Below are 57,671 nucleotides of genomic sequence, written 5' to 3'. Positions count from 1 at the left end.
GACTGCCGGATGTTCAAGCGGGTTGGCGCCGCCGCCAAAACGCACATTGATCAGCACCTGAGGGCACTTGCGCAGCGCCTGGCGTGCCTGGGCGAGGCCTTCGGCGCGAGTTTTGAGCGCCATCAGCACTTGCAGCGCCGCAATGATCGCATCGCCCGTAGTGGTGTGGCTGAAGCACACGATATGCCCGGAGTTTTCGCCACCCACCAGCCAGTTGCGCTCGAGCAGGTCAGCAATCACATACCGGTCACCGACATTGGCGCGAACAAAAGGAATCGACAGCTCAGCCAGTGCCAGCTCCAGACCCAGGTTGCTCATCAGGGTACCGACCACGCCGCCCTGCAGCTTGTCGCGCTCATGCAGGTCGCGGGCAATGATGTAGAGCAACTCGTCGCCATCAACGATGGCCCCGGTGTGATCGACCATCAATACCCGATCGCCATCACCATCAAAGGCGATACCCAGGTCTGCATGCTCGGCCAGTACGGCAGCCTGCAACTGGCCCATGTGGGTCGAGCCGCAATTGTCATTGATGTTCAGGCCGTTGGGCTGGGCGGAAAGCACTACGACTTCAGCCCCCAGCTCACGAAATACGCTCGGGGCCACCTTATAGGTCGCACCATGGGCGCAGTCGAGCACGATCTTCAGGCCAGCAAAGCTGGTGCCGGTCGGCACGCTGCTCTTGCAGAATTCAATGTAGCGACCCGAGGCGTCGTTGATGCGCGAAACCTTGCCGATCTTGCTCGATTCAACCACGGTCATCGGGGTGTCGAGCAGCTCTTCGATCATCAGTTCGACTTCATCCGGCAGCTTGGTGCCCTTGCCGGAGAAGAATTTGATGCCGTTGTCGTCGTGGGGATTGTGCGAGGCACTGATCACGATCCCGGCTTCTGCATGAAACGTACGAGTCAGATAGGCAATGGCAGGCGTCGGCATCGGCCCCAGCAGCATCACATCGGCACCGGCCGACGTCAGGCCAGCCTCCAGCGCCGACTCAAACATGTACCCGGAAATGCGCGTGTCCTTGCCCACCAGCACCTTGCATGCACCCATCTTGCGAAAGGCCATGCCTGCCGCCCAGCCGAGCTTGAGCATGAAGTCAGGGGTAATAGGGTATTCGCCGACACGACCGCGAATGCCGTCGGTACCAAAATATTTCTTAGTCATAAGTTGCTCCATCACTCTTATTCGGCTGTTTCAACTGCGGTAATCATCCGCACTACATCAACTGTTTCGGCTACATCATGGACGCGCAATATACGCGCTCCCTTGGCGCACGCCAGTGCCGCCAGTGCCAGGCCGCCATACAGGCGCTCCCCGACCGGGCGATTCAACGCATGACCAATCATGCTCTTGCGCGAAACCCCGACCAGCAGGGGGCGCCCCAGGGCATGCAAAGTTTCCATGTGCCTGAACAAGCTTAGATTGTGCTGCAGGGTTTTGGCGAAGCCGAAGCCCGGATCCAGGATGACCCGCTCGGCTGGAATTCCAGCCAGCGCACACTGGACCATGCGCTCGGCGAGAAACTCACCGACCTCTTTGGTCACGTCCTGATAATGCGGATCATCCTGCATGTCCCCAGGCTCGCCCAGCATATGCATCAGGCACACGGGCAAGCCCGTAGCTGCCGCCGCATCCAGGGCGCCCTCACGACGCAGGGAGCGCACATCATTGATCAACCCAGCCCCCAGCCGCGCGGCTTCGCGCATGACTGCCGGGGTGGAGGTATCCACCGAGATGATCACATCGAGTTCGCGGCTGATGCGCTCGACGATAGGCGCTACGCGCTCGATCTCCTCCAACGGAGAAACCGCCCTGGCACCCGGCCGGGTCGACTCACCGCCGACATCGATCAAGGTCGCGCCGGCGGCCACCATCGCTTCGGCATGGCGCAAGGCCGCATCGAGCTGGCTGTATCGGCCACCATCGGAGAAAGAGTCGGGAGTTACATTGAGAATGCCCATGACATGCGTATGGGCCAAATCAAGAACCCGGTTGCCGCAAGGCAACCGGGTTGAGGACTGAACAGAAGTCATTTCAAACCTTAAACGTCAGCAGCAGGACCGCCGATCGGTGTTTCCGGACGCGGATCCTGCACTGCCGGAGGAGTACCGGAATTACCTGTACCACCCGACCAGTCGCGAGGTTCGCGAGGAGTACGACCTGCCATGATGTCGTCGATCTGCTCAGCATCGATCGTCTCGTACTTCATCAGGGCATCGGCCATCGCGTCGAGCTTGTCGCGGTTGTCCGTAAGGATCTGCTTGGCGGTGCCGTAGCACTGGTCAATGATGCTGCGCACTTCGGAGTCGATCAGCTTCGCTGTCTCACCGGAGAAGCTTGCACTCTGACCACCGCCGCCACGACCGAGGAACACTTCGCCCTCGTCTTCGGCGTACATCAACGGACCGAGTTTTTCCGACAAGCCCCACTTGGTCACCATGTTCCGCGCAATCTGGCTGGCACGCATGATGTCGTTGGAAGCGCCGGTGGTGACACCGTCGAAGCCCAGGGTCATCTCTTCAGCGATACGGCCACCATAGAGCGAGCAGATCTGGCTGATCAGCGCACGCTTGGACAGGCTGTAGCGATCTTCTTCCGGCAGGAACATGGTCACACCCAGCGCACGACCGCGCGGGATGATGGAGACCTTGTAGACCGGATCATGCTCAGGCACTACGCGACCCACAATGGCGTGGCCGGCTTCGTGATAGGCGGTGTTCTGCTTCTCTTTTTCCGACATGACCATGGATTTGCGCTCGGCGCCCATCATGATCTTGTCCTTGGCCAGCTCGAATTCTTTCATTTCGACGACGCGCTTGCCGGTACGGGCAGCGAACAGCGACGCTTCGTTCACCAGGTTGGCCAGGTCGGCACCGGAGAAACCCGGGGTACCACGGGCAATCACCGCAGGAGCGACATCGTCACCCATTGGCACTTTGCGCATGTGCACCTTGAGAATCTGCTCGCGACCACGGATATCCGGCAGACCGACCACAACCTGACGGTCGAAACGACCCGGACGCAGCAACGCAGGGTCCAGTACGTCCGGACGGTTGGTCGCGGCGATGACGATGATGCCGTCATTCATTTCGAAGCCGTCCATCTCTACCAGCAACTGGTTGAGAGTCTGTTCGCGCTCGTCGTGACCGCCACCCATGCCGGCGCCACGGTGGCGACCGACGGCGTCGATTTCATCGATGAAGATGATGCAAGGCGCGTGTTTCTTGGCCTGCTCGAACATGTCACGAACACGGCTCGCACCCACGCCGACGAACATCTCGACGAAGTCGGAACCGGAAATGGTGAAGAACGGCACCTTGGCTTCGCCGGCAATCGCCTTGGCCAGCAAGGTTTTACCGGTACCCGGAGGACCGACCATCAGCACACCGCGAGGGATGCGACCGCCCAGGCGCTGGAATTTGCCCGGATCGCGGAGGAACTCGACGAGCTCGCCAACTTCTTCCTTGGCTTCGTCGCAACCGGCAACGTCAGCCAATGTGGTCTTGACCTGATCTTCGGAGAGCAGGCGTGCCTTGCTCTTGCCAAAGCTCATCGGCCCACCCTTGCCCCCTGCACCGCCCTGCATCTGGCGCATGAAGAACATGAACACGGCGATGATCACCAGGATCGGGAAGCTGGCCACCAGGAGTTGAGTCCAGATGCTTTGCTGCTCAGGCTGCTTGCCCTCGACAACGACGTGGTTATCCACGAGGTCACCGATCAGACCGTTGTCCTGAATTGCCGGACGGATGGTCTTGAAGCTGTCGCCATCGCTGCGCTTGCCGGTGATGACATAACCATCAACGGCTACGCGCTCGACCTTGCCATCCTTGACCTGCTGGATGAAGTCGGAATAGTTGAGGGTCTGCGGCTCGTTAGGGCTGGAGAAGTTGTTCATCACCGTCACCAGGACTGCCGCGATGATCAACCACAGGATCAGATTCTTTGCCATATCGTTCAATTAACTACCCTCTGAAGCAAGCTCCGCTAATGGCGCGCGCTTCGCATGATATTCACCGGCCTAACTTACTACATTACGAACGGCTCTGGCAGGCGCCGTCTGTAACCCTTTGTGAAACACTTTCTACACAATATTCGCTATTGCCCGCGGGGCGAAATACGAAAATCCTATCGACCCGCTAAAAAACCTTACTCGGCAGGACGGCGAAAGCCCCAAGCCAGCATGTATTGCTCGCGGGAACTGCCACGGGAAGAGTCCGGCTTGATCATCTGGACCTTGTCGAATTTCTGACGAGCGTCCTTCACGTAAGCATCAAACCCTTCGCCCTGAAACACCTTGATCACGAAATTACCACCCGGCTTGAGTATCCGAGCCGCCAGATCAAGCGCCAGTTCACATAGAAACATGGCTTTTGGCATGTCTACTTCAGGCGTACCACTCATATTGGGGGCCATATCGGAAATCACAAGGTCCACCTGCGAATTACCCACGGCTTCAAGGATCTGGGCGAGCACTTCGTCCTGGGTGAAGTCACCATGGATGAAAGTCACGTCCGGAATACTGTCCATTTCCAGAATGTCCGAGGCAATCAGGCGCCCCTGACCACCGATCAGCCGACTGGTGACCTGCGACCAGCCGCCGGGCGCCGCACCCAGGTCGACAACGCTCATACCCGGACGGATCAGCTTGTATTTCTCCTGGACTTCCAGAAGCTTGTAGCTCGCACGCGAGCGGTAACCATCCTTCTGCGCCTGCTTCACATAGGGATCATTGACATGTCTTTTCAGCCAGCCAAGGCTTGTCTTGGAACGCGCCATTGGGCACCTCGATGATAAGGGTCGTGATTAATTGGGCGGATCCACGAGCCCTCGGGTAAAATGGCCGCCATTTTACAGAATCCAGACGAAAGGGTCAGATTATGCCGCTCACTCAAGAGCAGAAGAAACAGTACAAATCCATTGGCCACCATCTGAAACCGGTTTTGATCGTGGCGGACAACGGTTTGACTGAAGGTGTGTTAGCCGAACTTGAACGCGCTTTGGCGGATCACGAGCTGATCAAGATCAAGCTCAACATCCTCGATCGCGAATCGCGCCTGGCGTCCATTGCAGAGCTGTGCAAGGCCGGTAAAGCGGACCTGGTCCAGGTCATCGGCAAGATGGCACTGATTCACCGCAAGAACTTCAGCGTCAACAAGCAGCTGTCGAACGTCCATCGCTTCAAGTGATGACAAGGGTCAAGGGTGTGCTTCGCGCACCCTGCCACTCCATCCAGGTACCGGCTGCAACACCAGCACCAGCCCGGAAAACCCCAGGACCAGATAGCTGAAAACCTGCCAGGGCACGGCATCCGGCCACCCCAGGCGCACGGCAAAAAACATCCCGCACGCATACAGCGCCATCAACAGCAGTTGCCCGCGGATATCGCGCCATAGACTGGCAAGGCCCTCGGCCTGAATCAGCACCAAAGCCTGAAAAATCACACACGCTGCGGCAAACGCCACCATCAGCGCATTCAGCATGCCTGCAATTTCGTCGATCAGCAGCGGCGCCAGGCCAATCCAGCCCAGCACCGGCAGCAGACCGATATGCAACAGCCACAGGCCGCCTACCCATAACATCTGGGTCAGCTGCCAGAGCATCGCGCCCGCACGAAGCGGGCGCCATGGCTTATCAGATGTGGCGAACTTCGACAATCTCATACTCGATAACGCCACCCGGCGTCTTCACGGCAACCACGTCACCCTCCTCCTTGGCGATCAAGGCGCGGGCCAGTGGTGAACCCACCGAAATCTTGCCGAGTTTGAAGTCAGCTTCGTCCTCACCCACGATGTGGTAAGTGACGCGCTCATCCGTCTCGACGTTGGCGATTTCAACGGTGGTGCCGAAAATCACTTTACCGGTGTGAGGAATGGACGTGACGTCGATGATGACCTGATTCTGAATCCGGCCTTCGATGTCACGAATCCGCGCCTCGACCATCCCTTGCTGCTCGCGGGCAGCGTGGTACTCGGCGTTTTCCTTCAGGTCACCCAACTCGCGGGCCGTCCCGATGTCCTGGCTGAGCTTCGGACGGACGACCTTGGTCAGGTGAGCGTGTTCTTCTTCCAGGGCTTTGGCGCCCTGGACGGTCATTGGGTACTTGATCATGCCTTCAATCCTGCGTGTAGATCCTGCAAGCGGCGCACAGTCTTCTCGGGACCGAACTTCAACGCTTCGCAGATGGCTTCGCCAGCAGCAATAGTCGTGGTGCAGTAGATCTTGTGCTGCAGCGCGTTACGACGAATGGAGTACGAGTCGGCGATCGACTGGCGACCTTCGGTGGTGTTGATGATCAGGGTGACTTCGTCATTCTTGATCATGTCGACCACGTGCGGACGGCCTTCGGTCACCTTATTCACACGGCGCACTTTCAGGCCTGCGGCTTCGATCAGCTTGGCAGTACCGGCGGTGGCAACCACTTCGAAACCCAAGTTGATCAGATCACGGGCTACCCCTGCAACCAGTGGCTTGTCATCGTCGCGCACGCTGATGAACGCGGTACCGCCGGTCGGCAGCACTTCGCTGGCGCCCATCTGGGCCTTGGCGAATGCTTCGCCGAAGGTGTCGCCCACGCCCATCACTTCACCGGTGGACTTCATCTCTGGGCCCAGGATCGGGTCCACACCAGGGAATTTGGCGAACGGGAATACCGCCTCTTTCACGCTGTAGAAGTTAGGAATGATTTCCTTGGTGAAGCCGATTTCCTTCAGGGTTTTGCCGGCCATGACGCGCGCCGCGATCATTGCCAGGGAAACACCGATGCACTTGGACACAAAAGGTACGGTACGGGAAGCGCGCGGGTTGACTTCGATGACGTAGATGTCTTCGCCTTGCAGCGCCAACTGTACGTTCATCAGGCCGACAACGCCCAGTTCCAGGGCCATTTTCTTGACCTGTTCGCGCATCTCGTCCTGGATGTGCGCAGGCAGCGAGTACGGCGGCAGGGAGCAAGCGGAGTCACCGGAGTGAACGCCGGCCTGCTCGATGTGCTGCATGATCGCGCCGATCACCACGTCGGTGCCGTCGCAGACCGCATCCACGTCCATCTCGATGGCGCAGTTGAGGAAGTGGTCGAGCAGCACCGGGCTGTCGTTGGACACTTTCACCGCGTCACGCAGGTAGCGCTTGAGCTCTTCTTCTTCGTAGACGATTTCCATCGCACGACCGCCCAACACGTAGGACGGACGAACCACCAGCGGGTAACCGATCTTGCTGGCAGCGCGAATCGCTTCATCTTCGCTGCGCACGGTGGCGTTTGGCGGCTGGCGCAGGTTCAGGCGCTCGACCATCTGCTGGAAGCGCTCACGGTCTTCGGCGCGGTCAATGGCGTCAGGGCTGGTGCCGATGATCGGCACGCCGGCCTCTTCCAGGGCGCGTGCCAGTTTCAGCGGGGTCTGGCCGCCGTACTGGACGATTACGCCTTTTGGCTTCTCGACGCGGCAGATTTCCAGTACGTCTTCCAGGGTCACTGGCTCGAAGTACAGGCGATCGGAGGTGTCGTAGTCGGTGGAAACGGTTTCCGGGTTGCAGTTGACCATGATGGTCTCGTAACCGTCTTCGCGCAGGGCCAATGCCGCGTGCACGCAGCAGTAGTCGAACTCGATGCCCTGGCCGATACGGTTAGGACCGCCGCCGAGGATCATGATCTTGTCGCGACCCGAAGGGGCGGCTTCGCACTCTTCCTCGTAAGTCGAGTACATGTAGGCGGTGTCGGTGGCGAACTCGGCCGCGCAGGTGTCAACGCGCTTGTAGACCGGGAAGATCTCCAGCTTGTGGCGGTGACGACGCAGCGCCTTCTCGGTCACGCCCAGCAGCTTGGCCAGACGCATGTCGGAGAAGCCTTTGCGCTTGAGCTTGAACATCAGGTCGCGGTCGATGCTGGCCAGACCCAGGGTCTTGACCTTCTCTTCTTCCTTGATCAGATCTTCGATCTGCACCAGGAACCACGGGTCGATCATGTTCATGCCGAAGATGTCTTCGACCGACAGGCCGGCGCGGAAGGCATCAGCCACGTACCAGATACGCTCGGCACCCGGCACGGTCAGTTCGCGCTTGAGGATGCTCATGCTTTCCGGATTGCTCAGGTCGAGCTTCTCGTCCAGGCCGCAAACGCCCACTTCCAGGCCGCGCAACGCTTTCTGCAAGGATTCCTGGAAAGTCCGGCCGATGGCCATGACTTCACCTACTGACTTCATTTGAGTGGTCAGGCGCGCGTCGGCTTTCGGGAATTTCTCGAAGGCGAAGCGAGGCAGCTTGGTCACGACGTAGTCGATGGACGGCTCGAAGGACGCAGGCGTAGCACCGCCGGTGATTTCGTTCTGCAGTTCATCCAGGGTGTAGCCGATCGCCAGCTTGGCAGCGATGCGCGCAATAGGGAAACCGGTGGCTTTGGAGGCCAGTGCCGACGAACGGGATACCCGCGGGTTCATCTCGATGACCACCATGCGACCAGTGTCCGGGCAAATGCCGAACTGGACGTTGGAGCCGCCGGTTTCCACGCCGATCTCGCGCAGTACCGCCAGGGAGGCGTTACGCATGATCTGGTATTCCTTGTCCGTCAGGGTCTGCGCCGGCGCAACGGTGATCGAGTCACCGGTGTGCACGCCCATCGGGTCAAAGTTTTCAATGGAGCAGACGATGATGCAGTTGTCCTTCTTATCGCGGACAACCTCCATCTCGTATTCTTTCCAGCCGATCAGGGATTCGTCGATCAGCAGCTCTTTGGTTGGCGACAGGTCCAGGCCACGGGCGCAGATTTCTTCGAATTCTTCACGGTTGTACGCGATACCGCCACCGGTGCCGCCCATGGTGAAGGACGGACGGATGATGCACGGGAAGCCAAGCTTCTCGAGCACTGCGTTGGCTTCTTCCATGCTGTGGGCGATACCCGAGCGCGGGCAGTCCAGGCCGATGGATTTCATCGCCTTGTCAAAGCGCGAGCGGTCTTCAGCCTTGTCGATGGTGTCGGCATTGGCGCCGATCATCTCTACGCCGAATTTTTCCAGGACGCCTTCGCGCTCCAGGTCCAGGGCGCAGTTCAGGGCGGTCTGGCCACCCATGGTTGGCAGCAGCGCGTCCGGACGCTCTTTCTCGATGATCTTGGCAACGGTCTGCCACTTGATCGGCTCGATGTAGGTGGCGTCGGCCATGTCCGGGTCGGTCATGATGGTCGCCGGGTTGGAGTTCACCAGGATGACGCGGTAGCCCTCCTCGCGCAGGGCTTTGCAGGCCTGGGCGCCGGAGTAATCGAATTCGCAGGCCTGGCCGATCACGATCGGGCCAGCGCCGAGAATCAGGATGCTTTTAATGTCTGTACGTTTTGGCATGGGTTTGTCACTCAAATCCGCAGGTCAGTCGGCAAGCCGTCTTGTTCAATCTGTGAAGCCTTGAGGGGGCCGCCGATGGGGGCCGCCCTCAAGCTTTGCTGCATCAGGGCGAGCGATCAGCGTCGCTTGGCCATCTCGTTGATGAAGCGATCGAACAATGGCGCTACGTCGTTCGGGCCAGGGCTGGCTTCCGGGTGACCCTGGAAGCTGAAGGCGCTCTTGTCGGTACGCTCGATGCCTTGCAGGGTGCCGTCGAACAGCGATTTGTGGATCGCGCGCACGTTGGCCGGCAGGGTCGCTTCGTCCACCGCAAAACCGTGGTTCTGGCTGGTGATCATGACTACACCGCTGTCCAGGTCCTGCACCGGGTGGTTGGCACCGTGGTGGCCGTGGCCCATCTTCAGGGTCTTGGCGCCGGAGGCCAGGGCCAGCAGCTGGTGACCGAGGCAGATACCGAATACCGGGATCTCGGTTTCCAGTACGTCCTTGATCGCCTGGATCGCGTAGTCGCATGGCTCCGGATCACCCGGGCCGTTGGACAGGAACACGCCATCGGGTTTCATCGCCAGCACGTCGGCCGCTGGCGTCTGGGCCGGAACCACGGTGACGCGGCAACCGCGCTCGACCAGCATGCGCAGGATGTTCAGTTTTACGCCGTAGTCGTAGGCGACCACGTGGTACGGCAGCTCAGAAGCGTCGATGGTCGCGTGGCTGTCGGTTTTCAGATCCCAGACCGTCGAGCGCCACTCGTACTGCTCTTTGGTGCTGACGACTTTCGCCAGGTCCATGCCCTTGAGGCCCGGGAAACCCTGGGCGGCGGCGATGGCGGCTTCTTCGGAGATGTTGTCGCCGGCCATGATGCAGCCGTTCTGTGCACCTTTCTCACGCAGGATGCGGGTCAGGCGACGGGTGTCGATACCGGCGATGGCCACGACGTTGTTGGCTTTCAGGTAATCGGACAGGGACATCGTGTTGCGCCAGTTGCTCGCAACCAGTGGCAGGTCACGGATGACCAGGCCAGCGGACCAGACGCGGTCGGACTCGGCGTCTTCCGGCGTGGTGCCGGTGTTGCCGATGTGCGGGTAAGTCAGGGTAACGATCTGTTGGGCGTAGGAAGGATCGGTAAGGATTTCCTGATAGCCGGTCATGGCGGTATTGAACACCACCTCACCAACGGTTTGACCGTCGGCTCCAATTGCTTCGCCGCGAAAAATGCTGCCATCAGCAAGGGCGAGTATGGCTGGCTTAGTCAAGAAGACCTCCCGTAAATAAAGCCTGAAAGGGCGATCGCAGGTGTAAAAAAGCGGAGTGACGTATGGACACGTCACCCCGCTCATTCACTGAATTATTCTGCGCGCTTTTAGTGAACACACTAAAGCTGTAGCTTACAGAAAAAGGCCTTTTTGGTCTACCGCCAATGAGCCTTAAAGGCCGGAGAATGCGACAGGTCGTCGCTTGGCGGAGTAAAACCGGGCTCAAACGCTGCGCGCGAGCCCGATTTCCGGTGCATCTTAACGCAGGTCGAGCACGTCTTGCATGTCGTACAGACCAGGCTCACGCCCGTCCAGCCACAATGCGGCACGCACCGCACCCTTGGCGAAGGTCATGCGGCTGGAGGCCTTGTGAGTGATCTCGACGCGCTCACCGTCGGCGGCGAACAGCACCGTGTGATCGCCAACGATGTCGCCGGCACGCACGGTGGCAAAACCGATGGTCTCGCGCTCGCGAGCGCCGGTCTGCCCCTCACGACCGTACACCGCAACCTTCTTCAGATCACGGCCGAGGGCATCGGCAATCACCTCGCCCATGCGCACGGCAGTGCCTGACGGCGCATCGACTTTATGCCGATGGTGAGCCTCGGTGATTTCGATATCGACATCATCACCCAGCACCCGCGCTGCCGTATCGAGCAGTTTCAGGCACAGGTTGACGCCGACGCTGAAGTTGGCAGCGAAGACAATTGGAATGTCCTTGCCCGCCTCGGCCAGCAGCTGCTTCTCTTCGACACTGAAACCCGTTGTGCCGATGATCATCGCCTTGCCGTGCTTGCGGCAGAAGGCGAGGTTCTTCAGGGTCACTGTCGGGTGAGTGAAGTCGATCAGCACGTCGAACTCGTCGGCCACCCGAGCCAGGTCACCAGACAGCGGAACGCCAATGCGACCCAGCGCCGCCAGCTCACCGGCATCCGCACCGACCAGCGTGCTGTCGGGACGATCCACAGCCGCCGTCAGGCCGGCGCCCGGGGTTAGCTGCACGGCTTCAATCAGGGTTTTACCCATGCGCCCGGCGGCGCCCATCACTGCAATACGTCGCATGCCCGTCTCCTTACAAATCGCCGAAGAAGCGCTTCACGCCTTCGAACCAGCCGGTGGTTTTCGGCGAATGGCTGTTATCGTCCGCCAGCGAGCTGCGGAACTCTTCCAGCAATTCGCGCTGACGACGACCCAGGTTTACCGGGGTTTCGACCGCCACCCGGCACATCAGGTCGCCGGCACCGCCACCGCGCACCGGCGCAACGCCTTTGCCACGGACACGGAACTGCTTGCCGGTCTGGGTGCCCTCGGGGATCTTCAGCTTGACTCGACCATCCAGGGTCGGAATCTCCAGCTCGCCACCCAGCGCCGCATCGACGAAGCTGATCGGCACTTCACAGAACAGATGCTTGCCGTCGCGCTGGAAGATCGCGTGCTCACGCACGTTGATCACCACATAGAGGTCGCCAGTCGGGCCGCCCTGGGCGCCCGCCTCGCCTTCGCCGGACAGGCGGATGCGATCACCGGTATCAACACCGGCCGGCACTTTCACCGACAGGGTCTTGTACTCTTCGATACGACCGTCACCGTTGCAGGAATCGCACGGGTCGGAAATGATCTTGCCCTGGCCATGGCAGCGCGGGCAGGTTTGCTGTACCGAGAAGAAGCCTTGCTGCATGCGAACCTGGCCGATGCCGCCACAGGTCGGGCAGGTAACAGGCGCCGAGCCCTTCTTGGCACCCGAGCCATCGCACGGCTTGCAGTTGACCAATGTCGGAACGCGAATATTCACGGTAGTACCGCGCACCGCCTCTTCCAGGTTCAGCTCCAGCGTGTAGCGCAGGTCGCTGCCGCGCTGGGCGCCGCCACGAGCACCGCCGCGACCGCCACCGAAGAAATCGCTGAACACATCGCCAAAGATGTCGGAGAAATTCTGACCACCGAAACCTGGCCCACCACCGCCCATGCTCGGGTCGACGCCGGCATGACCGTACTGGTCGTAAGCGGCGCGCTTGCTCGAATCGGACAGCACCTCGTAGGCCTCGTTGGCCTCCTTGAACATCTCTTCCGACGCTTTGTCATCGGGATTACGGTCCGGGTGATGCTTCATTGCCAGGCGGCGGTAGGCCTTCTTCAGGTCTGCTTCGCTTGAGCCACGCTCAACACCCAACACTTCGTAATAGTCACGCTTTGCCATAAGTCTTTGCACTCTTGAGGACGTCCGGCAAACCTCTCCTGAGCCTTGCCAAACTCGTTGAGCCCCAATACAGGCCCGGACCCAACTCACGTCAATTCAACGATCCTGGTCTTTGATTCATTGCGGTACTTGCGGCGCGAAAAGCAGGAGCATTCCCGGCCATACCAGCAACATACGAACGCAGTCGCATGCTGCAAAAAATTCTCGTACTCCAGACACGCCAACGCGGGAGCAGGCTCCCGCGCGGCGACATCCTACCAGTCACCGCCTGAAGGCAGTCAACCGGGCGACCAACAACTTACTTGTTGTCTTTGACTTCTTCGAACTCAGCGTCGACGACGTCATCGGCCTTCTCAGCCTTTTCGTCCTGCGGTGCAGCGCCATCAGCAGGCTGGGCCTGTTCGGCGTACATCTTCTGCGCCACTGGAGCGGAGACTTTCGACAGCTCTTCAACCTTGGCTTCGATCGCAGCCTTGTCGTCGCCTTTGACAGCGGCTTCCAGGGCTACTACAGCCGCTTCGATTGCAGTCTTCTCTTCAGCGCTCACCTTGTCGCCAGCATCAGCGATCATTTTGCGAGTCGAGTGCACCAGCGCATCACCCTGGTTACGGGCAGCAGCCAGCTCTTCGAACTTGCGATCTTCGTCGGCGTTGGTTTCAGCATCGCGAATCATCTGCTGAATCTCTTCCTCGGACAGACCGGAGTTGGCCTTGATCACGATCGACTGAGTCTTGCCAGTGGCCTTGTCCTTGGCGCCTACGTGCAGAATGCCGTTGGCGTCGATGTCGAAGGTCACTTCAATTTGTGGCACGCCACGTGGTGCTGGTGGAATCTCGGCCAGGTCGAACTTGCCCAAAGACTTGTTCTGCGCGGCTTGCTTACGCTCACCTTGCAGCACGTGAATGGTCACAGCGCCCTGGTTGTCGTCGGCAGTCGAGAACACTTGCGATTTCTTGGTAGGAATCGTGGTGTTTTTCTCGATCAGCGCAGTCATCACGCCACCCATGGTTTCGATACCCAGGGTCAGCGGGCTGACGTCGAGCAGCAGAACGTCTTTCACGTCACCGGCCAATACTGCGCCCTGGATAGCAGCACCCATGGCAACGGCTTCGTCCGGGTTCACGTCTTTACGAGCTTCTTTACCGAAGAACTCGGTTACCAGCTTCTGAACCAGTGGCATACGGGTCTGACCGCCCACCAGGATCACGTCGTTGATAGCGCCAACGTCGATACCGGAGTCTTTCAGAGCGATGCGGCATGGTTCGATGGTGCGTTGAACCAGGTCTTCAACCAGCGCTTCCAGCTTGGCGCGGGAGATTTTCACGTTCAAGTGCTTAGGACCGGTAGCGTCTGCAGTGATGTACGGCAGGTTCACGTCGGTCGAATTGCTCGAAGACAGTTCGATCTTGGCTTTTTCAGCGGCTTCTTTCAGGCGCTGCATCGCCAGCGGGTCACCCTTGAGGTTCATGCCGCTTTCTTTCTTGAATTCGTCGACGAGGTAGTCGATCAGACGAATGTCAAAGTCTTCACCGCCCAGGAACGTGTCACCGTTGGTAGCCAGTACTTCGAACTGGTGCTCGCCATCAACCTCAGCGATTTCGATCACGGAAACGTCAAAAGTACCGCCGCCCAGGTCGTAAACGATCACGGTGTGATCGCCCTTGGCCTTGTCCATACCGTAAGCCAGAGCAGCTGCGGTTGGTTCGTTGATGATACGTTTAACGTCCAGGCCCGCGATGCGGCCGGCGTCTTTGGTCGCTTGACGCTGGCTGTCGTTGAAGTAGGCCGGAACGGTGATCACCGCTTCGGTCACTGGCTCGCCGAGGTAGTCTTCGGCGGTCTTCTTCATTTTCTTCAGAATTTCAGCCGAGATTTGTGGCGGCGACATTTTCTGGCCGTTCACTTCTACCCATGCGTCGCCGTTGTCAGCCTTGGCGATTTTGTAAGGGACCATCTTGATGTCTTTCTGTACGACTTCTTCGTCGAACTTGCGACCGATCAGACGCTTCACCGCGTACAGGGTGTTATGCGGATTGGTCACTGCCTGACGCTTGGCCGACTGGCCAACCAGGATTTCGCCATCGTTGGCGTAAGCGATGATCGACGGCGTGGTACGCGCGCCTTCAGCGTTTTCGATAACTTTGGCCTTGCCGTTTTCCATCACGGAGACGCAGGAGTTGGTAGTCCCCAGGTCGATACCGATAATTTTGCCCATTTTAATTCTCCCGAAACTTTGGATTTGGTTGCCGCAGCAGTGGTGGCTAACTGCGGTAGCACTTAAACGCTTGACTTCTAAATGGGGGCCTTGCGGCTAATTTCAAGCCTGCTCGTCAATAGAAGGCGAAACTGGCGCAGGGGCCTTGCTGACCACGACCATGGCCGGACGCAGCAGGCGACCATTGAGCTGATAGCCCTTCTGGAACACCTTGAGCACGCTGTTTGGCTCAACGTCGGCGCTTTCCTGCATGGCCATTGCCTGGTGAAGAACGGCGTTGAACGGTTCGCCATGCGGGTCGATCGCTTCCAGCTGATAACGCTTCAGGGTGTCCTGGAACATTTTCAGGGTCAGCTCGATGCCTTCACGCATTGGGCGGATGCTTTCGTCATCCGGGTTGGACAACTCCAGGCCACGCTCCAGGCTGTCGATGATCGGCAGCAGGTCGCCGGCGAATTTTTCCAGCGCAAATTTGTGAGCCTTTTCTACATCCTGCTCGGCGCGACGGCGGACGTTCTGCAGATCGGCGGCTACACGCAAAGCCTGATCCTGAGCGCCTGCCAGTTGCTCTTCGAGCACTTGTACACGGGGCGCCTGATTGGCGTCTGGATTTTGCGTATCCACTGTCTGTTCGTCAGCCATAGATTTCTCCTTTCAATTACGTCCGCGAGCTCAACTCGCGCTTCTGCCCAGCTATATGGGGCCGCAAAAATCAGCTTCAAGGGGCCGAGCGGATTAACCCTACAAAAAAGAGCTGCATTGTGATTCCACCCAGCACTAAGGGTTTCGTCGGATCAAGCGAATCGAGCTAAGCGAGGGCATTGTCAGCCAGAATGAAAACACTGTATAAATAACCAGACCTAACACCTGGGAGCGGCCCTTATGCTGGTGCACCTGTCTGTACATAACTACGCCATCGTTGAACATCTCGATCTGGAACTTGATCGCGGGATGAGCGTGATCACAGGGGAAACCGGCGCCGGCAAGTCGATCATGCTCGACGCCCTGGGCCTGACCCTGGGCGATCGCGCCGACAGCGGCGTGGTGCGACCAGGCGCAGACAAGGCCGACATCCTGGCCACCTTCGACCTCGTCGACATCCCTGAAGCCAGCGCCTGGCTGGCCGAGCGCGACCTCGACAGCGATGGGCCATGCATCCTGCGCCGGGTGATCACCGCCGAGGGCCGTTCCCGCGGCTACATCAATGGCACCCCCTGCCCCCTTGGCGACCTCAAGTCCCTGGGCGAACTGCTGATCGACATCCACAGCCAGCACGAACACCAGTCCCTGCTGAAAACCGACACCCACCGCCGCCTGCTGGACGAGTATGCCGGCGCAACCGACCTGGCCCGCCATGTTCAACTGGCCGCCCAGCGCTGGCGCCAGACCCGCCACGAACTGGACCGCCTCTCCAACTCCGGCGACGAACAGCGTGCCCGCCATCAACTGCTCAGCTACCAGCTCGAAGAACTGGAAAACCTGGGCCTTGGCGAAAACGAGCTGGAACAGCTGGAGCAGGAGCACAAGAACCTGACCAATGCCGAGACACTGCTGGGCATTTGCCGCCAAGTGGTCGAGCAATGCAGCGAAAGTGATTCGGGAAATGTCTTGAACGCCCTGACGGCCAGCCTCAATCGACTGTCGAGCGTGAACAACTCCATCGGCGCCCTGGGCGAAGCCAGCAGCCTGCTGACCAGCGCACAGATCCAGGTCGAAGAAGCCGTTGGCGAGCTAAATCGTTTCCTCGACAACTTCGATGCCGACCCCGCACGCCTGCAGTACCTGGAGGAACGCCTGGATGCGATCTACACCATGGCACGCAAGCACCGCATCCAGCCGACCGAAGTCGCGGAAATGCAGCAGAAACTGCTGGATGAAATCGAGACACTCAATGCCAACGACGAATCCATCGAGCGCTTGAGTGATGAGCTGGCGTCTTACGCCCGCCATTATCACGAGAAGGCCCGCGACCTCAGCGACCTGCGCCACCAGGCAGCAGGCAGCCTGGCCAGCGCGGTGGAACAGGAAATCCAGCGCCTGGGCATGCCCGGCGGACGCTTCAGTATCGAATTGCGCCCCAACGCCAGTGATGAACTGCTGCCTAACGGGCTGGAGCAGGTCGAATTGCTGGTCAGCGCCAACCCCGGCCAGCCACTCAAAGCCCTGGCAAAAGTGGCGTCGGGTGGCGAGTTGTCGCGAATCAGCCTGGCCATTCAGGTGATCACCGCCCAGACCTCTCGGGTGCCAACCCTGGTATTCGACGAAGTGGACGTGGGAATCGGTGGCCCCACCGCAGAAATTGTCGGCCAGTTGCTGCGCCGCCTCGGCGAACGTGGGCAGGTGCTGACGGTGACCCACTTGCCGCAGGTGGCCGCCCAAGGTCATCAACATCTATTTGTGCATAAAGTGCGCGGGGAGGACGCGACGCGTACCGCCGTGTCCAAGCTCAGCAAGAATGACCGGGTGGAAGAAGTGGCGCGCATGCTGGGCGGCATCGATCTCACCAAGGAATCCCTGGCTCACGCCAAGAAAATGGTCGTCACCGCAAAAATCTAAGCCCCCCCCCCCCCCCGTAGGAGCTGCCGCAGGCTGCGATCTTTTGATCTTGATCTTGATCGCAGCCTGCAGCAGCTCCTACAGGAACCGTTTGCAAACCCATACAAGCAGCACAAAGCACGAAGGCGACCCTGGGGTCGCCTTCGCTCGTTTCGCGAACCGAAGGTTCACGCGACATGCTTACTTTTTCTTGCGTACGTACAGCACAAGATTGTGATCAACCATCTCAAAGCCATACTTGTCGACGATGGCTTTCTGCAGACGCTCGATTTCTTCGTCGAAGAATTCGATCACTTCGCTGGTTTCGACGTCGACCATATGGTCGTGATGCTTACCGTCGTCCAGCTCGAAGACCGCATGGCCTCCGTCGAAGTTGTGCCGCACCACAAGGCCAGCTGCCTCGAACTGGGTCAGTACACGGTAAACCGTGGCCAGACCGACGTCCTCACCAGCCTCCATCAGCGCCTTGTAGACGTCCTCGGCACTCATGTGGCGTTGCTCGGCGGAATCGAGCATTTGCAGAATTTTGACCCGCGGAAGGGTCACTTTGAGGCCGGCTTTGCGTAGTTCGCTATTTTCAACCATGGTCAGCTTTCTCGCGATGCTGCTTCGCAGCTTCTCTTAATGCGGGTATGATCGGCGTTTACGTTGTCCCAGCCAAGATAGTGGAAGTCGCCCACCGATGCAAAACACCAAGCTCTTGCTAACCAGTTTCACCTTTGTGGGACTGCTCGCACTCGCCGGTTGTTCATTCCCCGGGGTTTACAAAATCGACATCCAGCAGGGCAATGTCGTCACGCAGGACATGATAGACCAGTTACGCCCGGGAATGACCCGTCGGCAAGTACGGTTTATCATGGGCAACCCCCTGCTGACTGACACGTTCCATGCCGATCGCTGGGATTACCTGTACAGCCTGCAACCCGGTGGCGGTGAACGCCAACAGGAACGCATTAGCGTTATCTTCAACCCAAATGACCAGCTTGTCAGCCTTTCCGGTGATTTCATGCCGGGAGTCAGCCGTGACGAAGCCATTCTCGGCCAGGATGGCGGCACTAATGTGACCGCACCTGCAGAGAACGTCGAGAAGCCGAAACCGGAAAAACCGGTCAAGCCAGGCTCGTTGCTGGACCAGATCCAGAAGGACGTGGATGGCGTAGAAACCGTTCCGGTCCCGACTCCGGAGCCCCTGGACACTTCGCCGCAATAATTTGCGACGCATTAAAAAAACCCGGCATGCCGGGTTTTTTATTGTCTGCAGTTCAGCGATTACTGATTACGCGCCCTGGCTTCAGCCGCTTTTGCTGCGCGCAGCCGCCGAACCTCCTTGGGGTCCGCCAGCAATGGCCGGTAAATCTCGATCCGGTCACCGGCCTGGGCCAGCCGGCTTTGCGGATCGGCCACCACCTTGCCGAAGATCCCAAGCGGGCACTCGTCAAGATTAAGCTCGGGAAACGTCTCGCCAACCCCGGAGCGCCGCAAAACCTCGCGCACGGTCAGCCCCGGTGGCACGCTCACCGCCAACAACAGCTGGCGATCAACGGCGGCGTACACCACCTCAACGTCGATCATGACCTCAACCATGCATTTGCTTGGCACGCTGGCAGAACGCATCCACCAGGGTATTGGCGGCCTGGTTGAACAGCGGCCCCAAGGTCGCGCGAACGATCGGGCCGGCGTAATCAAACGACAGATCGAGGCTGATCTTGCAGGCCTTCTCGCCCAACGCCTTGAACACCCAGACGCCATGCAGCTGATTGAACGGACCTTCTTCCAGGTTCATCTCGATGGACTGGCCGGGCACCAGCGTATTGCGCGTCACGAAATGCTGGCTGAGGCCCCCCTTCGCCACGCCGACACTGGCGCGCATATGCTCGGCAGAACTCTCCAGGACCTCGGCAGACGAACACCAGGGCAGGAATTCCGGATAGCGCGCCACGTCGTTGACCAGGTCATACAGCGCTTGCGCCGGATACGGCAGCAGGGCCGAACGTTGAATATGTGTCGTCATGTCAGCGTCACTTCCACAGCTGGGCGGCAAACACTACAAGAATGCCGATGGGCGCCACATAGCGCATCAAAAACAGGGACAGGGCGAACAGTGCCGGGCTGCGGATCGACAATTCGTCGCGCACCGCTTCACGGCCCATCACCCAGCCTGCAAACACCACGAAACATAACCCGCCAAGGGGCAACATGATTCGCGAGGTGAAGAAATCGATCACGCCGAAGAAGTCCAATCCCCCGGCCGCACCCCATTGATAGAGGTGAAACAGCCCGCCTTCGTTCACGAAAAACTTGGCTTGCTTCCAGATATTGAAGGAAAACACCGTGCCCAGCCCCACGAACCAGCAAGTGAACGCCAGCCAGAACGTGACCCAGGCGCGGCTGACCTTGGTGCGTTCAACCAGGTAGGCCACCATCGGTTCGAGCAGGGAAATCGCCGAACTCCAGGCCGCAACGGCCACCAGCACGAAGAACACTACGCCCATCAGTTGGCCGAAGGCTACGTTACCGAAGGCGAAAGGCAGGCTGACAAACATCAGCCCTGGACCTTCGCTCGGGTTCAGGCCGGCCGCGAACACGATCGGGAACAGGGCAAGTCCGGCGACCAGGGACACGAAGGTATCCAGCAGGGCCACGCCGACAACCGTGCCGGAAATCGACGAATCCTTCGGCATGTAGGCGCCGTAGATCATGATCGAACCAACGCCGACACTGAGGGAGAAGAACGCATGGCCCATGGCGGGCAGCAGGCCATCAAGGACTTTTTCCGGATGGAAGTCGAACATGAAATGCACGCCTTCCATGAAGTGGCCCGTGGTCATGCTGTAACCCAGCAACACCAGGATCATCACGAACAGCAGTGGCATCATGATCCGCAGGCTGCGCTCGAGCCCGGCGACGACGCCCTTGGCGATCACCACGGCCGACAGCAGCATGAATATTGTGTGCCAAAGTGTCAGGCGCCAGGGGTCGGCAATGACATTACCGAAATACGAGCCGACCTGATCAGGTGTCGCGCCCTGGAAATCGCCACGCCCCATGTCGATGATGTAATCCAGCGACCAGCCGCCCACCACACTGTAGAAAGACAGGATCAGCAACGCCGTGATCATGCCGGCGAAGGCGCCCCAGGACCACTTGCCCGAATGCCCGGCCTCGATGGCCAGCACCTTCAAGGCATTCGCCGGGCTTTGCCGCGCACGGCGTCCGATCAGGGTTTCGGCCAGCATGACCGGCACCCCGATCAGCGCGATGCAGGCCAGGAACATCAGCACAAAGGCGCCGCCGCCATAGACGCCGACCATGTAGGGGAATTTCCAGATACTACCCAGGCCCACGGCCGAACCGGTCGCGGCGAGTATGAAGACCCAGCGGCTAGCCCAACTGCCGTGGACAGAAACCTTGTCTGTCGACATCGTTATCACGCCCAAGCGTTCAAAAAAGAGCGCGCATTGTCCGGGATTCAATCAACCTGCTCAAGCACGTAGCGATACCGTAGCCGACTCGCTTGCAACTCCCTATAATGCCGCCCCTATGGCTAAACAGAAGAAACACCCCACAGGGACCATCGCGCAAAATAAAAAGGCGCGACACGATTACTTCATCGAACATCGGTTCGAGGCTGGTCTGGTCCTGGCCGGCTGGGAAGTAAAGAGTTTGCGGGCGAGCAAGCTACAACTGGTTGACAGTTATGTACTGCTCAAGGATGGCGAAGCCTGGCTGCTTGGCAGCCATATCACGCCACTGATGACCGCAAGCACCCATGTCATTGCTGACCCGACCCGCACGCGCAAGTTGCTGCTGAATCGGCGCGAGCTGGAAAAGCTGGCCGCCGCCGTGCAGCAGAAGGGTTACGCCTGCGTATGCCTGTCCTGGTACTGGAGCAAGCACATGGTCAAGTGCGAGATCGCTCTGGGCAAGGGCAAGAAGGAATACGACAAGCGCGACACTGAACGCGAGCGCGACGCCGGTCGTGAGCTGCAGCGTGCGGTGCGGAACAAGGGCAAGGAAGATTAATTTTCTTTTTGCTTGAATCCGCTTTCGCGGGCAAGCCCGCTCCCACACTGGATTTGTGAACGACACAAAACCACTGTGGGAGCGGGCTTGCCCGCGAATGCAATCTCGAAAACCCTACAAATCTTACTGACTACATCCCCTTGCGCCGCTCCGCCCGAGCCACGCGCTGCACTTCCTGACGCACCTCCTCCAGCACCTCCTGCACATACAGGATATGCCTGCTGGACACTTCTCGCGCCTGCTCGGCACGCCCCTCGATAATCGCCAGGTACAGCTCCCGGTGCTGAGTGATCAGCATGTCGCGGGTTTCCGTGCGCTGCTTGTACATCCCGCCGATGTTAGTCACGACATTGCGCTTGAGCAGATCGAACAGCCCGCGAATCGTGTGCAACAACACGGCGTTGTGGCTGGCTTCGGCAATCGCCAGGTGAAATTTCGCATCCGCGGCGCCCTCCTCCGCGCGACTGATTTCATCGTGTCGCGTGTAGCAGTCCTGCAGCTGATTAAATGCCGCAGTCAATCGCTCGCGATCCACATCGGTAGCGCGCAGCGCCGCGTAATAGGCGCATGACGCTTCCAGGGTGTGGCGAAACTCGAGCAAATCGCGCTGGGCCTCGGGATTGCTTTCGAGCAGATGCAGCAACGGATCGCTGAACGTCGTGCCCAGGGATTCGACCACATAGTTGCCACCGCCCTGACGACTGACCAGCAAGCCCTTGGCCGCCAGTTTCTGGATCGCTTCGCGTAACGACGGCCGCGAAACGCCGAACTGCTCGGCCAGCGCACGCTCGGCAGGCAAGCGCTCACCGGCCTTGAGCGTGCCCTCGAGAATCATCCCCTCGAGCTGCTCGACAATATCGTCAGACAAACGGCGCTGCCGAATCTGATCAAACCCCATGACTCATTTCTCCACGATCCCGACCACTCGCCGGGCTCTCTATTCTGGCCTATCGGCGTTGCGCAGGCACCTGCCAGACACTGTTAAGTCGAACAAAAAATCGATCCGCCAGGCGCACCTAAGACGAAAGTTTGCGGGAGGCAAATTGACACACCCCCCAGAAGGCTTTTACCCTAGCCAACAGCGATTGTAAATTGGTATTACCAATTATCCAAGAACGCTGACCAGTGCCTGACCAACAACAATTAGGGGCCACCCCATATGCAAACCTGGCAACAGCTCTATACCCCGCTCGGCAGCCTTGGCTTCTCCGCGCTCGCCGCCGTTATCCCCATCGTGTTTTTCTTCCTGGCGCTGGCGGTGTTCCGCCTCAAAGGGCACGTGGCCGGCAGTATCACGCTGGCGTTGTCCATCGCCGTCGCCATCTTTGCTTTCCAGATGCCCGTCGACATGGCGTTCGCCGCCGCAGGCTATGGCTTCGCCTACGGCCTGTGGCCGATTGCGTGGATCATTGTCGCCGCTGTGTTCCTCTACAAACTGACGGTCAAGAGTGGTCAGTTCGAGGTCATCCGCAGCTCGGTGTTGTCGATCACCGATGACCAGCGCCTGCAGGTTCTGCTGATCGGTTTCTGCTTCGGTGCGTTCCTGGAAGGTGCTGCCGGTTTCGGTGCGCCGGTAGCGATTACCGCCGCATTGCTGGTAGGGCTCGGCTTCAACCCACTGTACGCCGCGGGCCTGTGTCTGATCGCCAACACCGCGCCAGTGGCCTTCGGCGCCTTGGGGATTCCGATCATCGTGGCCGGGCAAGTGACCGGCATCGACGCGTTCAAGATCGGCGCCATGACCGGTCGCCAACTGCCGCTGCTGTCGCTGTTCGTGCCGTTCTGGCTGGTGTTCATGATGGACGGCCTGCGCGGCGTTCGTGAAACCTGGCCTGCTGCGCTGGTCGCCGGCTTGAGCTTTGCCATCACTCAATACTTCACGTCGAACTTCATCGGTCCTGAGCTGCCGGACATCACCTCGGCCCTGGCCAGCCTGATTTCCCTGACGCTGTTCCTGAAAGTCTGGCAGCCAAAACGCGCCGCCGGCCAACACATCGCCGGTGCCGTCTCGGCCTCGGTGGTGACCGCCAGCGCCGGTGGTTTCGGCCAACCGCGCACCAGCGTGGCATCCCCTTACAGCCTGTTCGAAATCATCAAAGCCTGGTCGCCGTTCCTGATTCTCACCGTGCTGGTCACCATCTGGACCCTCAAACCGTTCAAGGCAATGTTTGCCGCCGGCGGCTCGATGTACAGCTGGGTATTCAACTTCGCGATTCCGCACCTGGATCAGATGGTGATTAAAGTCGCACCGATCGTGACTGCGCCAACCGCCATTCCAGCGGTGTTCAAGCTCGACCCGATTTCCGCCACCGGCACGGCGATTTTCTTCTCCGCGCTGATCTCGATGCTGGTACTGAAGATCAATTTCAAAACTGGTCTGACCACTTTGAAAGAGACCTTCTACGAACTGCGCTGGCCGATTCTGTCCATCGGTATGGTCCTGGCCTTTGCCTTCGTCACCAACTACTCGGGCATGTCTTCGACCATGGCGCTGGTATTGGCAGGCACCGGCGCGGCCTTCCCGTTCTTCTCGCCGTTCCTCGGCTGGCTGGGGGTGTTCCTGACCGGTTCCGACACGTCGTCCAACGCGCTGTTCAGTTCGTTGCAAGCGACCACCGCGCACCAGATCGGCGTCAGTGATGTGCTGCTGGTAGCGGCAAACACCAGCGGCGGCGTGACCGGCAAGATGATCTCGCCGCAATCGATCGCCGTGGCCTGCGCCGCGACCGGCCTGGTGGGCAAGGAGTCGGATCTGTTCCGCTTCACCCTCAAGCACAGCCTGTTCTTTGCAACGATCGTCGGCCTGATCACCTACATCCAGGCCTACTGGCTCACCGGCATGCTGGTGCACTAAGACCTAGAAGCAGCATCGAAAAAACCGACGCCGGACCACGACTCCGGCGTCAGCTATTCACAACCCGGTCTGTAAGGCTGCTGAAAGCTTCCCTCTCTATATTCAGCAGCCTCAGCGGACGGATAACCGGGCCCACCCGGAGACACGCCTGATGAGCGAGCTTTTTTACAACGCCGTGCCGAACGCCACCCGCGTGGCCCCGCCACTGCCTGAGCCTCGGCAATACCCCAGCGAGAAACCGTCACGGGTCTACCTGTTCGGGACCTGCGTGGTGGATCTGTTCTATCCCGAAGCCGGGATGGATGCGATCCACTTGCTGGAACGCGAAGGCATTCGGGTCGAGTTCCCGCAGGGGCAGAGCTGCTGCGGACAACCGGCCTACACCTCGGGTTACACCGAGCAGGCAAGGACCGTCGCGCGCTCGCAACTGGCGCTGTTCGCCGCAGATTACCCGGTGGTGGTGCCGTCGGGATCCTGTGCCGGCATGTTGCGCGAACACTATGCCGACTTGTTCAAGGACGAGCCGCAAACGCTGAAACGGGTTCAGGCATTGGCGGCCCGGACGTATGAACTGGCCGAGTTCCTGCTGTTTGTCTGCAAGGTGCAGCTCAAGGACAGCGGCGAGCCAGTAAAAGTGGCGCTGCACACCTCGTGTTCGGCGCGGCGTGAGATGAACACCCACCTGCACGGTCGCGAGTTGTTGTCGCAACTGAGCAACGTGGAGCGAGTCGAGCACAGCCACGAAAGTGAATGCTGTGGCTTCGGTGGGACTTTCAGCGTCCGTATGCCAGACATTTCCGGCGCGATGGTGGCGGACAAGACCCGGTCGCTGAAGGCGTCGGGCGCGCACCAGGTACTGAGTGCCGATTGCGGTTGCCTGATGAACATCAACGGCTCGCTGGAGAAACAGAAGGAAGCGTTGCGCGGCCAACACCTGGCCAGTTTCCTTTGGCAGCGGACCGGGGGTGTTCAATGAACGCTTCCGCGCTTATTCCTACGGTTGCCGTAGAAGAAGATTTTCGCACCCGAGCCCACACGGCACTGGGTGACCCGCAGTTGCGAAACAACTTTCGCACGGCGATGGATTCACTGATGACAAAAAGGGCAGCGTCTTTCAGCGATGCCCACGAAAGGGAACACCTGCGAGCGCTCGGCAATGCCGTCCGCGCCCGTGCTTTATCCAAGCTGCCCGACCTGCTCGAGCAGCTTGAACAGAACCTGACCCGCAACGGTGTGACAGTGCACTGGGCGGAAACGGTGGACGAGGCCAATGGCATCGTCCTCTCGATCATCCGCGCTCACGAGGGGCGGCAAGTGATCAAGGGCAAATCGATGGTCAGCGAAGAAATGGAGATGAATCATTTCCTTGCTGATCGGGGCATTGAATGCCTGGAATCGGACATGGGCGAGTACATCGTCCAGCTCGACCACGAGAAGCCTTCACACATCATTATGCCGGCAATCCACAAGAATGCCGGTCAGGTCGCGTCCTTGTTCCACGACAAACTTGGCGTGGAGTACACCAAGGACGTTGACCAACTCATTCAGATCGGTCGCAAAGTCCTGCGACAGAAATTCTTCGAAGCAGACATCGGCGTCTCCGGTGTCAACTTCGCCGTGGCCGAAACCGGCACCCTGCTGCTGGTGGAAAACGAAGGCAACGGGCGCATGACCACCACGGTGCCGCCGGTGCACATTGCCGTCACCGGTATCGAAAAAGTGGTCGAGAACCTGCGCGACGTGGTGCCGCTGCTGTCGCTGCTGACCCGTTCCGCCCTCGGCCAGCCGATCACCACCTACGTCAACATGATCTCCGGCCCGCGCCAGGAACATGAACTGGACGGCCCGCAGGAAGTGCACCTGGTGCTGCTGGACAACGGTCGCAGCCAGGCTTTCGCCGACAGCGAACTGCGCCAGACCCTCAACTGCATCCGCTGCGGCGCCTGCATGAATCATTGCCCGGTCTACACCCGAGTCGGCGGCCACGCCTATGGTGAAGTGTACCCAGGGCCCATCGGCAAAATCATCACCCCGCACATGGTGGGCCTGGCGAAGGTTCCGGACCACCCCAGCGCATCGTCGCTGTGCGGTGCATGCGGTGAAGTCTGCCCGGTCAAAATTCCTATCCCCGCGTTGCTGCGGCGCCTGCGGGAAGAGAACGTCAAGGCCCCCGACAGCCCGAACCCGGTCATGCGCGGCCAGGGCAGCAAGTATTCGCGCAAGGAACGCTTCATCTGGAATGCCTGGGCCAGGCTCAACAGTTCACCGACGCTCTATCGCCTGTTCGGCTTCTTCGCCACCCGCCTGCGCGCCCTCACACCGACCCGCCTGGGCCCGTGGACACAAAACCACAGCGCGCCAAAGCCGGCAGCCCGTTCATTGCACGACATGGCCCGCGAACATCTGGCCAGACAGGGAGATCGTTGATGAGTGCCAAGCAGAACATCCTCGGCAAGTTACGCAACAGTCTAACGGGAACCACGCCGGTGCCTGACGACTTCGACGTCGAACTGCTGACAGCGCCCTACACCTACGCGCCCGAACAACGCATCCCGCAACTGCGCAAGCTGATGGAAGCGGTGCACACCGAGATCCACCTGACGTGCGATGAACAGTGGCCGGCACTGCTCGCGCAACTGGTCAAGGATCGCCAGCTACCCAGCTTGCTGATCGCACCGACCACTGCACACGGCCAACGCGTCACTCAGCATTGGGCGAACAATCCGCAGCTGCCAACACTCAAATCCTACAATCGCCCGATCGAGGAATGGAAAGCCGAGCTGTTCCACGACACGCCGGCCAGCCTGACCACGACCCTCGGTGCCATCGCCGCCACCGGCAGCCTGATCCTCTGGCCAACCCGGGAAGAGCCGCGATTGATGAGCCTGGTACCGCCGGTGCATTTCGCCCTGCTCAAGGCGAGCGAAATCCGCGACAACTTCTACCAGGTGCAACAGGAATTCGAGTGGGCCCAAGGCATGCCGACCAACGCCTTGCTGGTGTCCGGCCCGTCCAAGACCGCTGACATCGAACAAGTGCTGGCCTACGGCGCCCACGGTCCGAAAGACCTGGTGGTTTTGATTCTGGAGGACCAATGACTTTACCGGCGGCTTTCCTGCGAGACGCGCAGCAACTGATCCCCCAGGAGCGGCGCTTCGACGACCCGCTGTCGACGCTGGCCTTCGGTACCGACGCCAGCTTCTACCGGCTGATTCCCCAGCTGGTGATTCGGGTCGAGTCCGAAGACGAAGTGGTGGCGCTGCTGAAGCTGGCGCAACGGGACCAGGTTTCGGTGACCTTCCGCGCAGCGGGCACCAGCCTCTCCGGCCAGGCCATCAGCGATTCGGTGCTGATCGTGCTTGGGGATAACTGGAACGGCCGCGAGATTCGCGGCCAGGGCACACAAATCCGCCTGCAACCTGGCGTGATCGGCGCGCAGGCCAACGCCTGGCTGGCGCCGTTCGGACGCAAGATCGGCCCGGACCCGGCGTCGATCAACGCCTGCAAAATCGGCGGCATCGTCGCCAACAACGCCAGCGGCATGTGCTGCGGCACTGCGCAAAACACCTATCACACCCTGGCCGGCATTCGCCTGGTGCTGGCTGACGGCAGCCGCCTCGACACCGAAGACGCGGCCAGTGTCGCGGCATTCCGCCAGAGCCACGCCGCCCTGCTGGAGCGCCTGGCCACATTGGGCCGTGAAACCCGCGCCAATACCGAACTGGCCGCAAGAATTCGTCACAAATACCGCCTGAAAAACACCACCGGCCTGTCACTCAACGCCCTGGTGGATTTTGACGAGCCTGTGGATATCTTGAGCCACCTGCTGGTGGGCTCCGAAGGCACGCTGGGCTTTATCAGCGCCGTGACCTACGACACCGTGATCGATCACCCCAACAAAGCCTCGGCGCTGATCGTCTTCCCCGACGTCGAAACCTGCTGCAACGCGGTCAGCGTGCTGAAAAGCCAGCCGGTGTCCGCCGTGGAACTGCTCGACCGCCGCAGCCTGCGCTCGGTGCAGGACAAACCCGGCATGCCGGCTTTCGTGCAGCAGCTGTCGAACAACGCCTGCGCCCTGCTGATCGAATCCCGCGCCGCGTCATCGAGTTTGCTGCAGGAACAACTGGCCCGGATCATGGCGTCATTGACTTCCTTCCCCGTGGAAAAACAAGTCGACTTCACTGAAGACCCGGTCGAGAACGCCCGACTCTGGGCGATCCGCAAGGACACCTTCCCCGCCGTCGGTGCCGTGCGTAAAACCGGCACCACGGTCATCATCGAAGACGTGACCTTCCCGGTGGAACAGCTGGCCATCGGCGTAAACCGCCTGATCGAGCTGTTCGACAAACATCATTACGACGAAGCGATCCTGTTCGGCCACGCCCTGGAAGGCAACCTGCACTTCGTCTTCACTCAAGGTTTCAACAACCCGCAAGAAGTTGCGCGCTACCAGGCGTTCATGGACGACGTGGCGCAACTGGTCGCCGTGGAATTTGGCGGTTCGCTCAAGGCCGAACACGGCACCGGCCGCAACATGGCGCCCTTCGTTGAACTGGAATGGGGCAGCGATGCCTACCAGTTGATGTGGCAGCTCAAGCGCCTGCTCGATCCCGCCGGCATCCTCAACCCGGACGTGGTACTCAGCGAAGACCCGCAGATCCATCTCAAGCACCTCAAGCCCTTGCCCGCCGCCGACGAAATTGTGGACAAGTGCATCGAGTGTGGCTTTTGCGAACCTGTCTGCCCGTCCAAGGGACTGACCCTGAGCCCGCGCCAGCGCATCGTGATCTGGCGCGATATCCAGGCGAAAAAACGCGCCGGTGTCGACACCACAGAGCTTGAAGCCGCTTACGAATACCAGGGCATCGACACCTGCGCCGCCACCGGTCTGTGCGCACAGCGCTGCCCGGTAGGCATCAATACCGGCGAACTGGTGAAGAAGCTGCGCAGCCGCAAGGCAACCAGCCAGAAAACCGCCAACTGGCTGGAAGGCAATTTCGCCACCGCCCTGCAAGGCGCGCGCTTCACCCTGCACGTGGCCAACGGCGCCCGGATGCTCCTGGGTGCGCCGCGATTGGCGAAAGTGTCCGCGGCACTCAGCAAATTATCCAAAGGCCAGGTCCCGCAGTGGACCAACGCCATGCCCCAGCCGGAAAAAGCCATTCGCTTCAGCCCGACCCTCTCGGACGACCGCCCCCGAGTGGTCTATCTGGCGGCCTGCGTGTCGCGTGTCATGGGCCCGGCAGCCGGTGATAACGAGCAAACGTCGCTGTACGAAAAAACCCGCGGCCTACTGGAAAAAGCCGGCTACCAGGTGGTCTTTCCGGACAACCTGGACAGCCTCTGCTGCGGCCAGCCTTTCGCTTCCAAGGGTTATGCCGAGCAGGCCGAGCACAAGCGCCAGGAACTTATCGGCGCACTGTTGCACGCCAGCCGCGGCGGGCTCGACCCGATCTACTGCGACACCAGCCCCTGCACCTTGCGCCTGGTCCAGGACCTGGGCGAAGTGCGCCTGGACCTGTACGACCCGGTTCGATTCATCCGTACCCACCTGATGGATCGCCTCGACTTCACCCCGCAGCAAGCGCCCATCGCCGTCCACGTCACCTGCAGCACCCAGCACCTGGGCGAGAGCCAGGCGCTGATCGACCTGGCGCGCAAATGCAGCACCAACGTGGTCATTCCGGAAGGTATTCACTGCTGCGGTTTTGCCGGCGACAAGGGCTTCACCACCCCAGAACTGAACGCGCATTCGCTGCGCTCCCTCAAGGACGCCGTGCAGCACTGCAGCGAAGGCATATCCACCAGCCGCACCTGTGAAATCGGCCTCAGCCAGCACGGTGGAATCGACTACCACGGGCTGGTCTACCTCGTGGACCGCGTCACCCGAGCGCGAGCGACCTGAAGAAAAATAGAACCCTTGCGCCTGGCTGTAGTCAACCAAGTAACCCGGCCCTGCCGGGTTTTACCCAAACTCGGCAGCCCGTCCTGACGCCGGCCAAGCCCGGCGCCTCAGTTCAAGGAGATACACATGAAACGTTCTGTACTGTTAGGTCTGTTCGTTACTGCTTCCATGATGGCCTCCACCTCTTTCGCCGCCACTGAAGACCTGTGCGCAGTGAACCTGCAGACCATCGCCAATGCCAAGTCGCAGATCCAGGCGCCGGAAATCCAGACCCGTGTCGAGGCCAGCGTCCAGCAAGCCAAGGCGCACCAAGCCATGAACACCAAGGAAGGCACCGAGAAGTGCATCGCTGAGACCACCCAGACTATCCAGGACATCCAGAACGCCAGCAGCGGCACCAATAAATGACCCCTGGCCGGAAGGTGAACCTTCGGGTTGGCCTTCCGGGTTGGTTTGCCGTACACTGTACAGGCTTGTTGCTCACCAGATTCACGAGCAATGAGTTCGGGGCCGTTTAGGATTCGACGCCGGTCGCGAAACTTTAGGTGCATGCCGAGTTGGTAACAGAACTCGTAAATCCACTGTTGCAACTACTTATAGTTGCCAATGACGAAAACTACGGCCAGGAATTCGCTCTCGCTGCGTAAGCAGCCTTAGCCCTGAGCTTCTGGTGCCTTCGGGCCCAGCAATCACTAGGGGATGTCTGTAAACCCGAAGTGATTGTCATATAGAACAGAATCGCCGTGCAGTACGTTGTGGACGAAGCGGCTAAAACTTACACAACTCGCCCAAAGCACCCTGCCCTTCGGGTCGCTGAGGGTTAACTTAATAGAAACGGCTACGCATGTAGTACCGACAGCGGAGTACTGGCGGACGGGGGTTCAAATCCCCCCGGCTCCACCAATACAACATCTAAAGACGTCCACGGACGTCTTTTTTTGTGCCTGAAATCCAGCAAAATCAAGGGTTTAAGAGCTTCTGGGCTCCGTAGAGGTTTTCTGAGTTCCAGCCGTTTGGGTATTCCAAATGGTATTCCAAGCCATCCGGTGCTATTTTTTGGAATACCAAAACGGTGTCAGAGGTAGCTCTCATGCCTGCTCCAGCCCTTCGCCTCTCCGACCGCCAGCTCAAGGCAGTCAAGGCAAAAGACAAGGATTACGTCCTCAGCGATGGTGACGGCCTTCAGCTCCGAGTCAGGAGCAATGGCTCGATGCTGTGGAACTTCAATTACCGCGAGCCGGTAACCAAAAACCGTATCAATATGGGGCTGGGCACGTACCCGGAGCTCTCACTAGCGAACGCCAGGAAAAAAGTGGTTGAAGCGCGGGAGCTGCTGGCACAAGGCATTGACCCCAAGGTGCAACGCAATGCACAGGACGAAGCCAAACGAGCGGAGACGGAACACACGTTCGAGAACGTGGCCACCGCCTGGTTCGAGCTGAAGAAGGACTCCGTCACGCCAGCGTACGCCGAGGACATTTGGCGATCGCTCACGCTGCACGTATTTCCAGACCTGAAAACAACGCCGCTCTCGAAAATTACCGCACCGATGGTCATCGAATTGCTTCGCCCAATCGAGGCCAAAGGCAGCCTCGAGACAGTGAAGCGATTGAGCCAACGGCTCAACGAGATCATGACCTACGGGGTCAATTCAGGACTGATCTTTGCGAACCCTCTCAGCGGCATTCGCGCAGTGTTCAAGAAACCCAAGAAACAGAACATGGCCGCGCTACGACCCGATGAGCTTTCCGAGCTCATGATCGAAATCGCGAACGCCAGCATCAAGCGGATCACCCGCTGTCTGATCGAATGGCAACTGCACACCATGACCCGTCCTGCCGAAGCGGCCACCACCCGATGGGCAGACATCGACTTCGACAAACGCATCTGGACCATCCCGCCGGAGCGCATGAAAAAGCGTCGTCCGCACACCATCCCGCTGACCGAACAGGCACTCGCGTTACTAGAGACGCTCAAGTCCCACAGCAGCCACAGGGAATACGTGTTCCCGGCAGATAGAAATCCGCGCACCCACGCCAACAGCCAGACCGCCAACATGGCGTTGAAACGCATGGGCTTCCAGGACCGCTTGGTCAGCCACGGCATGCGCTCCATGGCCAGCACCATCCTGAACGAGCATGGCTGGGATCCGGAGCTGATCGAAGTCGCGCTGGCGCATGTCGACAAGGACGAAGTCCGAAGTGCCTACAACCGAGCTGACTACATCGAGCGCCGGCGTCCGATGATGGCTTGGTGGAGTGAGCACATCCAGAAAGCGGCCACTGGCAACCTATCGGCATCTGCGATCAATCAAACCAGGGACCACAACGTCGTGCCGATACGGTGAGCGCTCACCGGACGCTGCCGGTAACCGAGAATGACTCCCCAGATGGAGTGATGGTTGATTTGGCGACAGCGGCGACACCGGCGACAACCCGCGTAATACCTGGTCTGCAGCATGGCGACAGAAGTGGCGACCGTCGCCGCTGCAAGCCTCTCTCTTGGGGCTTTCTCGGCCAAGCCCACGCGAGCGGGAAGGCTCCGCATTCCCACTCGCGTGGGCTCTGCGTAATTGCATCTCACTTGACCACCTAATTGCATTGCCACTGACCAGTCATTTACATTCGCGCTGACCTGCCGTTTGCAGTTGATGGGGGTCAGCGGGTGCCACTTAGCGCGAGTGTGTCAGCCAAGCACTGAAGGACTGTAACCGACCCAAAGCCGACCTCAACAGATCTCCTCCATCAGGCACTGGGCAATCTCATTTTACGGAAGCTTGGGCGGCACCAAGCAAACAGCAGTTTCCAGCCGCCTCTCCTCCCGCTCCGGGACAAACCGTAGATATCAAATTCGACCAAGCAATCATGGGCATTTAAAGATGGTCGCTGATTCGTCTATCTGGCAGACTTATAACGATTTAAAGCGACTTTAGAAGCCTTTGAGCATCAATGCCATGACTACCGAACCTTGGGTTACTGCAATCGATGTTGCCCGGCATCTAGGCGTAGTGAAGGACACCGTTTACCGCTGGCGGGAGCACAAGGGACTTCCCGCGCACAAGATCGGGCGCCTGTGGAAATTTCAGCTCTCGGAGATTGATGAATGGGTGCGCGTAGGTGGTGCCGATGACGATGCAGAGCGCAGGAGCGAACCAAAATGAATACAGCGCGGAAGCATCGTTAGTCTGGAGAGGGTGCCTCGACAGGAAAATCTTACAACCACTACCAGCAGGAAGGCAGGCTCCAAAGAAAGCGCCAAGGAGTCCATTGCTTTTGCCAATGCAGCAGATGACCACCTTCTGACGGCCATCGAGGATGGCCAAAAAGCGCCTCCGGCGGATCATAAGATCCCGGAGAGCTCTCTGGCAGGCGGTAGCGCAAGCTGGTCAAGCACATTCGATACCTCCCAAAGCCTCTTCATCGCGCGATGGAGTGGCCAAGTAAAATGAATTTAACAGGAAAACACCATGACCAGCACCCAACAACGTGCCGCCCTGCAACGCCAGATCTGGCAAATCGCCAACGATGTGCGTGGCGCAGTCGACGGTTGGGACTTCAAGCAATACGTGCTCGGCACTCTGTTTTACCGCTTCATCAGCGAAAACTTCGCCACCTATATCGAAGGCGGTGACGAGAGCGTCCGCTATGCCGAGCTGCCCGATAGCGTGATTACCTCAGACATCAAAGACGACGCCATCAAGACCAAAGGCTACTTCATCTACCCCAGTCAGCTATTCGCCATGGTGGCGGCCAGTGCCCACAGCAACGCAAGCCTGAACACCGATCTGGCTAACATCTTTCAAGATATTGAGGCGTCCGCCAACGGCTACCCCTCCGAGCGCGATATCAAAGGCCTGTTTGCCGACTTCGACACCACCAGCAATCGCCTGGGCAACACGGTCAAAGACAAAAACGAACGACTGGCGAAGGTGCTCAAAGGCGTAGCAGGGCTGGACTTTGGCACCTTTGACGACAGCCATATCGACCTGTTTGGCGACGCTTACGAATTCCTCATCTCCAACTACGCCGCCAACGCTGGCAAATCCGGCGGTGAGTTCTTCACCCCGCAGCATGTCTCGAAGCTGATCGCCCGACTCGCCATGCACAAACAAACCACAGTCAACAAAATCTACGACCCGGCCTGCGGCTCGGGCTCGCTGTTGCTGCAAGCCAAGAAGCACTTCGACGCACATATAATCGAAGAAGGTTTTTTCGGTCAGGAACTCAACCACACCACCTATAACCTGGCGCGGATGAACATGTTCCTGCACAACGTCAACTACGACAAATTCAACATACAGCTAGGCGACACTCTCATCGATCCACACTTTGGCGATGACAAACCCTTCGATGCCATCGTCTCCAACCCGCCGTACTCGGTGAAGTGGAAGGGCATGGACAACCCCACTCTGATCAACGACGACCGCTTTGCCCCGGCCGGTGTGCTGGCGCCCAAATCCAAGGCCGACTTCGCCTTCGTGCTGCATGCACTCAGTTATCTCTCGGCCAAAGGCCGAGCCGCCATCGTCTGCTTCCCCGGCATCTTCTACCGGGGCGGGGCCGAGCAGAAGATCCGCCAATACCTGGTAGACAACAACTACGTGGAAAGCGTGATTTCGCTCGCGCCCAACCTGTTTTACGGCACGACAATCGCTGTGAACATTCTGGTGCTTTCCAAGCATAAGACCGACACAACCACCCAATTCATCGAGGCCAGCGGACTGTTCAAGAAAGAAAGCAGCATCAACGTCCTCACAGATAACGATGACGAGAACAACCCTGGCCATATCCAGCAAATCATGCAAGTGTTCGACAGCAAGGCGAACGTGGAGCACTTTGCTCAATCCATCCCTTTTGAACAGGTGGCCGCCAACGGCTACAACTTGTCCGTCAGTAGCTATGTGGAAGCCAAGGACAACCGCGACGTGGTGGATATTGCTCAACTCAATGCCGACCTAAAAACCAGGGTTGCCAGGATCGACCAGCTACGCAAAGAAATTGACGCGATTGTTGCGGAGATCGAGGGCGAGGGACAGGAGGCATGAGTAGCGTGAATTTCTTGGAGAGGCTGCTGGATGGCGTTGATGTCGAGTGGAAGGTGCTGGGCGAAGTTGTACACATGCGCTCTGGCCAACATATTTCGGCAAGCAACATCATGGAGGAAGCCAGCAGCGAACATCCTTATCCATGTTTTGGAGGAAATGGGGTTCGTGGCTTTGTTGCGAAAAACAGCCATGACGGGAGGTATTTGCTCATTGGCCGGCAGGGTGCATTATGTGGAAATGTGCAGCGAACAAACGGAAAGTTTTATGCGACAGAACACGCGGTCGTTGTTACGCCAAGTGATTGCATTAATATCGATTGGGCATTTCACTTACTGACGCTCATGAATCTAAATCAGTATGCATCACAATCTGCTCAGCCTGGATTGACTGTCGGGAAAATTGAGAGTTTAAAAATCCCCATCCCCTGCCCAGAAAACCCAAAAAAATCGCTTGAAATACAAGCCGAAATCGTCCGCATACTGGACTCCTTTATCGAGCTTACCGCCGAGCTTACCGCCGAGCTCTCCGCCCGCAAAAAACAATACAACCATTATCGTGACCAGTTGTTAAGTTTCAAAGAAGGCAACGTGGAGTGGAAGGCGCTAGGAGAGATTGGCGAATTTATTCGTGGCAAGCGTTTCACCAAGGCTGATTATGCGGAAGACGGTATCAGTGTTATTCATTACGGCGAGATATACACGCGCTACGGTGTTTTTACGGATCAAGCTTTTTCTCAAGTCAGAAGCGATATGGCTGGGTCACTGCGCTATGCACAGCCAAAAGACGTCATAATAACCGACGTTGGCGAGACCGTAGAAGACGTGGGCAAAGCCGTGGCTTGGCTCGGAGATGAAAGAGTAGCCATTCACGATCATTGCTACGCGTTCCGGCACTCAATGAATCCAAAGTTTGTTTCCTATTGCATGCAAACAGCGTCGTTTATTGCCAAGAAAGCAAAGTATGTAGCTAGAACAAAAATCAATACTTTGTTGATTACTGGTTTTTCAAAAATTGCCATTCCTGTACCTTACCCAGATGACGCTGAAAAATCGCTCGCCGAACAAGAGCGTATTGTCGCCACCCTCGAAAAATTCGACGTCATGACCAACTCTATCAGCGAAGGCTTGCCGGGCGAAATTATGTTACGCCAAAAGCAATACGAACATTACCGTGACTTGTTGTTAAGTTTCCCAAGACCAGAAGAGGTAGCGGTATAACATGGGTAAGTCGCTAACCGAAATTGCCAAAGAACTGAAAGACATCAAGAAGAAGGTACAGCTAATTTATGCCTTCAACGGTACTGGCAAGACGCGTCTGTCGCGGGAGTTCAAGAAGTTAATTGCACCAAAAGCGGATGCCAATGAAGACGTTGATACGTTGGATCAACCTGGATTGTCACGCAACAAAATTCTCTATTACAGCGCTTTTACCGAAGATTTGTTCTATTGGGACAACGACCTGGCCGATGATGCTGAACCCAAGCTGAAAATCCAGCCCAACACCTTTACGGATTGGGTGTTGATGGATCAGGGGAAAGATCAGAACATCATTACGACCTTTCAGCGCTATACCAATGACAAGCTCACGCCACGGTTCAATGCAGAGCGAAAAGAGCAAGACAAGGACGGCAACGAGTTTACCGTCAGAGCGTTCTCGGAAGTCACGTTCTCGATGGAGCGTGGCGATACGACGAATTCGGGAAACTTAAAAATTTCCAAGGGTGAAGAAAGTAACTTTATCTGGAGTATTTTCTACACACTGCTTGAGCAGGTGATTGACGTGCTCAATGTTGCTGAACCGGCTGATCGCGAGACCGATGAATTCAATCAGCTGGAATATGTGTTCATTGATGATCCGGTCAGCTCTCTGGATGAGAACCACCTGATTCAACTGGCGGTAAACTTGGGGCAACTGATCAACTCTAGTGAGTCGAGCGTCAAATTCATCGTGTCTACTCACAACGCGCTTTTTTACAACGTGCTTTACAATGAGGTTGGTGCCAAGAGCGGTTACATTCTCAGCGTTTTGGATGATGGCACATTTGTGCATGAAGAGAAGAAGGGCGATTCAAATAAAAGCTTTTCTTATCACCTGCACATTAAAACGCTTATCGAGCAAGCGGTCGCTACAAATAGCGTGGAGCGCTACCATTTTGCGCTACTCCGTAATTTGTATGAAAAAACCGCCAACTTTCTGGGCTATCAAAGATGGTCTGAGCTGTTGCCGGAGGATAAAAAGGCTTATGCTGCCCGAGTGATGAATTTCTACCCTCACAACACCTTGTCCAACGAAGAGATCGCAGAGCCGACATCGCCCGAAAAAGAGATGGTTAGCCTACTGCTTGCTAGGCTGAACACCTACGGCTACTTGCAGCAGAATAAAGAAAACGGTTAATGAGCATATTTTCCCGGCTGGCATCTGGAACAGAATCCGCTTCCGAGTGTGAAAAACTCAACTCGCAACAGCTCATCGATTCCGATTTAGACCACGAAGTGAAAGCTGCTGCAAAAAGGGACACGCAAGAATGAGCGACTACAAAGCCATTGCCGAATTGAACAACTTCATCGTTCTGGAGCAATACAAAAAGGAATGGTCGATTGCCGAGAGCTATCAGAGCGAAGGCGATTTGGAGCGTGAGTTCATTGAGGACCTGACGAAACAGGGCTATGAATACCTGACCACCCTGAAGACGCCCCAAGCCCTTCTGGCCAACGTGCGCGTGCAACTACAAACGCTCAACAACGCGCAGTTTTCCGACAGAGAGTGGCAGCGCTTCGTCGAAACCTGGCTGGACAAGCCCAGCGATGGCATCGTCGAGAAAACCCGGAAGATTCACGACGACTACATTCATGACTTCGTCTTTGACGATGGCCGTATCCAAAATATCTACCTGCTGGACAATAAAAACGTCCTACGCAACAGCGTGCAGGTGATCAAGCAGTTCGAGCAAACCGGCAGCCTCGCCAATCGCTACGACGTGACGATTCTGGTCAATGGCTTGCCGATGGTGCAGGTGGAATTGAAGAAGCGCGGCGTAGCGATTCGTGAGGCCTTCAATCAGGTGCACCGCTACAGCAAGGAAAGCTTCAACAGCGTTAATTCCTTGTTCAAATACCTGCAACTATTCGTGATCTCCAACGGCACCGACAGCCGTTACTTTGCCAATACCACACAACGTAACAAGAACAGCTTCGACTTCACCATGAATTGGGCGAAGGCGGATAACAGCCTGATCAAGGATCTGAAAGACTTCACCGCCACTTTTTTCCAGAAAGACACCCTGCTGAAAGTGCTGCTGCGCTATTCGGTCTTCGACACCAGCAACACGCTGCTGGTGATGCGCCCATACCAGATCGCCGCCACGGAGCGCATTTTGTGGAAGATCAACTGCGCGTTTCAGGCCAAGAAGTGGAGCACGCGCGAAGGCGGGGGCTTCATCTGGCACACCACCGGCTCCGGCAAGACGCTGACCAGCTTCAAGGCTGCTCGCCTGGCCACCGAGTTGGAGTTCATCGAAAAGGTGTTCTTCGTGGTGGACCGCAAGGATCTGGATTACCAGACCATGAAGGAGTACCAGCGCTTTTCCCCGGAAAGCGTGAACGGTTCGGAAAGCACGGCGGGCCTGAAGCGTAACCTGGACAAGGACGACAACAAGATTGTCGTCACCACCATCCAGAAGCTCAACAACCTGATGAAGAGCGAACCCGACCTGCCCATTTACGGCAAGCAGGTGGTCTTCATTTTCGACGAGTGCCACCGCAGCCAGTTTGGTGAGGCGCAGAAGAACCTGAAGAGGAAGTTCAAGAAGCTCTATCAGTTCGGCTTTACCGGAACGCCGATCATTGCAGGCCATAACGCGCTAGGTGCGGAAGATACGGCAAGCGTGTTTGGCCGTGACTTGCACTCGTACGTGATCACCGATGCGATTCGCGATGAAAAGGTGCTCAAGTTCAAGGTCGATTACAACGATGTGCGGCCACAGTTCAAGGCCATTGAAACCGAACAGGATGAGACAAAATTCAGCGCGGCGGAGAACAGGCAGGCCTTTTTGCACCCCGAGCGTATCCGCGAGATCACACAGTACATCCTGAACAGTTTCCAGCAGAAAACCCACCGCCTGCAAGCGGGCAATAAGGGCTTCAACGCTATGTTCGCGGTCAGCAGCGTGGAAGCCGCCAAGCTCTACTATGAATCTTTCAGGGAGCTGCAGAAGGGCAGGGAAAAGCCTTTGCGAGTGGCCACTATCTTCTCGTTCGCTGCCAACGAGGAGCAGGCTGTGGTCGGCGAGATCGAGGACGAAAGTTTCGATGTTTCTGCCATGAGTAGCACCGCCAAAGAGTTCTTGAACGCGGCCATTGCGGACTACAACGCGCTGTTCAAAACTAACTTCAGCGTGGACAGCAACGGCTTTCAGAACTACTACCGCGATCTGGCCAAACAAGTCAAAGCCAGGGAAGTTGATCTGTTAATCGTGGTGGGCATGTTCCTCACCGGTTTCGATGCCCCGACTCTCAACACGCTGTTCGTCGACAAGAACCTGCGCTATCACGGCCTGATACAGGCCTATTCGCGTACCAACCGGATTTTCGATGCGACCAAGACCTTCGGTAACATCGTGACCTTCCGCGATCTGGAACAGGCGACCATCGACGCCATCACCTTGTTCGGCAACAGCAATACCCGAAACGTGGTGCTGGAGAAGAGCTACAAGGAGTACATGGAGGGCTTTACCGATGTTCTGACAGGTGAGGCACGGCGTGGTTTTGTGGCGGTTGTTACAGAGTTGGAACAACGTTTCCCCGACCCTGCGGCGATTGAAAAAGAGTGTGACAAAAAGGCCTTTGCCAAGCTGTTTGGCGAGTATTTGCGCGTTGAGAACGTGCTGCAAAACTACGATGAATTCGCCAGTCTGAAGGCATTGCAAACCTTGGATATGAACGATTCGGCAGCAGTCGAAGCGTTCAAGGCTCAGCATTATTTAAAGGATGAAGACCTTGTCGCGCTGCAAGCGATCAAGATGCCGGCGGAGCGGAAAATCCAGGATTATCGTTCGACCTATAACGATGTGCGCGACTGGTTGCGCCGGGAAAGAGCGGGCGCTGAAAAGGAAAAATCCACCATTGATTGGGATGACGTGGTCTTTGAAGTGGATCTGCTCAAATCGCAGGAAATTAATCTGGATTACATTTTGGAGCTGATCTTCGAGCACAACAAGAAGACCAAGAGCAAGTCGGATCTAGTGGATGAGGTGCGCCGGGTGATTCGTGCCAGCTTGGGTAATCGCGCCAAAGAAGGCTTGCTGGTGGATTTCGTCAATCAGACCAATTTGGATCAGATTGGCGATAAGGCAAGCGTGATCGACATCTTCTTCAGCTTTGCTCAAGTGGAACAGCAACGTGAGGCTGCCGAGCTGATAGACAGCGAGAACCTCAACGCCGACGCGGCCAGACGCTATATCACTACCTCACTGAAACGGGAGTTTGCCAGTGACAATGGCACCGAGCTCAATGCTGTGCTGCCTAAGATGAGTCCGCTGAATCCGCAATACCTGTCTAAAAAGCAGAACGTCTTCCAGAAAATCTCTGTTTTTGTTGAGAAGTTTAAGGGCGTGGGTGGGTCGGTTTAATTACCCACCATTCGCCCGGAATCCTTCAAGATATTCGTGTGGCCAAGCGCGGCCCCGTGTATTCACCTGACGCTCGACTCGAGCGGATGTCAGTCGATATGGCCTCAGATTCGTCTGCTTTTGGCCGTTCCCGCCGGTCGTCACTACGGCGTGTGCTGGTCAGGTCGAATGCAATTCGACTGGTCAGTGACAATGCAAATGGTCAAGTCCATGCAATTACGCAGGCTCACATTAAAAACCGACGAACGACCACCCAGCCATGGAAGGCCACCGGCTTCCAAGGTCTTCCAGTGCTACCGGTTGGCGCAACAGCCGCCCCCAAAATACTGTTGACCGCGAGCAGAACGAGCGCTAAACCAGAACTGTACCAGCGCTGTCCTCGACAGCACCCAGGTAGCCAGAACCTTTGAGGCTACGCCACATCGTGGTGGTTCTCCCCAAGTGCGATTAGCGTCCGGCGGCTCGCACGGTCACAGCGATGTGATGGATGCCACTTCTTCCAGAATGCCCACTGCGGCAACTCATGCCCCCTCCTGGCTGCTCTGCAGCAACTTATCCGCTTGGCTATTTCTTGCGCCAACCTTTTGCCCGTCTCTTTGCCCCCTAAAGAGACGGGCGCATATCACACTGCTGCAGCCCTGCTCGCACGGGCCTTTGCGGCTTTCCCCCTCGTGACAATCGGCGTGACAAACACCGAATGCTCACTCGCCACAGCGATGCCGATGATGGTGCCGCAGCCCACGGAATGGACTGCACCTGACTGACAGTCAGGCATGCCCTAGTCATCGCTTCGCTGCCTTCACCTGACTCAGGATCTCGCGGCACCGGCTTCGTCAGCCAGTGCAGCCTCCACCCGCCCACTTCTACGGAAGTGTTCAGGAGGCCAGATCATGAGATGCCCAAGCTCCCGGCCGTAAGGAGCCGTCAGTCCTGCGTGAGTGGACAAACCTCACAGGTCGCAGGGGCCTTGATCCCTGATAACACTCAACAACCGTGGCGGGATGAGTGAGGACGAAGTCGATAATCTCAGGAGAATTTCGATGCAACTGTGCGAAGCGTTCGAGCCCCCACAACCATTGCTGGAGTACCAGCAGGCGCCACTGCCCTACCCGGTCGAAGCACTCGGGGATCTGTTGGGCCCTGCGGTCGAGCGATTGGCCGAGGTGATCGGCGTGCCCTGCGCCATGGCTGCACAGTCGGTGCTGGCTACCACTGCCTTGGTGAGCCAGGGCCACGCCAATGCCCAACTCGACGGCCGAACCTATCCGCTGTCCCTCTACCTGCTGACGGTGGCGTCCTCAGGGGATCGCAAAAGCGCGGTGGATCACCTGGCACTGAAGGCGGCACGCGACTGGGAACGACAGCAGTGGACCCTGTACGCGGAAAAGCTCAAAGCCTATCGCGCCGCCACCAGCATCATGGCCAAACCCAAAGCCTCAAAGAAACACGCGGAGGCGGACGGCCGTGAGCTATCCGAGCCGGTACCGCCGAGACTGATCATTGCCGAACCCACCATTGAGGCCCTGGTCAAAAGCCTGTGCCAGGGCTTGCCCAGCATGGGCTTGTTCAATGATGAAGGTGGCCAGTTCTTGGGCAGCAGCACCATGAGCAAAGAGAATCTGCTCAAGGCGATCACCACCTTATCGACATTGTGGGATGGCAGCCCGATCGACCGGGCGCGCTCCATGGCCGGAGAAAGCCTGCGTGCCTATGACCGCCGCCTCAGCCTGCATCTGATGCTGCAGCCCTACTTGGCCAACCAGCTGTTCAAAGACCCGCTGATCAATGGCCAAGGCATCCTCGGCCGCTGCCTGATCTGTTGGCCCGAGCGCCTGGCCGGCCAGCGACTCTACAAGGCGATCGACCTAACCCGAGATGCCAAGGTCCAGCGCTACCAACAACGGATCACCGCCCTGCTGCAAAAGCCCTGGTCGCTTCACAAGGATGGATCACTAAATCCCGTCACGCTGGAACTGACTCCCCGTGCCCGTCGTGCCTGGATCGATATTCACGACACCATCGAGTGCCAGTCTGGCGAGTTCGGCGAGCTGGCCGGCGTCCAGCCTGTCGCGGGCAAAGCCGCGGCGAATGTACTGCGTATCGCGGGCGTGCTGGCCATGGTTGAAGAGGCCAGTGCGCTGGACGAAGCACACATCCAGCGTGCCTCCACGCTGATGGATTACTACCTGGCCGAGATTCAACGCCTGACCGAACAAGAGCCGGTCAATAGCCTACGCGAGGAAGCAGATCGGCTGCTGCGCTGGCTGGTGCAGAAAGGCTGGACCCAGTTCACCGTCCGCGACGTCAATCGCAACGGTCCTCGTTTTGCCCGCAAGAGCGCTGACCATACCGCCTCTTTATTGGTCGTGCTGATCACTTCTCGCTGGCTGAGCAGCCGCGACGGAAAAACTTTCGAGGTCCGCCATGTTCCGCCTCAATGACGCGGTGCGCTGCTACCGGGCGCAACATCAATCGCAACCTGAATCGCGGCGTGTCGCCGCTTCTGTCGCCACCCTGTCGCCACGCGCCAGGCCAGAAACGACGCGGGTTGTCGCCACTGTCGCCGCTGTCGCCACACCACCAATTGACCCTGCCCACCTCGCCCTGCTGATCGAGCAACTGCGTGAGGAAGGGGCACTGCTGCAACACCAGGAGAACGCCCTCCTGATCCGCCCGACACACTGGCAGCAGGTGGACCGGCTCAGCCCCCACTGGAAAGCCCTGCTGCGCTTTCTGCAAACAAATGAAAACGGTGATGATGATGGCTCTAGTCGGTCGGCGTGATGGCCGTAACTTTGGCTATGGCCGTCAGCTGAGCTACGCCGGCCCACAAGCGCTCAAGGATCTGTTTGCCGGCGGCCACTTCGCCACGGTCAAAGCGCATAGCGATCGCTGGCAAGCATTCGTGCGTTGGTGTCGGTCAGAGGACGGCCCCGGTTACAACGATGCGCGCCAGATCGATCGCCGGACGCTGCAAGATTACGCCGCGTATCTGCGCCAGCAGATCCAGCAAGGTGAACTCGGCATCGCTACCGCGCAGAACCGCCTGAGCAGCGTTAACCGCACCCTCGCCGCGCTGCGCGGTGATCAGGACGTGAGGATCGCCAGCCCGAGCCAGGCGTTAGGCCAGCAGCGCTCGAGCGTACGCACCCGCGCACCGGATGGCCAAGACCACCAACAGGTGCGGCGAGTACTCGAGGCACTTGGCGAACAGCAACACGCCCGGGTGGCCGCGATTGTCCTGTTGGCCCGAGCAACCGGTATGCGCCTGCGAGAGGCGATCCTGGCTGACCTGCCACGCTTGCACCGCGAAGCCGAACACTTAGGCCGCATCAACATTCAGGACGGCACCAAAGGCGGTCGTTCAGGGGCTTCAGCGCCGCGATGGATCATGGCCAATGAAGCGGTGAAAGCGGCGCTGCTGTTGGCTCGTAAGGCATCGCCAACCGGCAGCCGCAACTTGCTGGCCCGCGACGAAAGCTACGCCGCATTCCTGCAACAGACCGTGCTCCCCGCGCGCGAAACGCTGCATGAACACGGGCTGAAGGGTTTTCATGAACTGCGAGCGGCCTATGCCTGCGAGCGTTACGAGCAGCTCACGGGGCACACAGCACCGATCAATGGTGGCCACTGCTATTGCATTGACCGCAACCTTGATCAGCAGGCGCGGCAACAGATCAGCCTTGAGCTCGGGCATAACCGGATCGATGTAGTTTCGGCTTACATTGGAGGAAGAGCGTGACTAAGCCCTACAATATGACGCTGTTCCTGAGCGGCGTACTGACCGGCGCGAAGGCCACTCAGCAACGACACCTACGGCAAGCCCGAATCATGCAAGCGGCCATTCAACAGCGATGGCAGCGAGATAGTCCCTGGACCTGGCAGCTCAAGCATATGCGCTGGTTTTTCACTCAGCACCTGAAAGACCACTCCGATGCCACCCGGTATTACTATCGGCTCACCGCTCTATTGGTCTGGAAACGATTAGGGAATGACCAAGAAATGCTGATCGGTCGCTCGAGTAGTCGTAGGTAGGCAGCCTTCCAGTCCCACTTGTCCACCTTCATCTATCTCAGCGCGGACATCCTCGAGCTGATGAACCTGCTCGAAGAACACCACGGAAATGGCAAAAAACGGCCGAGGCTGTGTAAAAACGTTTTTCAGCGCGACAGGCACTCAAAACTGGACTGGAAATCGCGCTTCTACGCGAAATCCACATCTGCTGACGTGCCGATAAATTTCAGATTTAACGTAGATGCGCGCACTTCAATTTTGGCGAAGCGTTTTTACACACTCTGGGCCAATAGCGGCCTCTGACCACCGTGGAGAACATACTTTCACCACGGTGGACTTAGCTCCCTTGGGATTTAACTAAGTGTTACTCGTAACTGATAATTCCGAGTTGCTTTGCCATGAACAGTTCGTTCCGTTCAACGATCTCCTCGACCACTTTACCCTCTTTGTTAAACCGGAAGTACGTCAGGGCCGTCCACGTTAAGCTCTTGCCTTCTACGTCAAAGCCGTGCCATGTATTCGAACCGGTTGCACAGTGTGTCAACGCGACTACAACAACGTCATCTGTAACAACTTCCTTGCTGAACGTAGTTTTAATTGTCTTATATCGCTCGAGAACATTTGCGCTCAAGGCTCGTTTGAAGTTTTCCAAACCACCTATCGGAGCATCGCAGTCCGGTCGATGCACGACCACGTCGACATCGAAATACTCGGAAACTCGCTCAACATCCTTACCATCCACACAGTATTTAAAGTAGTTCTTCACCGTATCTAGATTTTTGACGTTCATACGACACTTACCCCTCTCACATTGATAACAAGCAATAAATCCAACAGCTATTATAAAAGGCCGCCCCACTCAAAGGAGCCGTATCCCAGAGACGTTACATCAATACGAACAAGACCTTTTGCACACTTCGCAAGTGTTTCATTGGAACGGCCCAGCGCGTCAGGCACATTCTAGGAGGGGTTATGGTATTCGTAAATCTAGAATATATTAGATGTGCTATCAGCTAATGGAATACCACATGAGTCTGGAACGGTTGGAAAAATGGGCGACAGTCAGGCATTTCCGCTTGGCGATTGCATTGTTTGAATATGGCAGTGTCTTGCACGCCGCACGCTCGCTGAACCTCTCACAGCCCACGGCGAGCAAGCTATTACAGGATCTGGAGGAGGCTGTAGGGGCTCAGCTCTACACTCGGAATCGTAGGGGGGTTACGCCTACAGAGCTTGGTCGGGACTTTGTGCAGCGCAGCCGGATGATTCTTGCCCAGCTGGATCATGTATCCCAAGCAATCGACGCTCTTGGAAAAGGGCATGCCGGGCGTGTTGCCATAGGAAGCGTGTTAACTGGGTCAAGTTATCTTGTACCTGCAGCCATCGCGCGACTGTGGGCAAGCCGACCAAGCATCCGCATCAAAATAGTCGATGGTGTAAGCGGCGAACTGATACCTCGGCTCATCTCGGGCGAATTGGACTTCTTGATTGGGAGACTTTCCGATGTCAGTTCAAGTGTCGTTGTCGCTCAGGAGGCGCTTTTTAGCGAAAACGCCGTGATCGTTGCGCGCCGTGACCACCCTCTTGCTCAGCAACCAGGGGTTAAACTGGAAGAACTCGCGCGCGAAGCATGGATTCTGCCTCCAATAGAAACTACTTTACGGAAGCAGTTCGATAATATTTTTCATCGAAATGGCATCAATCCACCACATGCAACTATAGAAACAGCATCATTCTTCAATATACTTTGGTTATTAAAACAGACCGATCTTCTTGGAATATTACCTCAATCAGTTATTTCTGACCCCGCACACAGTAAGGAGCTAATTCGCCTCCCGGCTTTCGAACCTCTAATTCTGGAGCAAATCGGTGTTTCCCGACTAGCAGACGCTACATTGTCACCTGCCGCTTCCGCTTTATTGGACGCACTAAGAGAGGTTATGCACAGCACGCCAAAAATGGGGGAATACCTTCTGTGAGAGAAGGAGTTCTAATCGTTGCAATAGCCCATCGTATGGATGGACAACCTTGAGGACAGGCAGAATTCGGCCAATAGTTGCGTGCCCTGAAGGTCTGCTTTGGGTCGAATCTGTTGAAAAAGTCGGCTATGGTTTGCGCAGCAGAAAAGTACGCGTCCGAGATTGAAATCTTTACTTTTGGCAGAGGCTTCCGGACTCGGATTTCACGTAGCAACGTGCAAAAAAGGCGCATTCACCAATCAGTCTTTTGGCAATTTGAGAAAAACGACTTATTCAACAGAATCGGCCAAAAGCAGTTATTCAGATCTATGTGTCTTGCACAAGCAATATTGGCTTTGTGCTTTACGCGAGTAGAACCTGGTCCCTGGAGGGCCGTACAGAACGACAGCATTGGTGCTGGCAAAGGCGCTGATCAACACAGAGCAAGGTGATCAACGGCCGCAGATAATGAAACTACGGCAAACAATTAGGGGACGTCTACCAACGCCTGAGTTTTGATCTCCATGCTCACCTCCCGACTAGTGTGCTAGCCGATGAAGCTGTCGATCCTGTCCGCTTTCGAAAGCGCCGCCGGCGTGCAGCCAAGTCGGATGAAGCACCACTAGCCATAGATCGAGATGTAGCTGCCTTACTGCGGGATGGACCGCTGTACAATGGACTCCTTGGGCTGGGAGGCGGCATTCGCGCTCAAGCCTTGAACAAGGAAGACGCCCCCGAGAATCATCGCGGCGCCTATCAGCTTCAAGAATGTGATGGGTTTCGAGGTAAGCCCCATCAAGCCGAAGTGGTCGATCAAAAGTCCAATGAAGATCTGTCCGACGACGACCAGAATGATAAAGCCGCTGGCGCCCAGCTTTGGCGTTACAACGACCGCGCTGCCGACATAGATCGCCCCCAGGATCCCCCCGATCCATACCCACCAGGCGCCTCGCAAGGCGCGGCCGATATCCGGAGCCTGCACCTTGAGGATGAGCAGCGCAGCGATCACCACGATTGCGCTGATGACAAGGGAGATGAGGGCCGCCCAGAGCGGATGCCCCAAGGCGCGTCCAACTGCCGCGTTGGTGGTTGCCTGAAACGGCAGGACAGCACCGGCGACGAACGCCATGACCATGGGTAGTACGGTAAGAAAGAGCGATTTGCTCAACATTATCTGTGTCTATTCAGGTTCAGGTCTGGAATGACTGGTTGCAGGAACTGAGGGCAACCAGGCTATTGAATTGAGGGTGAGCGCTGTAAGCCCCCAGGAATGTTGCTCCGTCAGGATTGCTTATGAACGGCCCGCCAACCGAATGACCAACCGCGCCAAAAACGCCCCCGTAATGATTACCGCGAACAACCGCAAGGTCTGCATCGCCAGCACCAACCCGACGTCGGAGTGGGTGTCCACCGCAATGATCGCCATGGTGTCCAGCCCGCCTGGGCTAGTGGCCAGGTAAACTGAGAGGAAATCCTTGTCGAGCAGCGCCGCCAGCAACCAGGCCGACAACGCACACAGCGTGATCATCAGCACAGCTCCCAATATCATCGCCGGAAAACGTCGCCAGACGTAGTTAATGGTCGGGCGGTCGAAGCGCAGGCCAACGTAGCAACCGATCGCGCCATAAGCGGTTGCGAGCAGCCAGCTTGGCAGGGTGATGTGCAACAAGCCGCTCACTTGCAAGGCGCCACCCAACAGTAATGGCATCAGCAGTGTACCGGCCGGTAGCCGATTACCCAGTGCGATCCCGGCCACAAGGGTGGCGAATGTGAGCCCCAGGTTCAGCAGGTTGAAGCTTTGCAATGCGGCGCTCGCGGCATGCACTTCGCTCCCCCCGGTAGATGCCCCCAGCCAGCGGCTAATCAGCGCACCGATCATCACCACGCACACCACCCGCGCATACTGCATGGTTGCGACCACCCGTGAATCGGCGCCGAATTCATCGGACATCGAGACCATCGCCGAGGCGGCCCCCGGTGCCGTGCCCCAGGCGGCGGTGCTGGCAGGGATGCCGCCGACCCTCGCTAGCACAAGCCCGACCAGCGCACTGAAGCTGACCGTCAGCAGGGTTGAAAGCAGCATTAACGGCCAGGACTGGACCAGCGAGACCAGCACCGCCAGGGTCATCGAATGAGCTGCAAGCATTCCTACGCAGCCCTGCCCCAGCTTGAAGGCATAGCGGTGCAAGCGAATGCTCGCACCGCAAACACCGAACACAATGGCCACCAGCATTGGCCCCAGAAACTGCCCGGCGGGCACCTCCAGAAACCTCAACCACTGACCGCTGGCACCGGCCAGCAGTGATAGCGCTATCCATTGGACCGGAGCGGAGTAAGGATGCAGAAAAAGCCGTGGTGAAGTGGACAAGTATTTCGCTCCAATGCTGGTCGCCCCGATTGCACTGGCGTGCAGCCAACGCGCGACAATTATTGATAGCTTATTCGATCAAGTATATTTTCTAATATTGATGAATTAATAACTTTGGTTGATGGATATGGACCTGCGCGACCTCACCTATTTTGAAACCATCGCCGAGTTGGGCCACCTGGGCCAGGCGGCGCAAAAGCTAAACCGCAGCCAACCGGCGCTGACCAAAAGCATTCAGCGGCTTGAGGAGTCGCTCGGTACGCGACTGTTCGAACGTGACGGCCGACGCATCAAACTCACCCCGGTTGGGGAGCTACTGAAGGTGCGCGGCAAACAGCTGCAGCAGAACATCGCTGAGACCCGACGTGAGGTGCGCGATTTTGCCAGCGGTATGATGGGTAACATTCGCTTGGGCTGCAGCGCTTCCATGGCGGACCACCTGCTGCCACACCTGACTGCGACATTGCTTTCCCATGCGCCGGCAATCACGCTGAACCTGGTGATCGGTCAGGACGATTTCCTGCATGAGTCCCTTTGTTCTGGGCGGCTGGACATGGTGATTTGCTCGAAGTATGAAACGGGTCCGATACTGGAGTCTCATGCTTTGTTCGACGCTGAAGCGGTGGTGGTCGCTAGCCATAATCATCCGCTGTTCAATGCCCGATATCAGTTGCGTGACCTGTGTCAGTACCGCTGGGCGCTGCCGGCGACCACCGTTTCAGCCCGTCGCTGGATCGATAATGCGTTCCAGGAGCGGAACTTGCCCTTGCCTCAGGTGCAGATCGAGACCACCTCGATTTCTCTGCTGCCACGCTTGGTCGGTGCAACAAACCTGCTTTGCTTTCTACCCCGGGAAACACTTGAAGACGTCAATGGCAGGAGGAACCTTCGCGAGGTCATGCTCAAGGAAACCACGATGAAACGCACCATCGTCGTGTTCACTCGCAGGAACGCCTACCTGTCGCCGGCGGCGCAGATGCTGCTGGGTATTCTCAAAGTTGAAGGCGCACAGTTTTTCGATGGGAGGCAGGTTGTGTAGAGGCAGCCCCGGTTGCTGCACTCAACAGGAGGTGAGGTACTGCCTGCCTGACGCTGTTCACAGGTGTACTAAAAGCGTAATGCCAGGAGGCGAGGCAATCTGAAGATGCGCCAGGGCTGAGCGTGAAAAAACAATTCAATTCCGACGGATTGGAGCACTGAGGCCGTTTCAACGGTTTGCGACACGACACTAATCCGGACAAACAGTCTCGCTGCGCTCGTTGATCATGCGCCCAACCTCCCGCGTTGACGGCACCCGATGGGAAGGATTGATGGAATTCGCTTCTGCGTTTGCGAGATTCTCTATCACCGTCAATAGAACGTGTCGTGCTGTTTCGACGTCTTGCTCCTCGAGCCCGGCCACACTCACCTCGTTGACTTCCAGCGCCAGAGGAATCAACACATCCTTCAGTCGCCGTCCTTCATCGGTGAGGAAGACGTGAACATTTTTCTTGTTATCCGGCATCTGCTGCCGGACGACGTAGCCCAGTTTTTCCATCGCCTTCACCGCAGCGAAAGTCGTAGGTTCCATCAGTCCAGCCTGAGTGCTGAGTTGTTTTTGGGTCAATCCGTCTGTCTCCCAGAGGATCCGCAAGAACGCCCAATGACCAAAGGATACGTCGTGTTCGGTCAACCGCATCTGCAGTGCTCTGACCAGCGCGCGAGTTGCATCCTTGACCAGGTGGGCCAGACGGTCATCAGGTACAACATCGTGCCAATGCCTGAGTATTTCCTGGGTTTCAGGTTGTTTGTGGCCTAAAGGCTTTCGTGCAGTCATATCAAGGTCCGATCTCATCACCTGCGTAAGCGATACTAAGCATAACGCGTTGCCTCAACACATGCGCTAGATCAAAAAATACTTAGAGATCGTTCTTTTTTTGATTGCGAGAGAAGAAAATTCGCCATATTCTCTTAGAGACCTAATAGAAAAGCACACCAAGCCCCCCCATGGCTTTGGTCGTGCTACACAAAGTCCGAGGCGTGCACAATGACAACAACAGCAGCTACAGATGCCGTGCCCCATCTTCTCCAGCGCAGCCATGAGCGCATCGAGAAGGTCTATAGAAAAGTCACACTACGTTTGATGACCTTCATCTTCGTGGCCTGGGTTCTCAATTATCTGGATCGCGTGAACATCAGCTTCGCGCAGGTTTACCTGAAGCACGATTTAGGCATGAGCGATGCTGCCTACGGACTCGGCGTAAGCTTGTTTTTCATCGGCTACATCGCATTGGAAATACCCAGTACGCTTTACCTGCAAAAGATTGGTGCCCGGTTGACGATCACCCGGATCATGGTGCTGTGGGGCTTGATCTCAGCGTCCATGGCGTTCATGACAACGCCCACTGAGTTCTACATTGCCCGCGCCCTGTTGGGCGCTGCCGAAGCTGGCTTCTGGCCTGGAATCATTCTTTATCTGACCTATTGGTATCCAGGTGCCAGGCGTGCTCGCATCACCTCGCGCTTCTTGTTGGCCATCGCCGCGGCGGGAATCATCGGCGGTCCCCTGTCCGGTTGGATACTCACGCATTTCGTCGACGTCATGGGAATGAAAAACTGGCAGTGGATGTTCATCCTGGAAGGTCTTCCCGCTGCCGTAATGGGTGTGATGGCCTATTTCTATCTGGTGGACAAACCCGAGCAGGCCAAGTGGCTCGACGACGAGGAAAAATCCATTATTCTCGACGCGCTGGCCGCTGACCGCGCAGGCAAGAAGCCCGTTACCGATAAGCGTCATGCTGTGCTGGCTGCGCTCAAGGATCCGCGCGTATACGTCCTTGCTGCTGGTTGGGCCACCGTGCCGCTCTGTGGCACGATCCTCAATTACTGGACGCCTACCATCATCCGCAACACCGGCATCCAGGATGTATTGCATGTCGGATTGCTTTCCACCGTGCCATACATCGTGGGGGCGATCGCCATGATTCTCATTGCGCGCAGCTCCGACATTCGTCTGGAGCGTCGCAAGCACTTCTTTTTCAGTATCGCCTTCGGTGCCTTGGGCGCCTGCCTGCTGCCTCACGTTGTGGACTCGGCCATTATTTCAATTACTTGCCTGGCAATGATTGCAGTGTCGTACTTCGGTGCCGCAGCGATCATCTGGTCGATTCCTCCTGCTTATCTTAATGATGAGTCCGCCGCAGGGGGGATTTCGGCGATCAGTTCTCTTGGTCAGATCGGAGCGTTCTGTGCGCCCATCGGACTGGGCTGGATCAACACAGTCACCGGCAGCCTCGCAATCGGACTGACGATAATCGGGGCCCTGGTCCTGGCGGGTGGTATGGCGGTTCTGATTGCGGTGCCAGCTAACGCCTTGAGCGAAAAGCCACTTACCGACGAATAGGATCGAGCAGTCTGATTGGCCGAATCACGCCCAAAAAATGTTAGATATCTATGCAACTCTCGGTGCGCGGGCGTGTTCAGCCCGCGACCGGATGTAATGAGGAAACAGCGATGAGTAGTTCCGAACAGCTCGATGATGGGTTCACTGGCCTCAAGGTGATCGCCAAAACCGAAATTGCCCAAGGCATTTTCCGCTTCGAATTGGCCCACCCGCAGGGGATGCTTCTGCCCGCCTTTACGGCCGGAGCGCACCTCAGGGTAAGGGTGCCCAACGGAAGTATCCGCAATTACTCATTGAGCAACGACCCGCAAGAGCGTGAGCGTTATGTCATTGCTGTCAAGCGTGACGCCAACGGACGAGGCGGTTCGGTGAGCATGGCCGATGATATCGAGGCAGGCGACTTGCTACCGGTGGCAACTCCGCAAAATGAGTTCGAACTGATCGAGAATGCCCGACAGTTCATCTTCGTCGCCGGAGGCATCGGTATTACCCCGATCCTGTCGATGATGCGTCACCTGAAGGCCAGCACCGACCTCCCCTTCAAACTTTACTACTGCACCCGTAATCCGGAACTCACCGCCTTCAGGGATGAGCTGCTGGGGGCCGAATTTGCCAACACGGTAGTCATTCACCACGACTTCGGCAATCGGGCAGACGCTTACGATTTCTGGCCTGTTTTCGACAAACCGAGCAGCGGTACACATGTGTACTGCTGTGGCCCCCGGCCATTGATGGACAGCGTGCTGGACATGACGGGGCACTGGCCACCCGGCTCCATACATTTTGAAAGCTTCGGCGTCGACCAGAGTCGCTTCGCCGAAAACCGGCCTTTTTCGGTGACCCTTGGCCGGAGCGGAATCGACCTCGAAATTCCCGTCGACCGCTCGATTCTGGAGGTTCTGCGTGACAACGGTATCCGGGCGCCAAGTTCTTGTGAGAGCGGCACCTGCGGCTCTTGCCGTACCCGTCTGATCGAAGGTGACGTCGAGCATCGCGACATGGTGCTGCGTGAGGACGAACAGCACGATCAGATCATGATTTGCGTTTCCCGAGCCAGAAATGACGTGCTGGTACTCGACCTCTAGGCGAGACCTTTTTTACAAACGATTAGTTGAACGCTGGAGATATTACATGTTGACCCCAGAAGAGAACCTGTTGCTCTGCCGCGTCGAAGGCGACGCACCGATGGGCCAGATGATGCGCCGTCACTGGACGCCAGTGTGTTTGCTCGAAGAAGTCAGCGAGCCCGACGGCACGCCTGTCAGGGCCCGTCTGTTCGGCGAGGACCTGGTCGTGTTTCGCGACACCGATGGTCGCGTGGGAGTTATGGACGAGTATTGCCCGCATCGCCGCGTGTCACTGATCTACGGCCGCAATGAAAACTCGGGATTACGCTGCCTGTATCACGGCTGGAAGATGGACGTGGACGGTAATGTGGTGGAAATGGTTTCCGAGCCTGCCGCCAGCAACATGTGTCAGAAGGTCAAGCACACGGCCTACAAAACCCGCGAGTGGGGCGGTTTCGTCTGGGCCTACATGGGGCCACAGGACGCAATTCCCGAATTTGTGCCGCCGGCCTGGGCACCCCATGAGCATGTTCGAGTGAGCATCGCCAAGGCAATCATTCCCTGCAACTGGGCGCAGATCCTGGAAGGCGCCATCGACTCGGCACACAGCTCAAGCCTGCACTCATCCGACTTCGTTCCAGCCCGGGTCGGGGGGGCAGAAGCAACCTCGAAAAACTGGCTAAGACCGTCCACGGACAAAGCGCCGCGCATGCAAGTCGAGCGTACCAGCTATGGCTTCCGCTATGCCGCTCTGCGCCGTCCTATCCAGAATGCCGCCACCAGCGAGTATGTACGCTCTACGGTGTTCGTAGCCCCGGCCACCGCACTGATCCCACCGAATAATTTGTACAACGTCGCGAATATCAACGTACCCATCGACGACACCCACACTGCCTTCTATTTCATGGCCTGGGGAAATCCCGATAACACTCCGGAAACAGAGACCTGGCGAAAGTTTCTCGGCCAGCAAGTCGGCATCGATCTGGACGACAGTTACCGACCGCTACGCAACGACGGGAACCGTTTTTTCCAGGACCGTGAAGCCATGAAAAACGGCAACTTTACGGGCATCAAGGGTTTCCCCAATCAGGATATCGCCATGTGGGTGACCATGGGGCCCATCGCCGATCGCTCCGATGAGCGCTTGGGCGCCAGTGACTTGGCGGTGGTGGAGTTCCGCCGGGTCATGCTGGATGCCTTGGCAGCCTTTCAGGCGGGTGAATCCGCTATTGGCACAGGTGAGAAAGCGATCCCTTCCAGAATCTGCTCGTTCCAGGCGATCGTGTCCAAGGATATCGACTGGCGTGATTATCAAGCTCGTTACGTATGGGCCCTGGATGATGCCAACATAGTCGCAGAGCCTGATTACGAGGTTCATACGTGATGGCCAGCCATGCTGAATCCACGGCTCGGCTACGTCTGGGGGTGGTCGGTCTGGGCCGGGCATTCACCCTCATGCTGCCTACCTTCCTGGCCGATCGCCGCGTCCAGTTGGTGGGCGCCTGTGACCCTCGTGAACAAGCTCGCAGGCAATTCGAACGGGATTTCGATGCGCCTGCATACGAGACCATCGAAGACCTGGCAGCCGACAGCAATGTCGACGCCTTATACATCGCCAGCCCACATCAGTTTCACGCCGAACACACCCGTATAGCTGCGGCTAACCGCAAGCACGTGCTGGTCGAAAAACCCATGGCGTTGTCGTTGGACGAGTGCGACCGGATGATCGCCGATTGCGCCGAGGCGGGTGTGAAGTTGATCGTTGGGCATTGCCACAGCTTCGATACCCCGTACCTGCGTACCCGGGAGCTGATTGGTAGTGGCGAGTTCGGCGCGGTCAAGATGATTCAAGCGTTGAACTACACCGACTACCTGCAGCGTCCTCGCCGCCCGGAAGAACTCTCGACCGCTGAAGGCGGCGGAGCAGTATTCAGCCAGGCCGCCCACCAAGTAGACGTGGTCCGTTTGCTGGCTGGCAGTCGCGCGACCCGTGTCCGCGCGGCAGTGGGTAACTGGGACCCCGCCCGGCCTACTGAAGGCGCCTACACAGCCACTTTATGGTTCGAGAATGGGGCATTCGCCTCCATTACCTACAACGGCTACGGACACTTCGACTCCGACGAGTGGATGGACTGGGTTGGAGAAATGGGCAAGCCCAAAAACCCCGAAGCTTACGGCGGCGCACGTCGGTTATTGCAGCAGGTGCAAACGGCGGATGAGGAGGCGCGGCTCAAGGCTGAGGGCACTTATGGCGGCACACGCTACGTCAGCCCCTCCCCTACCGACGACGCGACGGCCTTCCAGCATTTCGGCCCGATTATTGTGTCGTGCGAAGGTGGCGACCTTAGGCCAATGGCGGATGCCGTCATGATTTACCGGCCGCATAGTCGTGATCGAATGATGCTTGAGCGGCCAACGGTGCCGCGTTCCGAAGTCATAGACGAACTGTATCTAGCGCAGTTCTACGGGGTCACTCCGTTGCATGACGGCGAGTGGGCTCGTGACACGTTGGAGATCTGTCTCGCCATGTTGCGATCCAGCGAAGAACAACGCGACATCACACTGGGTGTGAATGTTGAAGATACTCAATCCTGCGAGAACCCATCATGAACAAGTTGAACTTATCTATTGCTGTGGGCAACTACGATCGTATCCGACCATTGGTGGACGGCGAAGTACAGATCGATGGGGTCGACCCGATCTTTATGCTGCAAGATCCCGAAGAGATCTTCTTTCGCGCATTTCGCCATGCTGACTACGACATCTGCGAGTTATCGTTGAGCAGCTACAGCGTTAAAACCGCGGCTGGCACCAGTCCCTATATTGCTGTCCCCGTCTTCCCGTCCCGCGCGTTTCGACACACCTCGATCTATATCCGCAATGATCGCGGAATCGAGTCCGCGGCAGACCTCAAGGGCAAACGTATCGGTGTGCCGGAGTACCAGTTGACAGCGAACGTATGGGTTCGACTGTTCCTGGAAGAAGACCATGGTTTGAAAGCGTCTGACGTCACCTGGGTCCGTGGCGGGTATGAAGAGACCGGGCGTCTGGAGAAAATTGTTCTGAAGCTGCCGGCGGATGTAATCGTCGAGAACGCACCGGAGACTGAAACGCTTTCTGGCATGCTCGCCTCTGGTGAGCTGGATGCCGTGATCGGTCCACGTGCACCTTCCTGTTTCACCCAGGGCCATCCTAAGGTCAGCTATCTCTATCGTGATCCTCAGGGAGCGGCCTCGGACTGGTATCGCCGCACTCAGCTATTCCCGATCATGCACGTGCTGGGGATCCGGCGCACGTTGGCCGAGCAGCACCCTTGGTTACCCGGGGCCGTTGCCAAAGCATTCGAGAAGTCCAAGTCCGTAGCGCTGCACAAATTGAGCGACACCTCCGCCACCAAGGTAACGTTACCGTTTATCGAGGATCAGTTAAGAGCGGCGCGCCAGTTGCTCGGTGAAGACTTCTGGTCCTATGGTTTCGAAGCTAACCGCCACGTACTCAGTCGCTTCCTGGAACGCCACCACGCCGAAGGCCTGTCGTCACGCTTGCTTCAGCCTGAAGAGCTGTTCCATCCAGCTTCGTTGGAGAGTTTCAAGATTTAACGAAAGTCCTGGCGAAGGTTTACCCCTCGAACAAACGTTATAGGGCATTTCGTGTACTTAGCATGGTAATAAATTTTGTGGCTGCTCCTATCGTGCGGTTAGATGGCGGCCACAACTTTTTTGCACGCTGCGTATGTTGGCGATCGCCATGCTCGAAAACGCACGTATATATAAGGCCAGGTAAAAACATACGTGCATGCGGAATTCCCAAGAGGGCTGGCTAGCTGCCAAAGGTCAATAGGCCTGGCGAACACCTGTGAATAATAAAAATAAGGAAG

49 protein-coding genes and 1 other RNA gene (1 of these 50 only partly in view) are annotated in these 57,671 nt (G+C 57.7%); 29 read left to right on the top strand and 21 right to left on the bottom strand.

The genetic code is table 11. The features are described 5' to 3' along the window. From glmM to rlmE, 4 genes are all read right to left on the bottom strand, one after another. Nucleotides 1-1,167: the 5' portion of a phosphoglucosamine mutase gene (gene glmM, locus HYI44_RS21935; protein WP_122837465.1), read on the bottom strand. Its footprint begins 171 nt before the window's first position; the window shows 1,167 of its 1,338 coding nt (coding positions 1-1,167); the start codon lies at nt 1,165-1,167; the stop codon falls past the left edge of the window. A gap of 17 nt (nt 1,168-1,184) precedes the next feature. Beyond that, nucleotides 1,185-2,036, bottom strand: a complete 852-nt coding sequence (gene folP, locus HYI44_RS21930; protein ID WP_122837464.1) for a dihydropteroate synthase — start codon at nt 2,034-2,036, stop codon at nt 1,185-1,187. A gap of 8 nt (nt 2,037-2,044) precedes the next feature. Next, nucleotides 2,045-3,955 carry an ATP-dependent zinc metalloprotease FtsH gene (ftsH, locus tag HYI44_RS21925; RefSeq protein WP_122837463.1) on the bottom strand — a complete coding sequence of 637 codons (1,911 nt, stop codon included), beginning with the start codon at nt 3,953-3,955 and terminating at the stop codon, nt 2,045-2,047. A 197-nt stretch (nt 3,956-4,152) separates the two neighbouring features. Beyond that, nucleotides 4,153-4,782 (bottom strand): 23S rRNA (uridine(2552)-2'-O)-methyltransferase RlmE, encoded by a 630-nt coding sequence (gene rlmE, locus HYI44_RS21920; RefSeq protein ID WP_225570529.1) that lies wholly within the window; start codon nt 4,780-4,782, stop codon nt 4,153-4,155. Nucleotides 4,783-4,883: 101 nt separating this feature from the next. Between rlmE and HYI44_RS21915 the strand changes: the two genes are divergently transcribed. Next, complete coding sequence (locus HYI44_RS21915; RefSeq protein WP_225570528.1) at nt 4,884-5,192, top strand: YhbY family RNA-binding protein; 309 nt, start codon at nt 4,884-4,886, stop codon at nt 5,190-5,192. Between the two features lie 9 nt (nt 5,193-5,201). Here the strand turns inward: HYI44_RS21915 and HYI44_RS21910 are convergent, their stop codons facing one another. The 8 genes from HYI44_RS21910 to grpE all read right to left on the bottom strand — a co-directional run bounded on the left by HYI44_RS21910 (nt 5,202) and on the right by grpE (nt 15,639). Further along, nucleotides 5,202-5,606, bottom strand: coding sequence for an MFS transporter (locus HYI44_RS21910; protein ID WP_225570527.1), 405 nt, complete (start codon nt 5,604-5,606; stop codon nt 5,202-5,204). 31 nt (nt 5,607-5,637) lie between these two features. Next, complete coding sequence (greA, locus tag HYI44_RS21905; RefSeq protein ID WP_008029775.1) at nt 5,638-6,114, bottom strand: transcription elongation factor GreA; 477 nt, start codon at nt 6,112-6,114, stop codon at nt 5,638-5,640. Then, nucleotides 6,111-9,332 (bottom strand): carbamoyl-phosphate synthase large subunit, encoded by a 3,222-nt coding sequence (carB, locus tag HYI44_RS21900; protein WP_045060049.1) that lies wholly within the window; start codon nt 9,330-9,332, stop codon nt 6,111-6,113. Before carB ends, greA begins: the two co-directional genes overlap by 4 nt. A gap of 116 nt (nt 9,333-9,448) precedes the next feature. After that, nucleotides 9,449-10,585, bottom strand: a complete 1,137-nt coding sequence (gene carA / locus HYI44_RS21895; protein WP_045060050.1) for a glutamine-hydrolyzing carbamoyl-phosphate synthase small subunit — start codon at nt 10,583-10,585, stop codon at nt 9,449-9,451. 258 nt (nt 10,586-10,843) lie between these two features. Beyond that, a complete protein-coding gene (dapB, locus tag HYI44_RS21890; RefSeq protein ID WP_122837460.1) occupies nt 10,844-11,647 on the bottom strand; it encodes a 4-hydroxy-tetrahydrodipicolinate reductase in 804 nt (267 codons plus the stop codon). A gap of 10 nt (nt 11,648-11,657) precedes the next feature. Then, nucleotides 11,658-12,782: a molecular chaperone DnaJ gene (gene dnaJ, locus HYI44_RS21885; protein ID WP_045060052.1), complete on the bottom strand. Its 1,125-nt coding sequence runs from the start codon at nt 12,780-12,782 to the stop codon at nt 11,658-11,660. 298 nt (nt 12,783-13,080) lie between these two features. Then, nucleotides 13,081-14,997 (bottom strand): molecular chaperone DnaK, encoded by a 1,917-nt coding sequence (gene dnaK / locus HYI44_RS21880; protein WP_122837459.1) that lies wholly within the window; start codon nt 14,995-14,997, stop codon nt 13,081-13,083. Nucleotides 14,998-15,099: 102 nt separating this feature from the next. Beyond that, nucleotides 15,100-15,639, bottom strand: coding sequence for a nucleotide exchange factor GrpE (gene grpE / locus HYI44_RS21875; protein ID WP_225570526.1), 540 nt, complete (start codon nt 15,637-15,639; stop codon nt 15,100-15,102). 240 nt (nt 15,640-15,879) lie between these two features. Here grpE and recN point away from each other — a divergent pair, with 240 nt between their 5' ends. Then, nucleotides 15,880-17,553 carry a DNA repair protein RecN gene (recN, locus tag HYI44_RS21870; RefSeq protein ID WP_122837457.1) on the top strand — a complete coding sequence of 558 codons (1,674 nt, stop codon included), beginning with the start codon at nt 15,880-15,882 and terminating at the stop codon, nt 17,551-17,553. A 180-nt stretch (nt 17,554-17,733) separates the two neighbouring features. On the opposite strand, the gene fur is transcribed toward recN, so the two are convergent. Next, on the bottom strand, nt 17,734-18,138 hold the full coding sequence (gene fur / locus HYI44_RS21865) for a ferric iron uptake transcriptional regulator (RefSeq protein WP_045060056.1): 405 nt from the start codon (nt 18,136-18,138) through the stop codon (nt 17,734-17,736). A gap of 97 nt (nt 18,139-18,235) precedes the next feature. On the opposite strand from fur, the gene HYI44_RS21860 reads away from it, so the two are divergent. Further along, complete coding sequence (locus HYI44_RS21860) at nt 18,236-18,763, top strand: outer membrane protein assembly factor BamE (RefSeq protein ID WP_045060057.1); 528 nt, start codon at nt 18,236-18,238, stop codon at nt 18,761-18,763. Nucleotides 18,764-18,822: 59 nt separating this feature from the next. Here HYI44_RS21860 and HYI44_RS21855 read toward each other — a convergent pair whose 3' ends face one another. From HYI44_RS21855 to HYI44_RS21845, 3 genes are read right to left on the bottom strand one after another with little or no spacing between them, the layout of a single operon-like run. Further along, a complete protein-coding gene (locus HYI44_RS21855; RefSeq protein WP_225570525.1) occupies nt 18,823-19,137 on the bottom strand; it encodes an RnfH family protein in 315 nt (104 codons plus the stop codon). Continuing rightward, nucleotides 19,130-19,564, bottom strand: coding sequence for a type II toxin-antitoxin system RatA family toxin (locus tag HYI44_RS21850; RefSeq protein ID WP_045060059.1), 435 nt, complete (start codon nt 19,562-19,564; stop codon nt 19,130-19,132). The genes HYI44_RS21855 and HYI44_RS21850 overlap by 8 nt, the downstream gene beginning before the upstream one ends. A gap of 7 nt (nt 19,565-19,571) precedes the next feature. After that, nucleotides 19,572-20,975, bottom strand: coding sequence for a sodium-dependent transporter (locus tag HYI44_RS21845; RefSeq protein WP_225570524.1), 1,404 nt, complete (start codon nt 20,973-20,975; stop codon nt 19,572-19,574). A gap of 118 nt (nt 20,976-21,093) precedes the next feature. Here HYI44_RS21845 and smpB point away from each other — a divergent pair, with 118 nt between their 5' ends. Continuing rightward, complete coding sequence (gene smpB / locus HYI44_RS21840) at nt 21,094-21,576, top strand: SsrA-binding protein SmpB (RefSeq protein WP_028623113.1); 483 nt, start codon at nt 21,094-21,096, stop codon at nt 21,574-21,576. Nucleotides 21,577-21,706: 130 nt separating this feature from the next. Here the strand turns inward: smpB and HYI44_RS21835 are convergent, their stop codons facing one another. Then, nucleotides 21,707-22,474, bottom strand: a complete 768-nt coding sequence (locus HYI44_RS21835) for a GntR family transcriptional regulator (RefSeq protein WP_122837454.1) — start codon at nt 22,472-22,474, stop codon at nt 21,707-21,709. A gap of 261 nt (nt 22,475-22,735) precedes the next feature. On the opposite strand from HYI44_RS21835, the gene HYI44_RS21830 reads away from it, so the two are divergent. The 18 genes from HYI44_RS21830 to HYI44_RS21745 all read left to right on the top strand — a co-directional run bounded on the left by HYI44_RS21830 (nt 22,736) and on the right by HYI44_RS21745 (nt 45,322). Continuing rightward, nucleotides 22,736-24,430, top strand: coding sequence for a lactate permease LctP family transporter (locus tag HYI44_RS21830; protein WP_225570523.1), 1,695 nt, complete (start codon nt 22,736-22,738; stop codon nt 24,428-24,430). A gap of 151 nt (nt 24,431-24,581) precedes the next feature. Next, a complete protein-coding gene (locus HYI44_RS21825; RefSeq protein ID WP_225570522.1) occupies nt 24,582-25,406 on the top strand; it encodes a (Fe-S)-binding protein in 825 nt (274 codons plus the stop codon). Next, a complete protein-coding gene (locus HYI44_RS21820; protein WP_225570521.1) occupies nt 25,403-26,857 on the top strand; it encodes a LutB/LldF family L-lactate oxidation iron-sulfur protein in 1,455 nt (484 codons plus the stop codon). The genes HYI44_RS21825 and HYI44_RS21820 overlap by 4 nt, the downstream gene beginning before the upstream one ends. After that, on the top strand, nt 26,857-27,528 hold the full coding sequence (locus tag HYI44_RS21815; RefSeq protein ID WP_225570520.1) for a LutC/YkgG family protein: 672 nt from the start codon (nt 26,857-26,859) through the stop codon (nt 27,526-27,528). The genes HYI44_RS21820 and HYI44_RS21815 overlap by 1 nt, the downstream gene beginning before the upstream one ends. Further along, a complete protein-coding gene (locus HYI44_RS21810; protein ID WP_225570519.1) occupies nt 27,525-30,335 on the top strand; it encodes an FAD-binding and (Fe-S)-binding domain-containing protein in 2,811 nt (936 codons plus the stop codon). Before HYI44_RS21815 ends, HYI44_RS21810 begins: the two co-directional genes overlap by 4 nt. A 126-nt stretch (nt 30,336-30,461) precedes the next feature. Continuing rightward, nucleotides 30,462-30,743, top strand: coding sequence for a hypothetical protein (locus HYI44_RS21805; RefSeq protein ID WP_122837448.1), 282 nt, complete (start codon nt 30,462-30,464; stop codon nt 30,741-30,743). 98 nt (nt 30,744-30,841) lie between these two features. Then, nucleotides 30,842-31,238, top strand: a transfer-messenger RNA (tmRNA) gene (gene ssrA, locus HYI44_RS21800). A gap of 187 nt (nt 31,239-31,425) precedes the next feature. After that, nucleotides 31,426-32,682, top strand: coding sequence for an integrase domain-containing protein (locus tag HYI44_RS21795; protein ID WP_225570518.1), 1,257 nt, complete (start codon nt 31,426-31,428; stop codon nt 32,680-32,682). A 606-nt stretch (nt 32,683-33,288) separates the two neighbouring features. After that, the gene (locus HYI44_RS21790) at nt 33,289-33,495 is read left to right on the top strand and encodes a helix-turn-helix domain-containing protein (protein ID WP_225570517.1); all 207 of its coding nucleotides are present in this window, start codon (nt 33,289-33,291) and stop codon (nt 33,493-33,495) included. 306 nt (nt 33,496-33,801) lie between these two features. After that, entirely contained in the window at nt 33,802-35,379 is a 1,578-nt protein-coding gene (locus tag HYI44_RS21785; protein ID WP_225570516.1) for a type I restriction-modification system subunit M, read from the top strand. Beyond that, on the top strand, nt 35,376-36,596 hold the full coding sequence (locus HYI44_RS21780) for a restriction endonuclease subunit S (RefSeq protein WP_225570515.1): 1,221 nt from the start codon (nt 35,376-35,378) through the stop codon (nt 36,594-36,596). The genes HYI44_RS21785 and HYI44_RS21780 overlap by 4 nt, the downstream gene beginning before the upstream one ends. 1 nt (nt 36,597) lies before the next feature. Next, nucleotides 36,598-37,773 (top strand): AAA family ATPase, encoded by a 1,176-nt coding sequence (locus HYI44_RS21775; RefSeq protein ID WP_225570514.1) that lies wholly within the window; start codon nt 36,598-36,600, stop codon nt 37,771-37,773. 130 nt (nt 37,774-37,903) lie between these two features. Further along, a complete protein-coding gene (locus tag HYI44_RS21770) occupies nt 37,904-41,005 on the top strand; it encodes a type I restriction endonuclease subunit R (RefSeq protein WP_225570513.1) in 3,102 nt (1,033 codons plus the stop codon). 1,040 nt (nt 41,006-42,045) lie between these two features. Then, nucleotides 42,046-43,446, top strand: coding sequence for a YfjI family protein (locus HYI44_RS21765; RefSeq protein WP_225570512.1), 1,401 nt, complete (start codon nt 42,046-42,048; stop codon nt 43,444-43,446). Next, on the top strand, nt 43,430-43,789 hold the full coding sequence (locus HYI44_RS21760) for a hypothetical protein (RefSeq protein WP_225570511.1): 360 nt from the start codon (nt 43,430-43,432) through the stop codon (nt 43,787-43,789). The genes HYI44_RS21765 and HYI44_RS21760 overlap by 17 nt, the downstream gene beginning before the upstream one ends. Further along, the gene (locus HYI44_RS21755) at nt 43,767-44,747 is read left to right on the top strand and encodes an integrase domain-containing protein (RefSeq protein ID WP_225570560.1); all 981 of its coding nucleotides are present in this window, start codon (nt 43,767-43,769) and stop codon (nt 44,745-44,747) included. Before HYI44_RS21760 ends, HYI44_RS21755 begins: the two co-directional genes overlap by 23 nt. Continuing rightward, nucleotides 44,744-45,040, top strand: coding sequence for a hypothetical protein (locus HYI44_RS21750; RefSeq protein ID WP_225570510.1), 297 nt, complete (start codon nt 44,744-44,746; stop codon nt 45,038-45,040). The genes HYI44_RS21755 and HYI44_RS21750 overlap by 4 nt, the downstream gene beginning before the upstream one ends. Nucleotides 45,041-45,058: 18 nt before the next feature. Further along, the gene (locus HYI44_RS21745) at nt 45,059-45,322 is read left to right on the top strand and encodes a hypothetical protein (protein WP_225570509.1); all 264 of its coding nucleotides are present in this window, start codon (nt 45,059-45,061) and stop codon (nt 45,320-45,322) included. A gap of 61 nt (nt 45,323-45,383) precedes the next feature. Here HYI44_RS21745 and HYI44_RS21740 read toward each other — a convergent pair whose 3' ends face one another. Further along, on the bottom strand, nt 45,384-45,809 hold the full coding sequence (locus HYI44_RS21740) for an ester cyclase (protein ID WP_225570508.1): 426 nt from the start codon (nt 45,807-45,809) through the stop codon (nt 45,384-45,386). A 238-nt stretch (nt 45,810-46,047) separates the two neighbouring features. Between HYI44_RS21740 and HYI44_RS21735 the strand changes: the two genes are divergently transcribed. Continuing rightward, nucleotides 46,048-46,998 (top strand): LysR family transcriptional regulator, encoded by a 951-nt coding sequence (locus HYI44_RS21735; RefSeq protein WP_225570507.1) that lies wholly within the window; start codon nt 46,048-46,050, stop codon nt 46,996-46,998. 628 nt (nt 46,999-47,626) lie between these two features. Here the strand turns inward: HYI44_RS21735 and HYI44_RS21730 are convergent. Together HYI44_RS21730 and HYI44_RS21725 are read right to left on the bottom strand one after the other, a co-directional pair. Then, nucleotides 47,627-48,148 carry a DMT family transporter gene (locus HYI44_RS21730; RefSeq protein ID WP_134326122.1) on the bottom strand — a complete coding sequence of 174 codons (522 nt, stop codon included), beginning with the start codon at nt 48,146-48,148 and terminating at the stop codon, nt 47,627-47,629. 120 nt (nt 48,149-48,268) lie between these two features. Then, nucleotides 48,269-49,345, bottom strand: coding sequence for an AbrB family transcriptional regulator (locus HYI44_RS21725; protein WP_225570506.1), 1,077 nt, complete (start codon nt 49,343-49,345; stop codon nt 48,269-48,271). A 127-nt stretch (nt 49,346-49,472) separates the two neighbouring features. Here HYI44_RS21725 and HYI44_RS21720 point away from each other — a divergent pair, with 127 nt between their 5' ends. Continuing rightward, complete coding sequence (locus HYI44_RS21720) at nt 49,473-50,384, top strand: LysR family transcriptional regulator (RefSeq protein ID WP_225570505.1); 912 nt, start codon at nt 49,473-49,475, stop codon at nt 50,382-50,384. Between the two features lie 189 nt (nt 50,385-50,573). Here the strand turns inward: HYI44_RS21720 and HYI44_RS21715 are convergent, their stop codons facing one another. Further along, nucleotides 50,574-51,161, bottom strand: a complete 588-nt coding sequence (locus tag HYI44_RS21715) for a MarR family winged helix-turn-helix transcriptional regulator (RefSeq protein WP_225570504.1) — start codon at nt 51,159-51,161, stop codon at nt 50,574-50,576. Between the two features lie 210 nt (nt 51,162-51,371). Between HYI44_RS21715 and HYI44_RS21710 the strand changes: the two genes are divergently transcribed. The 5 genes from HYI44_RS21710 to HYI44_RS21690 are packed head-to-tail and all read left to right on the top strand — an operon-like array spanning nt 51,372 to nt 57,393. Beyond that, on the top strand, nt 51,372-52,727 hold the full coding sequence (locus HYI44_RS21710) for an MFS transporter (protein WP_060765957.1): 1,356 nt from the start codon (nt 51,372-51,374) through the stop codon (nt 52,725-52,727). A gap of 50 nt (nt 52,728-52,777) precedes the next feature. Beyond that, on the top strand, nt 52,778-53,812 hold the full coding sequence (locus HYI44_RS21705) for a PDR/VanB family oxidoreductase (protein WP_225570503.1): 1,035 nt from the start codon (nt 52,778-52,780) through the stop codon (nt 53,810-53,812). A 46-nt stretch (nt 53,813-53,858) separates the two neighbouring features. Further along, a complete protein-coding gene (locus HYI44_RS21700; RefSeq protein ID WP_060765959.1) occupies nt 53,859-55,178 on the top strand; it encodes a Rieske 2Fe-2S domain-containing protein in 1,320 nt (439 codons plus the stop codon). After that, a complete protein-coding gene (locus HYI44_RS21695) occupies nt 55,178-56,404 on the top strand; it encodes a Gfo/Idh/MocA family protein (protein ID WP_060765960.1) in 1,227 nt (408 codons plus the stop codon). Before HYI44_RS21700 ends, HYI44_RS21695 begins: the two co-directional genes overlap by 1 nt. After that, entirely contained in the window at nt 56,401-57,393 is a 993-nt protein-coding gene (locus HYI44_RS21690; protein ID WP_060765961.1) for an ABC transporter substrate-binding protein, read from the top strand. Before HYI44_RS21695 ends, HYI44_RS21690 begins: the two co-directional genes overlap by 4 nt. Nucleotides 57,394-57,671: the final 278 nt, after the last annotated feature.

The organism is Pseudomonas sp. Y24-6 (assembly GCF_020295325.1).
In the GTDB taxonomy this organism is placed as follows: Bacteria; Pseudomonadota; Gammaproteobacteria; order Pseudomonadales; family Pseudomonadaceae; genus Aquipseudomonas; species Aquipseudomonas gregormendelii.
This window is presented reverse-complemented; position numbering and strand designations above follow the sequence as displayed.

Excerpts from the sequence above, each read along its gene's own strand:
- folP (WP_122837464.1), bottom strand. The coding sequence starts at position 2,036 with ATGACTTCTGTTCAGTCCTCAACCCGGTTGCCTTGCGGCAACCGGGTT.
- ftsH (WP_122837463.1), bottom strand. The coding sequence starts at position 3,955 with ATGGCAAAGAATCTGATCCTGTGGTTGATCATCGCGGCAGTCCTGGTG.
- rlmE (WP_225570529.1), bottom strand. The coding sequence starts at position 4,782 with ATGGCGCGTTCCAAGACAAGCCTTGGCTGGCTGAAAAGACATGTCAAT.
- HYI44_RS21915 (WP_225570528.1), top strand. The coding sequence starts at position 4,884 with ATGCCGCTCACTCAAGAGCAGAAGAAACAGTACAAATCCATTGGCCAC.
- HYI44_RS21910 (WP_225570527.1), bottom strand. The coding sequence starts at position 5,606 with ATGCTCTGGCAGCTGACCCAGATGTTATGGGTAGGCGGCCTGTGGCTG.
- greA (WP_008029775.1), bottom strand. The coding sequence starts at position 6,114 with ATGATCAAGTACCCAATGACCGTCCAGGGCGCCAAAGCCCTGGAAGAA.
- carB (WP_045060049.1), bottom strand. The coding sequence starts at position 9,332 with ATGCCAAAACGTACAGACATTAAAAGCATCCTGATTCTCGGCGCTGGC.
- dapB (WP_122837460.1), bottom strand. The coding sequence starts at position 11,647 with ATGCGACGTATTGCAGTGATGGGCGCCGCCGGGCGCATGGGTAAAACC.
- dnaJ (WP_045060052.1), bottom strand. The coding sequence starts at position 12,782 with ATGGCAAAGCGTGACTATTACGAAGTGTTGGGTGTTGAGCGTGGCTCA.
- dnaK (WP_122837459.1), bottom strand. The coding sequence starts at position 14,997 with ATGGGCAAAATTATCGGTATCGACCTGGGGACTACCAACTCCTGCGTC.
- grpE (WP_225570526.1), bottom strand. The coding sequence starts at position 15,639 with ATGGCTGACGAACAGACAGTGGATACGCAAAATCCAGACGCCAATCAG.
- recN (WP_122837457.1), top strand. The coding sequence starts at position 15,880 with ATGCTGGTGCACCTGTCTGTACATAACTACGCCATCGTTGAACATCTC.
- fur (WP_045060056.1), bottom strand. The coding sequence starts at position 18,138 with ATGGTTGAAAATAGCGAACTACGCAAAGCCGGCCTCAAAGTGACCCTT.
- HYI44_RS21860 (WP_045060057.1), top strand. The coding sequence starts at position 18,236 with ATGCAAAACACCAAGCTCTTGCTAACCAGTTTCACCTTTGTGGGACTG.
- HYI44_RS21855 (WP_225570525.1), bottom strand. The coding sequence starts at position 19,137 with ATGGTTGAGGTCATGATCGACGTTGAGGTGGTGTACGCCGCCGTTGAT.
- HYI44_RS21850 (WP_045060059.1), bottom strand. The coding sequence starts at position 19,564 with ATGACGACACATATTCAACGTTCGGCCCTGCTGCCGTATCCGGCGCAA.
- HYI44_RS21845 (WP_225570524.1), bottom strand. The coding sequence starts at position 20,975 with ATGTCGACAGACAAGGTTTCTGTCCACGGCAGTTGGGCTAGCCGCTGG.
- smpB (WP_028623113.1), top strand. The coding sequence starts at position 21,094 with ATGGCTAAACAGAAGAAACACCCCACAGGGACCATCGCGCAAAATAAA.
- HYI44_RS21835 (WP_122837454.1), bottom strand. The coding sequence starts at position 22,474 with ATGGGGTTTGATCAGATTCGGCAGCGCCGTTTGTCTGACGATATTGTC.
- HYI44_RS21830 (WP_225570523.1), top strand. The coding sequence starts at position 22,736 with ATGCAAACCTGGCAACAGCTCTATACCCCGCTCGGCAGCCTTGGCTTC.
- HYI44_RS21825 (WP_225570522.1), top strand. The coding sequence starts at position 24,582 with ATGAGCGAGCTTTTTTACAACGCCGTGCCGAACGCCACCCGCGTGGCC.
- HYI44_RS21820 (WP_225570521.1), top strand. The coding sequence starts at position 25,403 with ATGAACGCTTCCGCGCTTATTCCTACGGTTGCCGTAGAAGAAGATTTT.
- HYI44_RS21815 (WP_225570520.1), top strand. The coding sequence starts at position 26,857 with ATGAGTGCCAAGCAGAACATCCTCGGCAAGTTACGCAACAGTCTAACG.
- HYI44_RS21810 (WP_225570519.1), top strand. The coding sequence starts at position 27,525 with ATGACTTTACCGGCGGCTTTCCTGCGAGACGCGCAGCAACTGATCCCC.
- HYI44_RS21805 (WP_122837448.1), top strand. The coding sequence starts at position 30,462 with ATGAAACGTTCTGTACTGTTAGGTCTGTTCGTTACTGCTTCCATGATG.
- HYI44_RS21795 (WP_225570518.1), top strand. The coding sequence starts at position 31,426 with ATGCCTGCTCCAGCCCTTCGCCTCTCCGACCGCCAGCTCAAGGCAGTC.
- HYI44_RS21790 (WP_225570517.1), top strand. The coding sequence starts at position 33,289 with ATGACTACCGAACCTTGGGTTACTGCAATCGATGTTGCCCGGCATCTA.
- HYI44_RS21785 (WP_225570516.1), top strand. The coding sequence starts at position 33,802 with ATGACCAGCACCCAACAACGTGCCGCCCTGCAACGCCAGATCTGGCAA.
- HYI44_RS21780 (WP_225570515.1), top strand. The coding sequence starts at position 35,376 with ATGAGTAGCGTGAATTTCTTGGAGAGGCTGCTGGATGGCGTTGATGTC.
- HYI44_RS21775 (WP_225570514.1), top strand. The coding sequence starts at position 36,598 with ATGGGTAAGTCGCTAACCGAAATTGCCAAAGAACTGAAAGACATCAAG.
- HYI44_RS21770 (WP_225570513.1), top strand. The coding sequence starts at position 37,904 with ATGAGCGACTACAAAGCCATTGCCGAATTGAACAACTTCATCGTTCTG.
- HYI44_RS21765 (WP_225570512.1), top strand. The coding sequence starts at position 42,046 with ATGCAACTGTGCGAAGCGTTCGAGCCCCCACAACCATTGCTGGAGTAC.
- HYI44_RS21760 (WP_225570511.1), top strand. The coding sequence starts at position 43,430 with ATGTTCCGCCTCAATGACGCGGTGCGCTGCTACCGGGCGCAACATCAA.
- HYI44_RS21755 (WP_225570560.1), top strand. The coding sequence starts at position 43,767 with ATGGCTCTAGTCGGTCGGCGTGATGGCCGTAACTTTGGCTATGGCCGT.
- HYI44_RS21740 (WP_225570508.1), bottom strand. The coding sequence starts at position 45,809 with ATGAACGTCAAAAATCTAGATACGGTGAAGAACTACTTTAAATACTGT.
- HYI44_RS21735 (WP_225570507.1), top strand. The coding sequence starts at position 46,048 with ATGAGTCTGGAACGGTTGGAAAAATGGGCGACAGTCAGGCATTTCCGC.
- HYI44_RS21730 (WP_134326122.1), bottom strand. The coding sequence starts at position 48,148 with ATGTTGAGCAAATCGCTCTTTCTTACCGTACTACCCATGGTCATGGCG.
- HYI44_RS21720 (WP_225570505.1), top strand. The coding sequence starts at position 49,473 with ATGGACCTGCGCGACCTCACCTATTTTGAAACCATCGCCGAGTTGGGC.
- HYI44_RS21715 (WP_225570504.1), bottom strand. The coding sequence starts at position 51,161 with ATGACTGCACGAAAGCCTTTAGGCCACAAACAACCTGAAACCCAGGAA.
- HYI44_RS21710 (WP_060765957.1), top strand. The coding sequence starts at position 51,372 with ATGACAACAACAGCAGCTACAGATGCCGTGCCCCATCTTCTCCAGCGC.
- HYI44_RS21705 (WP_225570503.1), top strand. The coding sequence starts at position 52,778 with ATGCAACTCTCGGTGCGCGGGCGTGTTCAGCCCGCGACCGGATGTAAT.
- HYI44_RS21700 (WP_060765959.1), top strand. The coding sequence starts at position 53,859 with ATGTTGACCCCAGAAGAGAACCTGTTGCTCTGCCGCGTCGAAGGCGAC.
- HYI44_RS21695 (WP_060765960.1), top strand. The coding sequence starts at position 55,178 with ATGGCCAGCCATGCTGAATCCACGGCTCGGCTACGTCTGGGGGTGGTC.
- HYI44_RS21690 (WP_060765961.1), top strand. The coding sequence starts at position 56,401 with ATGAACAAGTTGAACTTATCTATTGCTGTGGGCAACTACGATCGTATC.